This is a genomic window from Ruminococcus sp. OM04-4AA (assembly GCF_003462585.1).
Classification (GTDB): domain Bacteria; phylum Bacillota; class Clostridia; order Lachnospirales; family Lachnospiraceae; genus Mediterraneibacter; species Mediterraneibacter faecis.
Window position 1 is genome coordinate 1 of sequence record NZ_QTZH01000021.1, and the last position, 49,107, is coordinate 49,107.

38 protein-coding genes and 1 pseudogene are annotated in these 49,107 nt (G+C 41.1%); 4 read left to right on the forward strand and 35 right to left on the reverse strand.

Annotated elements, in window-relative coordinates:
* Positions 1–284, forward strand: a 284-nt coding sequence (locus DXB52_RS16345; RefSeq protein WP_207661753.1) for a hypothetical protein, incomplete at its 5' end; no start/stop codon positions are given.
* Between the two features lie 437 nt (positions 285–721).
* Here DXB52_RS16345 and DXB52_RS07895 read toward each other — a convergent pair.
* The 4 genes from DXB52_RS07895 to DXB52_RS07910 all read right to left on the reverse strand — a co-directional run bounded on the left by DXB52_RS07895 (position 722) and on the right by DXB52_RS07910 (position 6,696).
* A complete protein-coding gene (locus DXB52_RS07895) occupies positions 722–3,163 on the reverse strand; it encodes a glycoside hydrolase family 3 protein (RefSeq protein ID WP_118106914.1) in 2,442 nt (813 codons plus the stop codon).
* A gap of 258 nt (positions 3,164–3,421) precedes the next feature.
* Positions 3,422–4,270, reverse strand: a complete 849-nt coding sequence (locus DXB52_RS07900; RefSeq protein ID WP_055157935.1) for a carbohydrate ABC transporter permease — start codon at positions 4,268–4,270, stop codon at positions 3,422–3,424.
* A complete protein-coding gene (locus tag DXB52_RS07905) occupies positions 4,270–5,226 on the reverse strand; it encodes a carbohydrate ABC transporter permease (protein ID WP_054753803.1) in 957 nt (318 codons plus the stop codon). Before DXB52_RS07905 ends, DXB52_RS07900 begins: the two co-directional genes overlap by 1 nt.
* Before the next feature lie 90 nt (positions 5,227–5,316).
* Positions 5,317–6,696 carry an ABC transporter substrate-binding protein gene (locus DXB52_RS07910; protein WP_118106915.1) on the reverse strand — a complete coding sequence of 460 codons (1,380 nt, stop codon included), beginning with the start codon at positions 6,694–6,696 and terminating at the stop codon, positions 5,317–5,319.
* A gap of 141 nt (positions 6,697–6,837) precedes the next feature.
* Between DXB52_RS07910 and DXB52_RS07915 the strand changes: the two genes are divergently transcribed.
* Positions 6,838–7,578 (forward strand): AraC family transcriptional regulator, encoded by a 741-nt coding sequence (locus tag DXB52_RS07915; RefSeq protein ID WP_118106916.1) that lies wholly within the window; start codon positions 6,838–6,840, stop codon positions 7,576–7,578.
* 103 nt (positions 7,579–7,681) lie between these two features.
* On the opposite strand, the gene DXB52_RS07920 is transcribed toward DXB52_RS07915, so the two are convergent.
* Positions 7,682–10,381, reverse strand: a complete 2,700-nt coding sequence (locus tag DXB52_RS07920) for a GH36-type glycosyl hydrolase domain-containing protein (RefSeq protein ID WP_118106917.1) — start codon at positions 10,379–10,381, stop codon at positions 7,682–7,684.
* Positions 10,382–10,403: 22 nt separating this feature from the next.
* Positions 10,404–12,818: a glycoside hydrolase family 94 protein gene (locus tag DXB52_RS07925; RefSeq protein WP_118106918.1), complete on the reverse strand. Its 2,415-nt coding sequence runs from the start codon at positions 12,816–12,818 to the stop codon at positions 10,404–10,406.
* Between the two features lie 245 nt (positions 12,819–13,063).
* Here DXB52_RS07925 and DXB52_RS07930 point away from each other — a divergent pair, with 245 nt between their 5' ends.
* Entirely contained in the window at positions 13,064–13,747 is a 684-nt protein-coding gene (locus DXB52_RS07930; RefSeq protein WP_118106919.1) for a hypothetical protein, read from the forward strand.
* A gap of 72 nt (positions 13,748–13,819) precedes the next feature.
* Here DXB52_RS07930 and DXB52_RS16980 read toward each other — a convergent pair whose 3' ends face one another.
* The 29 genes and pseudogenes from DXB52_RS16980 to DXB52_RS08070 all read right to left on the reverse strand — a co-directional run bounded on the left by DXB52_RS16980 (position 13,820) and on the right by DXB52_RS08070 (position 48,073).
* Positions 13,820–14,299: a hypothetical protein gene (locus tag DXB52_RS16980; protein WP_472520041.1), complete on the reverse strand. Its 480-nt coding sequence runs from the start codon at positions 14,297–14,299 to the stop codon at positions 13,820–13,822.
* Positions 14,194–14,727, reverse strand: a complete 534-nt coding sequence (locus DXB52_RS16985; RefSeq protein WP_472520038.1) for an alpha/beta hydrolase — start codon at positions 14,725–14,727, stop codon at positions 14,194–14,196. Before DXB52_RS16985 ends, DXB52_RS16980 begins: the two co-directional genes overlap by 106 nt.
* A gap of 75 nt (positions 14,728–14,802) precedes the next feature.
* Entirely contained in the window at positions 14,803–16,620 is a 1,818-nt protein-coding gene (locus DXB52_RS07940; RefSeq protein ID WP_118106920.1) for an ABC transporter ATP-binding protein, read from the reverse strand.
* Entirely contained in the window at positions 16,613–18,889 is a 2,277-nt protein-coding gene (locus DXB52_RS07945) for an ABC transporter ATP-binding protein (protein WP_118106921.1), read from the reverse strand. The genes DXB52_RS07940 and DXB52_RS07945 overlap by 8 nt, the downstream gene beginning before the upstream one ends.
* Before the next feature lie 131 nt (positions 18,890–19,020).
* Positions 19,021–19,449: a MarR family winged helix-turn-helix transcriptional regulator gene (locus DXB52_RS07950; protein WP_227159535.1), complete on the reverse strand. Its 429-nt coding sequence runs from the start codon at positions 19,447–19,449 to the stop codon at positions 19,021–19,023.
* A 543-nt stretch (positions 19,450–19,992) separates the two neighbouring features.
* Complete coding sequence (locus DXB52_RS07955) at positions 19,993–20,664, reverse strand: ABC-2 transporter permease (RefSeq protein WP_117861566.1); 672 nt, start codon at positions 20,662–20,664, stop codon at positions 19,993–19,995.
* Positions 20,664–21,512 (reverse strand): ABC transporter ATP-binding protein, encoded by an 849-nt coding sequence (locus tag DXB52_RS07960; RefSeq protein WP_117541977.1) that lies wholly within the window; start codon positions 21,510–21,512, stop codon positions 20,664–20,666. The genes DXB52_RS07955 and DXB52_RS07960 overlap by 1 nt, the downstream gene beginning before the upstream one ends.
* 2 nt (positions 21,513–21,514) lie before the next feature.
* Entirely contained in the window at positions 21,515–21,889 is a 375-nt protein-coding gene (locus tag DXB52_RS07965; protein WP_117541978.1) for a GntR family transcriptional regulator, read from the reverse strand.
* 249 nt (positions 21,890–22,138) lie between these two features.
* Positions 22,139–23,503 (reverse strand): DNA repair protein RadA, encoded by a 1,365-nt coding sequence (radA, locus tag DXB52_RS07970; protein ID WP_117861565.1) that lies wholly within the window; start codon positions 23,501–23,503, stop codon positions 22,139–22,141.
* A 135-nt stretch (positions 23,504–23,638) separates the two neighbouring features.
* On the reverse strand, positions 23,639–24,052 hold the full coding sequence (locus DXB52_RS07975; RefSeq protein ID WP_020435880.1) for a hypothetical protein: 414 nt from the start codon (positions 24,050–24,052) through the stop codon (positions 23,639–23,641).
* Between the two features lie 103 nt (positions 24,053–24,155).
* Positions 24,156–26,600: an ATP-dependent Clp protease ATP-binding subunit gene (locus DXB52_RS07980; protein WP_117861564.1), complete on the reverse strand. Its 2,445-nt coding sequence runs from the start codon at positions 26,598–26,600 to the stop codon at positions 24,156–24,158.
* A gap of 32 nt (positions 26,601–26,632) precedes the next feature.
* Positions 26,633–27,016, reverse strand: a complete 384-nt coding sequence (locus DXB52_RS07985; protein ID WP_117542027.1) for a GntR family transcriptional regulator — start codon at positions 27,014–27,016, stop codon at positions 26,633–26,635.
* Positions 27,017–27,187: 171 nt separating this feature from the next.
* On the reverse strand, positions 27,188–28,507 hold the full coding sequence (locus DXB52_RS07990) for a sensor histidine kinase (protein ID WP_181980149.1): 1,320 nt from the start codon (positions 28,505–28,507) through the stop codon (positions 27,188–27,190).
* Between the two features lie 24 nt (positions 28,508–28,531).
* Positions 28,532–29,206 carry a winged helix-turn-helix domain-containing protein gene (locus DXB52_RS07995; protein ID WP_117962032.1) on the reverse strand — a complete coding sequence of 225 codons (675 nt, stop codon included), beginning with the start codon at positions 29,204–29,206 and terminating at the stop codon, positions 28,532–28,534.
* Positions 29,203–29,886 carry a phosphate signaling complex protein PhoU gene (phoU, locus tag DXB52_RS08000; protein WP_117541981.1) on the reverse strand — a complete coding sequence of 228 codons (684 nt, stop codon included), beginning with the start codon at positions 29,884–29,886 and terminating at the stop codon, positions 29,203–29,205. Before phoU ends, DXB52_RS07995 begins: the two co-directional genes overlap by 4 nt.
* 3 nt (positions 29,887–29,889) lie before the next feature.
* Positions 29,890–30,660 (reverse strand): phosphate ABC transporter ATP-binding protein PstB, encoded by a 771-nt coding sequence (gene pstB / locus DXB52_RS08005; RefSeq protein WP_117836522.1) that lies wholly within the window; start codon positions 30,658–30,660, stop codon positions 29,890–29,892.
* A gap of 86 nt (positions 30,661–30,746) precedes the next feature.
* Positions 30,747–31,616 (reverse strand): phosphate ABC transporter permease PstA, encoded by an 870-nt coding sequence (gene pstA / locus DXB52_RS08010; RefSeq protein ID WP_117541983.1) that lies wholly within the window; start codon positions 31,614–31,616, stop codon positions 30,747–30,749.
* Between the two features lie 40 nt (positions 31,617–31,656).
* A pseudogene (pstC, locus tag DXB52_RS08015) lies at positions 31,657–32,592 on the reverse strand (phosphate ABC transporter permease subunit PstC); the annotation flags it as partial.
* Between the two features lie 63 nt (positions 32,593–32,655).
* Positions 32,656–33,564 (reverse strand): phosphate ABC transporter substrate-binding protein, encoded by a 909-nt coding sequence (locus tag DXB52_RS08020; protein WP_472520040.1) that lies wholly within the window; start codon positions 33,562–33,564, stop codon positions 32,656–32,658.
* A 431-nt stretch (positions 33,565–33,995) separates the two neighbouring features.
* Positions 33,996–34,478 carry a VanZ family protein gene (locus tag DXB52_RS08025; RefSeq protein ID WP_117569462.1) on the reverse strand — a complete coding sequence of 161 codons (483 nt, stop codon included), beginning with the start codon at positions 34,476–34,478 and terminating at the stop codon, positions 33,996–33,998.
* 96 nt (positions 34,479–34,574) lie between these two features.
* Positions 34,575–37,508: a fucose pyrophosphorylase domain-containing protein gene (locus DXB52_RS08030; RefSeq protein WP_472520039.1), complete on the reverse strand. Its 2,934-nt coding sequence runs from the start codon at positions 37,506–37,508 to the stop codon at positions 34,575–34,577.
* A gap of 320 nt (positions 37,509–37,828) precedes the next feature.
* Positions 37,829–38,857 carry an LCP family protein gene (locus tag DXB52_RS08035; RefSeq protein WP_117541987.1) on the reverse strand — a complete coding sequence of 343 codons (1,029 nt, stop codon included), beginning with the start codon at positions 38,855–38,857 and terminating at the stop codon, positions 37,829–37,831.
* 114 nt (positions 38,858–38,971) lie between these two features.
* Positions 38,972–39,865 (reverse strand): phosphatidylserine decarboxylase, encoded by an 894-nt coding sequence (locus DXB52_RS08040; protein WP_117569464.1) that lies wholly within the window; start codon positions 39,863–39,865, stop codon positions 38,972–38,974.
* An 11-nt stretch (positions 39,866–39,876) separates the two neighbouring features.
* Complete coding sequence (locus DXB52_RS08045; RefSeq protein ID WP_117541989.1) at positions 39,877–40,500, reverse strand: CDP-alcohol phosphatidyltransferase family protein; 624 nt, start codon at positions 40,498–40,500, stop codon at positions 39,877–39,879.
* 48 nt (positions 40,501–40,548) lie between these two features.
* A complete protein-coding gene (locus DXB52_RS08050) occupies positions 40,549–41,583 on the reverse strand; it encodes a lysylphosphatidylglycerol synthase transmembrane domain-containing protein (protein ID WP_118106922.1) in 1,035 nt (344 codons plus the stop codon).
* A complete protein-coding gene (locus DXB52_RS08055; protein WP_270370971.1) occupies positions 41,573–42,253 on the reverse strand; it encodes a phosphatase PAP2 family protein in 681 nt (226 codons plus the stop codon). Before DXB52_RS08055 ends, DXB52_RS08050 begins: the two co-directional genes overlap by 11 nt.
* Positions 42,254–42,466: 213 nt before the next feature.
* Positions 42,467–43,366: a GTPase Era gene (gene era / locus DXB52_RS08060; protein WP_117569465.1), complete on the reverse strand. Its 900-nt coding sequence runs from the start codon at positions 43,364–43,366 to the stop codon at positions 42,467–42,469.
* A gap of 23 nt (positions 43,367–43,389) precedes the next feature.
* A complete protein-coding gene (locus DXB52_RS08065) occupies positions 43,390–46,314 on the reverse strand; it encodes an insulinase family protein (RefSeq protein ID WP_118106924.1) in 2,925 nt (974 codons plus the stop codon).
* A 34-nt stretch (positions 46,315–46,348) separates the two neighbouring features.
* Positions 46,349–48,073, reverse strand: a complete 1,725-nt coding sequence (locus tag DXB52_RS08070; protein ID WP_330677922.1) for an AAA family ATPase — start codon at positions 48,071–48,073, stop codon at positions 46,349–46,351.
* A 423-nt stretch (positions 48,074–48,496) separates the two neighbouring features.
* On the opposite strand from DXB52_RS08070, the gene DXB52_RS08075 reads away from it, so the two are divergent.
* Positions 48,497–49,107: 2-hydroxyacyl-CoA dehydratase (locus DXB52_RS08075; RefSeq protein ID WP_181989182.1), on the forward strand; the 611-nt coding region annotated here is incomplete at its 3' end.

Here is a 49,107-nt window from a genome sequence, read left to right on the forward strand (position 1 = left end):
CTAATTCTTCCCTTTTTACTGTTGTTTTGGTTTGTTTAAAAACCGTTCTTAAAAATCTTCTCTTAAAGAAATTTTCAAGGGTTGTTGTTGTCTATTGTTCAGTTATCAAGGTTCTTTGTTTGTGTCGTTCTTTTCAAGCGACAGCTTTTTATATTTTATCAAAAGCTTTTGTCTTTGTCAAGAACTTTTTTATTTTTCTTTCACTGCCGAATCCGTTTGATTACTTCTCACTAGCAGTGTATTTATGCTATCACATTCAAACTTTTCTGTCAACCACTTTTTAAAATTTCTTATAAGTTTTTATCATCTTTACTTATAAATCTTTTCTTCGAACTTTTTCTCTCTTAGGGACTGTCCGCCTCCGCGCCTTCCTCTTATTCAAGCGTCTGTTCTGTAGTTTTTCAGTGCCGTTCTCAGCGACGAATGTTATCTTATCATAGCCATTTCTAATTGTCAATGTTTTTTATATATTTCATGCAATTCAGAATATTCTGAAAATTAGCATCTGCGTTCTCCGACCCTAACAGATTTTGCAAGCTTGCTTGCAATAAACTGGTAGGGTTGGGGAACATAGGGCGAATGCCCTTAACCGAAAGGACGTCAGTTCTTTCGGTTGTTGCAGATGCGTAACATACATTCCAAAACACGACAGATTTTGCAAGCTTGCTTGCAGTAAGCTGATAGGGTTGGGGAACATAGGGCAAAAACTAAATTGACATAATCAGCTTAATCTTCGAATCAGTTTCAGGATTCTGTTTGCACAAAGACGGATTTCTTTTTCTGTAAGTTTTCCTTCTTTATACGCATCACGAATGTTTTTATCATCATCCGGATTTCCCGGCATAATAATATCATTTCCTGCTGCCACACAAACCCACGGAATGCTTCCATCCTCCGGTACTGTTGTATTCCAGTCAGACATGATAACTCCGTCAAATCCCCACTCTTCACGTGCAATCCTTGTGCAAAGGTCCTTGCTGTTTGCTGCATGCACACCATTGATCAGATTATAGGAAGACATGATCGCAGTTGGTGCGCCCTCTTTCACTGCAATTTCAAAACCTCTGAGATAAATTTCTCTCAATGTTCTTTCTGATATGTGTGCATCAACACCCATTCTGTTATCTTCCTGATTATTGCATGCAAAATGCTTGATTGTAACACCACATCCCGGTCTGCTCTGAACTCCTCTGGTCACTGCTGCTGCCAGTGTGCCTGCAAGGAATGGATCTTCTGAATAATATTCAAAGTTTCTTCCACACAGCGGATTTCTGTGAATATTCAATCCCGGTGCAAGCCAGAGATTAATATGAAATTCTTCCATCTCTGCCGCAACCTTCCGTCCAAACTGTTCCATCAGTTTTTTGTTCCAGGACTGTGCAAGTGCTGTTCCTACCGGAAATGCAGTACAATACTGATAGTAACGTTCTGCGCCCTCATGGTCTTTTCTTCCAACAAGATAACCATTTTCAAGTGAACCAAGCACACCTGTTCCATAAACTGTATCTTTCTCACGGTCTACTTCATAAGTTTGCTGCAGGCGGATTCCGGCCGGTCCGTCTGCCATGATCAAAGATGGGATTCCGTATTGATCAAGCAGTGCTTCACTCGTCTCTCCTGCTGTTCCCGGCACTTTAATTCCAGATGCTCCAAGTGTACTTCTGATTTCAGACATATTTCCATACATAAGTGGAATCAAATCTTCTACAGGAATCTCCGTTTCTTCTGGAAGTCTGCATACTTTCTTTTCTTCTGCCTCTGGTTCAAATGATACGTTCGGAAGTTCCTCAAGCAGTGCTGTCCATTCTTCTGCGCGTCTACATAATTCTTCTGCACAGTCTTTGATTTCAACAACTTCACTATGATCTTCCAGTTTCTTTGTTTTCTCCATTATTACATCAGCAGATACCTTTACCCCCGCTGAAAGTTTTGCCTCTGACAAGCTGTTTCCAATCCATATTCCATAAGCACCAGCCTGGATTCTCCACTCCTGCTGCTCTTCCAAAAAGCTTGCGAACGCCTTTGCAGGAAGAACAATATTCAGCATCTCTTTCTCTCCCGGTTTCAGTTCTTCTGTCTTTTCATATCCGACCAGACGACGGAATTCTTTTCTGCTTCCATCCTGAGGAAGAGAAGCATAAATCTGCACAACTTCTTTTCCGCTGTATGTTGTTCCTGTGTTTTCTACCTCAACAGTTACTGTCACACCTTTCGAATCAGTATTTATATCGCAAAGTCGAATGTCAAATTCTGTATAAGACAGACCATAACCAAATGAAAATAATGGTTCAATTCCAAAGCTGTCAAAATAGCGGTATCCAACATAGATTCCTTCCGCATATTCTTCCGTCTCAAGATTTCCGTTCAAATAGCTGAACTCCTCTGCTGCCGGACAATCATCGTAGCGTTTTGTCCATGTTGTTGTCAGCTTTCCACTCGGTGTAAATTCTCCAAACAATATATCAGCAACTGCATTTCCACCTTCCTGTCCAAGCTGGGAAATATTCAGGATTGCACATATATTTTCTGTTCCAGCCAGCAGGTCTGTAAGTTCTACCGGTCCACCTGCATTAAGGATCAATACAGTTGGGATTTTCTGCTCATTCAGGAAATACAGATCTTTTTCTTCCTGGTCACTCAGATAATAATCCCCTTTTCTTTTTCTTCTGTCCTTTCCTTCGCCGGAAATACGGCTTATAACATAAACCGCTGCTTCTGCAGCTTTGATATCTTCATTTGTCACCGCACGGCCATCCGGCATGGCAAATGGATTGGCAGCATAGGCATCAAACGGATTGTCTACATGTTTTGCAGCTTCTAAGATCTGCTCCTTCCACTCTGTTCTCGCCTGCTCATAGCGGTTGTGATAATCTTTTAGCCACTCCTCGCTTACAATACCCGCGTTTTTCTCTTTCATTCCGGCATATATAGATACACTTTCTCTGTTATTTACATCTCCGGAACCAGTACCACCTTTAATTGTCTTCTCTGCCCCAATCCCCAAAAGTGCAATCTTTGTATCTTTTTTTAATGGAAGCAGTCCTTCGTTTTTCAACAGAACAATTCCTTCTTCTGCTGCCTCACGTGCAAACACAGCATGATCTATTTCACGCTGGCAAACTTCTGTACTTCTTGTTCCACTATGTTTCAAATTCTTTTCCATTTACACATCTCCTTAATTCAAGTCGAACATCCGTGAGACTTGGCGCGTGATTCTGGTCAGCGAGCTGACATATTCCTATCAGAATCACTGCGCATCCTCGCGGAGCGTTTATCTCAGTCGGAGATTGGACTCCCACTGAGACAAATTTGCTATTACTCACCACCTGAAGAGGTGAGAGTCTTCTCGACTAAGATAAACCAACTGTAAGAAAAAAGCTGCCCACTAAATGACAGCTTTCCTCCAACAACTTAATTCTTATTATTCTTTTACTCCACCAAGAGTAACTCCTGCAATGATATATTTAGACAACAGCAGGTATACAATAATGATCGGCACGATTGCTACCGTGATCATCATGTAGATTTTACCCATATCAAAGTTCATATAATCCGCTCCACGAAGTGTTGCGATCAGGATCGGGACTGTCATCTTATTCTTTGACTGAATGATCAAAGCCGGAACGAAGTAATTGTTCCAGGAACCTACGAAAGTAAAGATTGCCTGAACTGCAATTGCCGGCTTCATGATTGGAAGAACAATGTGGTTAAATGTCTTAAATTCTCCAGATCCATCTATTCTTGCCGCTTCTACAAGAGAAATCGGAAGGGAAGACTGCAGATAACTGTACATGAAATAAAATACAGCCGGTGATGCAATTGATGGAATGATCAATGGAAGCAGAGAATCATACATTCCCATGTTCGTAACCAATTTCAGGAATCCCATTGCTGTAACCTGTGTAGGCATAACAAGGATTGCCATAATAAATGTAAATGCTACTTTTTTCCCTTTAAAATCATAAGCATAAAGTCCATATGCTGTCAGAGCTGAAAAATAGGTACATAATGCTGCTGAACACCCTGATACGATCAAACTATTCAAAATACCACGGAACATCGGGAAGCTTCCGTCATTCGCTACATTTTTTAGATTTGTAAAGAAATATTTTCCCGGCAGTGCTGAGAATCCCTTCTGTAGCTCTGCATGAGAACGTGTTGCATTTATAATCAATACATAGAAGAAAAACAGACACATAAAAGATAACAGAATCAATACGGTATGTGCCAGTATGCTACGTCCACGACTTGACTTTGTTTTTGATTTCATTATCTCTTTCTCCTTTCTGCTTTTGCTCTTTTCTTAGCTGCTTTCTTAGAACCATCTGGATCGTTATCATTTGTCATACGATATACAAAGAAACAGAGGATTGCACTTACGATAAACAGATATACAGAAAGTGCACCGGCCATTCCATAGTTTTTGCTCTTCAGATGACTGTTCAGGAACATGATCAAAGTCATGGATGTTCTGTTCGGGTTACCCTGTCCATTTGTCAGGATCTGAGGAACATCGAACATCTGAAGTCCGCCAATAATGGATGTGATCAATGTATATGCCAGAATTGGACGGATCAAAGGCAGTGTAATATAGAAGAATCTCTGGATACTGTTACATCCATCCAGGTCAGATGCCTCGAAGACGTCCTGACTGATTCCCATGATTGCTGCCATCAACATAATAGTTGTATTTCCAAACCACATCAGGAAGTTCATAAATCCGATCAACGATCTTGTTCCAAATACAGATCCAAGGAAATCGATCGGTTTTTTCAGGATTCCGATTGACATCAGAATTGAGTTAATCGGTCCATTTGTTGAGAACATTGTAAAGAATAACAATGCAAATGCAGATGCCATAATCAGGTTTGGAAGATAAATGACAACTTTGAAAAACTGCTGCCCTCTAATCTTTAATCGGACATCAGTGAACCACGCTGCAAGTACCAGCGCGATCACAATCTGAGGTATAAATCCGATTACCCACAGAATTAAAGTATTCACTCCATATTTCAGCATATCTGAATGAAGAAGACTCACATAGTTTGCCATTCCTATAAAATTCGGTCCAACCTCTTTAATTCCTGATCGGTAATATTCAAAGAAACTATACCTTACTGTATCGATCAACGGTATCAATGAGAAAATAATGTATGCTACGAAAAAAGGAAGAATAAATATATATCCCCATTTTCCATAATCAATACTTTTTTTCTTTTTCTTCATAATGGTTCTTCCTTTCCACAATATCTTCTAACAGAACAGAGGCTCTGCTGTCACAGAGCTCCCTGCGTTAGTAGCTGTTCATTCCAGACATTATTCTGGCCAAACAACCTCTGTAATGTCAGGATAACGTTCTTTAATTGCTGTTTCAAAGTTTGATTTTGCTTTCTCAAAGTCAACTTTGCCCTGGAAGTAATCGCTGAATGAGTTCTGGATCAACTCCACACATCCTTGATCGTAAGCGGAAAGTGGTGCGATCTTGATGTTTTCAGCAACTGGTGCAAAGTACTGGAATGGGTTCTGTCCGCCAAGGAATTCTGAACTATATGTAGCATCATCGTTTGCTGCTTCCTGCATACCGGATTTTGTATTTGTAAAGTCTGAGTAATCCTGGGAAATCTTTAACAGATTATCTTTTTTTGCTGTCATAGCAAGGATAATGTCTTTTGCATGTTCCGGATTATCTGTACCTGTTGCAACATGGATGTAAGATCCTCCCCAGTTGTATTCCTGCGGTGGGTTTGTTACTGCCCATACACCGTCTTCTCCATCCCAGTTCGGTTTCAGTGTGAAATCAATACCCCATGCCGGGAAGAGGAATGCAAATACTTTGGACTGACTTCCCATTGCTTTGTTCCAGTCATCATTCCACTGACCTTTTACTGTCGGGTTTAAGTAACCTGCATCCAGCCATTCTTTTGAATCATTAATCCACTGCATGATCATTGGATCAACTGTAACCTTTGTGTCTCCATCTTTTACCCATGAATTAGAAATGTTGTTTCCATAGAGACGGAATGTATCAGCATAAGAAGCAAATGTATAATATCCTTTCTGCTTCAATTCTTCTGCTGTCTGTTTCATAGTAGCCCAGTCTTTTACTTTTTCACCTACAGCAGTCGGATCGTCTGTTCCGAATACCTCTTTTGCAATATCACGACGGTAAACCATTGTTCCCGGGCAGCACTGCCATGTAGATCCTCTCTGAACCCCGTCTGCATCGGATGCTGTTGTTTTTGTGAAGTCGTACTGATCTGCAAGATCTTTATCCGGATCAATTCCAAGGTCCTTCAGTGGTACTGCAGTGTCTGCTTCAGCATCTGTATATTTGTATACATAGTCTGTCTCTGACAGGAAGATATCTACTTTATCATCTGTATCAACATCTGCCTGTTTCATAAGTGCCTCATCAAGTTTCTGCTGATAAACACCATCCTGGTTTGGATTGATGATCCAGTGGATCTCTGTTCCATCTTTCAATGTTGTAACAGTTCCATCTTTGGATGTTGACTCAACTTCAGGATATACAGCTTCCAGTCTCTGACGGAACTCATCATTCCAAGAATAAATGTTAATTACCTTTCCTTCTTCTGTACTGGCCTCTCCGCCATTTCCACCTTTGCTTCCACATCCGGCAAGTGATCCAACAGCAACTACTGTTGCCATAAGAATCGCAACAACTCTCTTTTTCATTTATAAATCCTCCTTTATCTAAGCACTCTGCTATGCTTTTCTTGTTGTTGAACTAAATATACCATCTTTTTTCCTCCGATTATATTATTTATCTTAACAAAATATCAAATTCATGTCATAATATAAAAAAGGAGGTTTTTTATGACTTTATCTAATGAATGGTACAATACAGAACTCGAAAACAGCGAATTAGAAACTCTTCACAGATCACCAACTGTAGAATATTCTTTCTATAATGCTGTACGCTCCGGCGACATGGAAGCAGTCATTAAAAACTGTTCCGAAGATGAATTTATTCGCCTGGAAGGAACGGGTGTTCTATCCCGTAATGCGCTTACTAATATAAAATACCATTTTGTTGTCACCACTGCAATGTTGACCCGTTATTGTATCGACGGTGGGCTCGAACCAGAGCAGGCTTACAGACTCAGTGACTTCTATATTCTGAAGATGGATTCCTGCACAACGATCCGTCAGGTTGCAGATCTTCACCATGAGATGGCAAAGGATTTTACAGGTAAGATGATTCTTCAGAAAAAGAGTTCCATTTTATCAAAACCCGTTATGCAATGTGTTGATTATATTTACAGTCACATCAAAGAAAGAATCACGATTCAGGTTCTTGCTGACCACACCGGACTTTCCACGAATTATCTTTCACGCATTTTCAAGCAGAATCTGGGAGTCTCTGTCAGCGATTATATCCGTGAACAGAAGATAGAAAAAGCAACTCATCTGCTGCGATACTCAAACAAATCAATTGTAGATATCGCAAATTATCTTGCATTTTCTTCACAGAGTCACTTCATCCAGACATTCGAGAACTTTACCGGGCTCACTCCAAAGAAGTACCGGGACAAATACTATAAAAGCATGTGGTAAAATCAGATTTCTTCACAGAAGAATTCACAGATTTTCCCACAAAAAATACTGTCAGAAAGCAATTCTCTTTCTGACAGTATTTTTATCTTTTTTAATCTGTCGATTATACTAATTCAATTTCAATCTTATGTGTCTCTTTCACTGAAAGCATCTGAATCTCTCTCTTTGAAAGTATTGTACACCTTTCAGCTGTTATTTCTAATGCTTTTCCATCGCAAGCTGCTTTCTGGATCTTCAACTGATCAAATTCTTTCTTTTCTTTATTATAGAATATAATCTCAAAGTTCCTTCCGGCAAATGTCATCTTAAGTACTGCTTTTCCATCCTGATTATACTGTTCCAGCATAAGTGCAGGTGCGATCTTCAAGTCACCGCAATCTCCTTTCACCCCAAACACTTCTGTGATCATGGTAAGCATATACCAGCTTGCAGCGCCTGTCAGATATGCATAGAGGCCTCTTCCCTGATTATCAAAATATTCCGGAAGTCCAGGATACATCTTACTGTTATCAAATTCCATTGCTGCATCTAAAAGTGCCTGAAGTACTTTATTTCCTTCTTTTGCAAATCCTCTCTGGTACAATGCATTTGAGTACATAACAGCCATGTGTGAGAACACTGCTCCATTCTCTTTCTCGCCATAAGCAAATCCAAACATTCTTCCAAGATCAAATTTTTCCTCATGGAAGTTTGTGTTCAAACGGTATCCGCCGGCTTTCTGATCATAAAGATACTTGTCTGCACTCCTGCAGATAGATTCCACCTGATCTTCTGTTGCCGTTCCACTCATAATGGCAAATACTTGTCCGGTCAGCATCATTCTCACGCTTTCATCCATAACGCCTTCTACTTTTCTGCCATGGTTATCATAATAGCCATTGAACCAGCCATCTTCTCCATCCTTCACCCATTCGTTGGCACGGATGTTTTTCATCATCCAGTCTGCTTTTCCCTCAAGATTAGCCGCAAGTTGATCCAATCTTACAACAATTGTGTCTCCACTGATATTATGTTCACATTTCTTTGCGTATCCTGCAAGGAGTGCCTGCTTACGTGCTGCATCTTCATACAGTTCCACGCTTCCTGCAAGAAGATCTTCCATCTCATGTGCAATTTCAATCTTGCTGCTTCCACTGATTTCTTCCAACTGACGGAGTGTTTTTGCAATATTTCTCAAATTTCCGGCATAAGCACAGGTAAATGCAACACTTTCACCCTTCTCCCATGCCATGTCCAGTGCATCATTCCAGTCGGCACCATGAAGACGCATTTCATTATGCTCTCCTACATCATAGAACGCACACAGATTCTGTAAAAGAATATGCTCCAAAACTGTTCCGAAATAAATGTGGTCTCTTTCTGTTTTCTGCTTCTGTCCATATTCGCTGTTCCAAAGCTTATCATGTGCAGTACCTCTCATAGACTGCAAATCTTTAAAATACGGAACCTTTTCAAACAGAACCTCCATATCTCCTGTCTGATCCAGATACAGACGAGTCGTTACAAATGGCCAGAATGCATGATCCATCCAGACACGTGTAATATTGTTTCTGTCTGCAATAAACTCACCCTGCTTATTTCCGATGATTGTCGCATTTGTTCCATCAATTCTTACTCCGCCATAATTATCCACAATCATCTGACGGACGTTTGAGGGATCCATAATCAGAAGTGCAAGGCAATCCTGCCAGAGATCTCTCCAGCCTCTTCCTCCTTTTCCATAATCGTGATATGGAAGGAAGGAACATCCATAAATTCTTCTTAAAATTGGCTGGAAGCAAATCCACTTCAGATAATTGTCTGTAGCTTCATCACCGGTTTCAAACTCTACATTTACTTTTTCTGTCCAATACTTTTTCACTTTGGCAAGCTCGTTTTCCGCCTGCTCCTTCGTACCAAATGAAGTACAGATTTTTGAAATGGAAGCCTTTTCTCCCGTTGCTCCGGCAAGAACAACATACTCTATTGATTCATTTGCTTTTAATTTTCTGCGTTCAAACCTGAATGCCCCAACAGCCTCTTTCCCCTCCAGATGGCAGCCTGCGGTACATCCCGTTTTTTCTACACGTACTGCTTCCGGAATCAGGAAAGAACCTCCCTCTCCAATAAAGCTTTCAACAGTCGGATAAAACTCCTTCGGGGCATTTCCTTCTGCTGTAAAACCATATACAAAATAAGTCGTATCATTTTTCTGATGTCCACGCTCATCAAAGGATAATACTGGTGTAACTTCTACGCCACATTCTTTCGTGTCGATTCTGTGAAGAAGTGATGTGACATGTCTGTGGTCGCGGATATTATCTGCGCTTCTTCCATAAACCGGAATGGCAACGATCGGTGTTACTTCCTGTTCTTCTTCCGAAAGATTTGTAATCTTGATCAGCTGGATCTCTGTTGTGCCATCAATAGAAACAAAGGATGTGATTTCTGACTGAAGATCATATTTTTTTGAAGTTCTTGTCAACTTCTGCCACATCATTCCTGCTTCCAGAGTACTTTCATCCTGTCTGTCTGTATATTTATCAAACTCCTGCTCCGCTGAAACTCCACATGCTGACCAGTAGCCTTTTCCTTCTACCCGACACCAGAAATTTCTGGTGCCACGGTTATTGTGAAGGTTTTCAATGCTGACAGGTTCGAGAAGGAAATGATTCTGGTCCGTTTTACTATCTCCCCCCAAAGTTGGTGTAATACTGGATTTCAGACCTTCTTCTCCTGCCAGTGGTAAGTAAAGTCCACTATAATTTTCCGGATTTGTAATCGTAAATGTTCCGTTTTTATCTGTAAAATTGATTTTTCTCATGTCCAATCCCTCGTCATTTCATTTAAGAAAGGAATAATTCTACCTCTGTTGTCTTTGTTAACTTCTCCTGTGGAATATAATTATCTTTCATTTGTTCTCCATTTACGAAAAGTTTTTCACATCCTGACTCTGCATGCCCCGGATTTTTCACAACGATATGTAAATGTGAACCTCTGAAATCTTTTTCGATTTCAAATTCCTCCCACTCTTTCGGTACTGACGGAGCAATCTTCAGTCCATAGAAGTCTGGCCGCATTCCGAGAATTCCTTCTACACATCCCACCATAACCGTAGATGCTGTTCCTGTCAGCCAGTGTACATGAGAACGGCCGAAGTTCGGGCTGTGTTTTCCTTCTGTAAACTGTCCATAGCAGTATGGTTCAAGTCTTCTGATCTCTGCACGATTATTCTGTGCAGCCGGTGCATTTTCAATAAAATAGTTAAATGCTCTCTCTCCGTGTCCACGAAGCGCCTCTGCAAGAATGATCCATCCCTGAGACTGTGAGAAAATTCCTGCATTTTCCTTTGTTCCGGCATTGTAGATCACAGCCAGTGCACCTTCAAATGCATGTGCATGATACGGAGGGTCCATCAGGATTGCACCATATTCTGTATTCAGTTTGTCATATACATTCTGAAGTGCAAGATCTGCCTGTGCTTCATTTGCAAGCCCACTGATCACAGACCAGCTCTGTGGGTTCAGCCACATATTTGCCTCCGGATCTGTACGCTGTCCGATCACTTCACCATCCTCTGTGAAGCCACGGATAAAGCGGTCTTCGTTCCAACAGAGATCCTGGATCAGTTTTTCCAGCTTCTTCTGACTTTCCTCCAGATAATTCAGATATTCTGTGTCTTTCTTATACTCAGCAAATTCCTTCAAAATTGTCATTGCATAGTAGAACTGTAATGCAACGAAGGTTGACTCTCCATCTTTTCCGAGTCTTAAGCAGTCATTCCAGTCAGCATAAAGGCCTGCCGGCATACCATGCTTTCCAAGATGATTCATGGAGAAATCTACTGCACGTTTCAAATGCTCGTACACAGTACCTTCTTCTTTATTTGCAAACGGAATCACTTCATCGATAAATTCCAGATTTCCCGTCTCGGAAATGTATTTGTATACTGTCGGGAACAGCCACAGCGCATCATCTGCACGATAAGCCGGGTGTCCTGTCTCCTGCACATAAGAAGCATCATCCGGTGTATCCTCATGTCCCGGATTGTGTGTGAATTTTACAAGTGGAAGCCCTCCACCATTATTTACTTGCGCAGAAAGCATGAAGCGAATCTTCTCTACTGCCATCTCCGGTGCCAGATGGATCACACCCTGGATATCCTGTACTGTGTCACGGTAACCGTATCCATTTCTCAGTCCACAATATGTAAAGGATGCAGCACGTGACCAGATAAATGTCATAAAGCAGTTATATGCATTCCATGTGTTGATCATTGTATTAAATTCTTCGCTTGGTGTCTTCACCTGGAAATGGGACAGATGTCCATGCCAGTACTGAATCAGTTCTTCCAGTTCATTTCTGCAGATTGTTTCACAATCCTCATAACGAGACATGATTGTTTCTGCATCAGCATCTTCTTTCATACCAACAATAAATGCTATTTCTTTTGTCTCTCCCGGATATAAAGTCAGGATTGTAGCTAATGCTCCACATCCATTTTCATTATAATTTCCTTCACAATTTAAAATACCATCTTCCACTCCGACCGGATTGTTGTATCCATGATATCTTCCAAGGAAACCTTCCCTGCTTCCACACCAGGAATCAACCTTTGCACCTGCAAGTCCGAAGAAACGGTCAACAACGATCTTGTCATCCACATCTTTTCCATCTTCCAGCTGATCCAGATTGGCATGGATCATCTGCCGCACACGGTTTCCACGGAACACTGTTCTTGTAATAAACTGAGAGTACTGAAGATTTACCTGATCCTGCTCGTAATTGCTGTTGTTTGTAAATTCTGCATAGCCTGTTACATTGATCTTGCGCATGCGATCTGAGGTATTTGTCACTGCAAGATTCCACACTTCATAAGACTGATTCAGCGGAACATAGTATCTTACTTCTGAATGGATCTCACTATAATCAGCCATCATCTTTGTGTATGCTGTACCATGATGACATTCGCTCTTATAAGAATTCAGATCTTTTCCTACCGGCTGCCAGGAAGCTGACCAATAATCTTCACTCTCCTGATCTCTTAAGTAGATATATCTTCCCGGCTGGTCAAACTGATTGAAGATATATCTTAAAATTCTTCCGTTCGCTCCTGATTTTGCAAAGCTATATCCACCTGCATTATTAGAAATAATTGCTCCATATTCTGGAGATCCAAGATAGTTCACCCAAGGTGCCGGTGTATCCGGTCTTGTGATCACATATTCTTTTTTCGATTCGTCAAAAAAACCATATTTCATACTTCACATTCTCCTATCACACTTATTATAAACAAATTGCAGCCATTCCTACTATCTGCAATTCTATCTTTACTGTGATAAAAGAATATCAAATCAGAACACATTAATATACAAAATAAGAACTCAAAATATCAAATTCGTGACATGACAAAAAGGACTTATTTTACTCCCGTATCAGCTCGCTTGTATAATATACTCATTTCATGTTAAGATAATATCAATTTATAATATGAAAGGATTTTCTCATGCCTGGTTTTATTTTACATTTAACTGCAGCCCAGATGCTGCGAAGCCATCTTCACGAGTACCCTGATTTTCCTTATCCGATTCAATCTGTAAATGATTTTCTGATTGGGAATCTTCTACCGGATGCAACAGACCAAAAAGAGGTTTCACATTTCCGTAACCCTGTTTATCGTGATAAGATGATGGTATTTCCGGATTTAACACGTTTTACTGCTAAATATGACTCTCTTCTTTCTGATTCCAGTGTTTTGGGCTACTATTTTCATTTATATATCGACCGTCGGTTTTTCAAGGATTTCATTCCGGAGATTGTTGATTTTTATGATGAAACCGAACAGATTACAGATATAAAAGAAGAGATTGCGACCGTTTATATCAGAAATTTTCAGACTTATATCCCTTTTGAAAAATATCTTACTGAGGAATATTATTACGGGGACTATACAAAGATGAATACTTATCTTGTAAATCGTTATCAGATTCCACTCGATCTGAACGCACAGATAATAAATCCAGGGATTAATGAAATTCAGTATGAAAATGTACAGCAAGTCTTAGATTCATTACATGAATACCTTAGTGTTACCGAAGATGCGGTAAATGACCTCAAGGTGTTTCCACTTAATAAGCTTCTTGCTTCACTCGAACAATATACAATTGAATTTCTATCCAATCCTTTATAGAAAAACTCTACCATCTTGCTACATTTCAATGTGCAAGAAATGATAGAGTTTCTTTTTCATCTTTTTTACAAACTAATTTATTCTATCTTCATAATGACGGAAGAACTTGCACTCTGCATCATTACACCTGTCTGCATCTGCCAGCTTCATATTCAGATGGAACACATGCTCCAATTTCTTTTTTGTTCCCTCGTAGCAGGAATATATATACGGAACTTTCTTTTCTTTCAAAACTTTCTCCAATAGTGGTGCCTGCTCTTTCAGGAAATCTTTTTCTGCTGTCATCAGATATACCGGTGGAAAATTCTCTGTCACATATGTGTCTACATTAACCAACTCTAATTCCTCCGGTGTACCACCTTCCGGAAGAAGTTCTTTCATCAGATTATCTGTCATCTCATTGCTCATTTCTTCCAGGCCGAAGTGATACTGACCACAATTCAGGGCTACTGCACGAATCTTAAGATCCTGCGGTGTCTGGATTCCATATTTTTCTTCGTAAACTTTTGCATATTCTGGATTTGTACATAAATTTGTATACAGACCAAGCATATGGCTCCGGCAGAATCGCCGACTGCAAATATATTCTCTGTATCGAATCCATATTCTTCTGCATGATCTAAGATCCAGCCAAACACAAGGTTCGTATCTATGATAGATGCCGGGAATTTTGACTCCGGTGCCAGACGGTAGGAAAAATTCACTACTGCGAATCCTCTTTGTGCAAGACTCATGCAATAAAACTGGTAAGTCTTCTTGTCTCCATAGACCCATCCGCCGCCATGCACACTGACAATAACCGCAAGTTTTTCTTCTATGTTAATTGCTTTTGGACGATATACATCCAGAGACTGCCAAACCTTATCTTCTCCATAAACAATGTTGTCAAATCTCTGAATGTCGTCCGGTGTTGTTAAACCGGCATCCCTTATCATATCTCCTACTGCAAAAGTTTTACGGACAATTGCACTTGTTTTCATATTGTATCCTTTCTTAAAAAGAGCAGCCTTCTGACTGCCCTTCGTATATAACTGATTTACTTGTAAAATTTCACTTTACGCGATCTCTGTCGTACTCTCGAACTGAGAATTATACAGATCCGCATAGAATCCGCCTCTTGCAAGGAGTTCTTCGTGATTTCCCTGCTCGATAATGTCTCCGTCCTTCATAACAAGGATCAGATCGGCATCACGAATGGTTGACAAACGGTGGGCAATAACAAAGCTTGTTCTTCCCTTCATCAGATTATCCATTGCTTTCTGGATCATTTCCTCAGTACGAGTATCAACGGAACTTGTTGCCTCGTCAAGAATCAGGATCTTCGGATCTGCAAGGATTGCCCTTGCGATTGTGAGGAGCTGTTTCTGTCCCTGGGATACATTACTTGCTTCCTCATTCAGTTCCATATTGTATCCACCCGGAAGTGTCTGGATGAAACGATGCACATGTGCCGCCTTCGCTGCCTGAATCACTTCTTCCTCTGTCGCATTCAGTTTTCCGTAACGGATATTGTCACTGATCGTACCATGGAACAGCCAGGTATCCTGCAGAACCATTCCGAACATTTCACGGAGTTCACTTCTATTGAAGTCCCGGACATCGTGTCCGTCAATCTTGATTGAACCACCATTTACATCATAGAAACGCATGAGCAATTTGATCATGGTTGTCTTTCCGGCTCCTGTCGGACCAACAATTGCGATCTTCTGGCCTTCTTTCACATCCGCTGAGAAGTCATTAATGATGATCTTATCTTCATTATATCCAAAACGTACATGCTCAAATTCAACATTTCCCTGAAGATTCTCTACAGAAACCGGATTCTCTACTGTCTGATCTTCCTCCGGTCCTTCCAGGAACTCGAAGACACGCTCTGATGCTGCAGCTGTTGACTGAAGCATATTCGCCACCTGTGCGATCTGCTGCAATGGCTGTGTAAAGTTACGTACATACTGAATAAAGGACTGGATATCTCCAACCTCGATCACATCCTTAATTGTCAGATATCCCCCAAGGATTGCCACTGCCACGTAACCTAAGTTTCCAACAAACTGCATTACAGGCATCATCAAACCGGAAAAGAACTGGGATTTCCATGCGGAATCATACAGCTTATCATTTGTTTCATTGAATACTTCAATTACTTCCTCTTCTTTATTAAATGCCTTGATGATGTTGTGGCCACCATAGATTTCTTCTACCTGTCCATTCACATTTCCAAGGTATGTCTGCTGCCCCACGAAATATTTCTGTGAATGTTTCATTACGAATCCGATCAATCCGGCAGAAAGCGGAAGAATCAAAACTGCAATCACTGTCATCAGCGGGCTGATTGACAACATCATGATAAATACACCAATCAGAGTTGTAACCGATGTGATCATCTGCGTCGCACTCTGGTTCAGGCTCTGTCCAAGTGTGTCAACATCATTTGTCACACGGGAAAGCACTTCACCTACCGGCTTTGTGTCAAAATAGCTCATCGGCATACGGTTGATCTTCTCGGAGATTTCTCTTCTCAGACGGTAAGTTGTCTTCTGAGACACACCTGTCATCAAATATCCCTGAACAAAACTGCACAGTGCGCTGATTACATACAAACAAAGAACGGTCAGCAGAATCTGTCCGATTTTGCCGAAATCCATTCCGTCTCCACCGGAAACTTTGCTTACAAGTCCATTGAAGATCTCCGTCGTTGCTTTTCCTAAAATCTTCGGTCCGACAATATTGAATATGGTTCCACAGATAGCAAACACGGCTACGAAAAATACCTGTACCTTGTAAATTGCCATATAGCGGATCAGCTTTTTCATTGTTCCTTTGAAGTCTTTTGCTTTTTCATTCGGTCTTCGACCGCCATGCATTCTAGCCATGAATCTGATCCTCCTTTCCATCTGTCTGCTCATTTAACGCTGCTTCTAACTCTTTCTTGGACAGCTGGGATTCTGCGATTTCACGGTATACCGGACAGTTTTTTAGAAGCTCGGCATGTGTTCCCTTGCCTGCCACTTTACCTTCGTCCAATACTATGATTTGCTCTGCATGCAGGATCGTGCTGATTCTCTGTGCAACGATCAGCACCGTACTTCCGCTTGTCTTTTCAGCCAGCGCACGGCGGAGTGTTACATCCGTCTTATAGTCAAGGGCAGAAAAACTGTCGTCAAAAATAAATACCTGCGGGTGCTTTGCGATTGCTCTTGCAATAGAAAGTCTCTGCTTCTGTCCACCGGATACATTCGAACCTCCCTGTGAGATCGGGCTCTTATATTTCTCCGGTTTTGTGTCAATAAATTCTGTTGCCTGTGCAATCTCTGCCGCCTCGATCATCTCATCATCGCTTCCATGTGAATTACCAAACATGATATTAGATGCGATATCTCCCGAGAACAGAACTCCCTTCTGCGGAACATATCCAAGCTTCTCACGAAGTTCATGCTGTTTCACTTCACGGATATCTACACCATCCAGCGTAATATCTCCGGATGTCACATCATAGAAACGTGGAATCAGATTTACCAGCGTAGACTTACCACTTCCGGTACTTCCGATAATCGCTGTTGTCTCACCCGGCTTCGCTGTAAATGTAATATCTTCCAGAACATCTTCATCTGCACCTGGATAACGGAAAGATACATGATCAAATGTAAGGACACCTTTTCCATCTTCCGGGAAATGTTTTTCTTGCTTTGGATCGTGAATCATTGTCTCACTCTTCAACACTTCCTCAACACGGTCTGCTGCCACAGCTGCTCTTGGAAGCATAATTGAAATCATACAAAGCATTAAAAATCCCATAATGATCTGCATCGTATACTGGATAAATGCCATCATATCTCCAACCTGCATCTGTCCATCACTGATTCCGTGTGCTCCCGTCCATACGATCAGAACAGATACACCGTTCATGACAAACATCATCACCGGCATCATAAATGTCATTGCACGGTTAACGAAAAGATTCGTCTTCGTCAGTGTGCGGTTTGCATCATCAAATCTCTCTTCCTCATGCTTCTCTGTACTGAATGCACGTATAACCGGAAGTCCTGTCAGAATCTCTCTTGTTACAAGGTTCAACTTGTCAACAAGATTCTGCAGCACTTTGAACTTTGGCATAACAACAAGGAACAGCAACAAAACTACAAATGCAATGATAATAACCGCAAGTCCGATGATCCAGGACATGGATACATTCGTCTTCATAACCTGCAGCACTCCACCGATTGCAAGGATTGGCGCATACAGAACCATACGAAGCAGCATAACGATCAGCATCTGAATCTGCTGGATATCATTCGTACTTCTCGTGATCAAAGATGCTGTTGAGAAGTGATTGAACTCGTTGTTTGAAAATCCAACAACCTTATGGAACACTCCGCTTCTCAGATCACGTCCTGCACTTGCTCCAACTCTTGATGCCAGAAATGCAACCATAATACTTGCTGCCATTCCAAGAAGAGCAAGTGCAGCCATCTGACCTCCTGTTTTTAACAGATAATGAATCTGTGTCTGATCCATGTCCATTCCAAGGTCTTTATATGCACTCCTGCAGAAGCTCACTGCTGCCTGATCAAGAATTGTATCCGGCATCTCTGACATCTGCTCTTCAATCTTCTCAACCATTGTTGCTCTCTGCTCAGCCGGAAGCATTTTCAGAAGATCAAACATAGACATATCATCGAGTGGCACTGACTGTGGCATTCCCTGGGACATTCCTTGTGACATCTGCTCTTTCAGTTTCTCTTCCATCTGCTTTGTTGTATCACTTCCGGACTCAATTCCTGATGTCATCATCATTGGAATCTGAAGGATCTCTTTCAGCTTTCTCAATGTATGTTCATCTTCCGCAACAGAATCTTTCAGGACATAAGCTTCTTTCTTATAAGATGTATTATCTTCTGTATATGCATCCATTACTGTCTGTTGATCGTCTTCCGACACAAACAAAAGCAATTTTTCCATTTCTTCTGTTGCAATCTGTCTCGGTACTTCATCTTCAATACCGCCCTGCTGGATTCCTACATTTACAATATCTGATGTGTAGGCCGGCAAGGACAGATCACAATACGCCTGCAAAACCAGAATCAGCAAGATTGCAATCATTGCTTTCCAGTATGATGCAGCATATTTGAATAAATTCTTCATAATCTGCGTGGTTCCTTTCCTAGTAATTCTCTGTTACTGTTCGCAATATGTGCGAGCAACAACAACTCTCTTCAAGTTACATAATCTATCACTAACCGCTGATTCTAAGCGACAGCAATCTACTCCATTTATTACTCCACATTCTCTAAAATCTGCAAGAGCAGCCGGCGAAAAAGCATCTTCTCTTCCGCAGTCATTCCTTCAAACACGATTTCTTCCAGTTTCTCAGCTGTCTTGATTACATAAGCTACGCAATCTTTCCCTTTCTTTGCAAGAGTGAGACGCATCACCCTCTGATCCTGCTCATCCGCTTTTCTTATAATATAACCTTCCTGCTCCATCTTCTTGATCATTGATGTAATTGATGGCGGCGTTACATTCAAGCGCTTCGCAAGTTCCTTCTGAGACATGGAATCTTCCTGATGAAGGGCAAATAAGATACCTGACTGGGCTCTGTTCAAATCGTATTCTGCATACAATTCCTGTGCCCTCTTCCCTATCAAATGCATGCTCTTTCCCATCAATCCAAGCAATGGAACATCTTTTTTCTGACACTTCACGTTCTTTTTCCTCCTTGATTTATTGATATGTTCTGCAAAATAAAAGCTCTGACTATCACTTTCCCTGCAGAACGAACGCTAAAATTAGTTAGTTAATTAACTAATTGAAAATATAGTACTTTCTCTTAAGTAAGTCAATATTTTTTCTTATTTTTCACACTTTCTTAATACTTTTTGCACATAAACTAATTAGACTGTTAATTAATTTTAATAGAACAAAGAATGTACCTTGGCCCATTCTTGCGCCTGCGGTGGTCGCTTGCGACACCTACCTTGTACGCCGCAGTGCGCATCCCTAGCGGAGCGTTTTTATATATTAGGAAAGAACTTTCCTAATTATATAAAAAATGATGAAATCAATTGGCTGACACCATCTGATTTCACCACTCCATCTTAAAATTCGTTACTGTTCACACGATGTGCGACCAGCAACGCATCTCACCATTTTAAATCGCCTTTGGCGATGAGGCGAGATGCATTCAAGCCAAAACATGCATCCTCCGTGTCAATCAGCGAAGTGATTGACACGGGAGTGAACAATAACTAAAACTCTTTCTTTTTCATGACTCTCATACTGTAAATATAAGAGATGAACCATACAAGCAAGCTCAACGCAATCACTAAAAATATCATCTGTGTATCTTCAATTCCTTTTGCCATTTGTGCAAATCTCTTCTCCACGCTTGAACTTGCATTCACAAGATATCCGATCAAATAACATCCTACAAAGATTGACAAAAATATAATAGCAAATACAAGTCTTCCTTTCTCGCCTTCAAATTTCAGTTTAATTGTAATCATAATTCCTGAAATTGCTAAAATAATCATTAACGCAATTAAACTTTCTGCCAGTCTTTCCAGATTAAATCTTTCTCCCGGTTTTATCATTGCAGCAATTCCTGCACAGATCATACCTGCACACCATCCAACTACAGTTAAAATAAATGAGAAGATATATTTTTCCTGTACATATACTTTTCTGTTTATTGGTAAAGAAAAAAGGTAGTTATAACCATGTTCTGCTTCATCATAACTAATTGTACTTCCAGAATAAATTGCCATTACACTTGTAATATAAATAGAGACAAAATTGGTCTCCATATTTCCTGCAAGACTTAAAAATAACCCCACAATTGCAATTACAAGAAAAAATTTTCCACCTTGATAACGAAACAACCGAAAATCCTTTTCCAAAAGTCCTCTGATTCCTTTCATCACATCCCGCCTCCTGTCAACATCAGAATCACCTGATCGAGTGATCCGCTTTCCACTACAATTTCCGGATAATTTTCTGTATAATACTGCTTCTCATTTGTCAGACAGGCAATTCCGAAATTTTCTTTTCTCTCTTTCAGGATATAGTTTTTATCTAAAGCCTGATACTGTTCCTCGCTGACTTTCAACATGGCATACTTTTCAAGAATTCTATCCATCTCTTCATGAAGTACGATCTTTCCTTTATGAATCACATAAATATCATCACACAGATGCTCTAAGTCTGAAGATATATGTGAACTGATCAGGATACTTCTCTCCGGTTCTTCTTCCATATATGTTCTCAAAATATCCAACATCCCTTCTCTTGCTCCGACATCAAGACCGGCTGTCGGCTCATCCAGCATCAGGAAATCTGCCTGATGCGTCAATGCAATGATCAGATTCAGCTTTGCTTTCATTCCAGTTGAATACTCTTTTAAGAATTTATCCAGTGGAATCTGATATCTTTCACACATCTGAAGAAATTTTTCTTCTTCAAACTTTGGATACAGTTTGGCAAGAACTGCCTTAACATCTTTTCCTTTTAAATATCCGCTGAATCCTGCTTCTGCCAGGACTACTCCCATCTGTTCTTTCTCTTTCTCGTTTAACTCTTGCGGTGTTTTTCCAAGAATCTTTATCTCGCCGCCATCATAGGAAATGAGTCCGAGTACTGCCTTGAACACAGTGCTCTTACCGGCTCCGTTTTCTCCGACCAGACCTGTGATCCTTCCTTTTTCTACATTTAGCGAACAGTCTAACTGAAATTCGCCGTAGCTTTTCTTTACCCCTTTGATATCTAACATAATTATTCGTCCTCCATGATGAGTTCAAACAAGGAGCGGATCTCTTCCTCTTTCATTCCGCAGCGTCTTCCTTTCTGAATCGCTGCTTCCAGATCCGCCTCAACTTCTTTTCTGCGCTCTTCTTCCATCAACTGTGTATTCGAAGCTGCAACATAAGTTCCTTTTCCATGAACCGTGACCGTCATGCCCTCCGCTTCCAGATTGTCATATGCCTTCTTTACGGTAAGTGCACTGATCTTCAGTTCCTTTGCCATCGTTCTCACTGACGGCAGTATATCATTTTCTTTTAATTCTCCGGAGATGATCTGCGCTTTGATCTGCTCCATGACCTGTTCATAGATCGGTACCATCGATGAATTATTGATTATAATCTTCATAAGCAACCTCCTGTTGTAAACAGTATATAACAGTGTATCACTGTTGTCAACTGTTATATACTGTTTGTTTTTTCAATTTTCAGGGCATTGTTTTATTGTATTACTCCGTATCCAATATCCCCAGCATATTGTAAACTATTTTTTTCTTAAAACATAAAAGAAGTTTCCAACACAAGCTTTTCATCTTATATTAGAAACTTCTTTCTTCATTTGCTCTATTTCATTATAACCTTGCAATGTTTCTTATTACTAAAAAATCGCCACAGCCTCATTCACACTCTTCACACCCAGCAGCTTGATTCCCTTAACATCCTTCACCGTCTTCATGCACACTTCCGGAAGGATACACGTCTCGAATCCAAGCTTCTTCGCCTCAGCCACACGCTGCTCCGGCATATTCACCGCACGTACCTCACCACTCAGACCAACCTCACCGAACACGATCGTTTTTTCATCGATCGGACGATTCCGGTAACTTGACACAAGTGCCATCACGATTCCGAGATCGATTGCCGGCTCATTCATCTTGATTCCGCCCGCAATATTTACATAAGCATCGCAATTTCCAAGATTCATACCAAGTCGTTTTTCAAGTACTGCCATCAAAAGATTCACTCTGTTATAATCTGTTCCTGCTGCAGTTCTTCTCGGCATACCAAAGTTTGTTCTTGCAACTAGTGCCTGAATCTCCAGAAGAATCGGGCGTGTTCCCTCCATCGAACAGGCTACAACAGAACCGGATGCATTCTCCGGTTTTCCACTCAGCATATATTCGGATGGATTCTCTACTTCTACAAGTCCATTCTGTCTCATCTCAAAGACACCGATCTCATTCGTAGAGCCAAAACGATTCTTCACAGCTCTGAGGATTCGGTAAGATGCATGACGATCTCCTTCAAAATAAAGTACTGTATCCACCATATGTTCCAGCACACGCGGACCAGCCACGGTTCCTTCTTTTGTCACATGGCCAACAATGAAGATTGGGATACATAGTCCCTTCGCCAGCTGCATAAATACATTCGTAGACTCACGAACCTGGGAGACACTTCCCGGTGCGGAATTCACCTCTTCACTGTACATCGTCTGGATGGAATCAATGATCACAAGCTCCGGCTTCTCTTTCTCGATCACGCTGCGGATAATCCCCAGATTCGTCTCACACAAAAGCAACAGATTCTGGCTGAATTCACCCATACGGTTTGCACGAAGCTTAATCTGAGTCTGTGATTCCTCTCCTGAAATATATAAAATCTTCTGCTGCTTCGCCATCCTCTGGCAGACTTGCAAGAGCAAAGTTGATTTTCCAATTCCCGGATCTCCTCCTACCAGAACGAGTGACCCCGGCACAATCCCACCACCAAGAACCCTGTCTAATTCTTTAATTCCAGTCTTATTCCTTGTATCATCATCCGCGGAAACTTCTGTGATTGGAACCACTTTCGCTTCATTCACCGCTCTAGCTGCTACAGTCGTTCCTTTCGTGATGCCACTGTCAATTCTCTCCTCGACAAATGTATTCCATTCCTTACACATTGGACACTGACCGAGCCACTTCGCTTCCTCATGCCCACAATTCTGACAGAAGTAAACTGTTTTCTTTCCTTTTGCCATTCATAATTTCCTTTCTGTTCGAAGCAAGCGTAATACAGCTTGCCAGATTTATAGATTAGAAAAGGGAAAGGCGCATCTTGCAATTCCTTTCCCTCTGTTTTTACACTACTCTTGTTTCTATCCGAATCTGACTGATTAGCATTTGACAACTTTGATTGCAGCACTCTGATCTGCGTTAAGTTCAACACTTACACTTAATTTTCCGCTTAAGTTTGTTCCCATCTTACCTGCAGACTCTCCGGCGATAAATACTTCATATTCGCTCTCCGGCTCAAGTTCCAATGTAAACTGTACGTCTTCCGGTGCGGAAACTGTGAACTCAACTTCTGTGTCTGTCTCTTTGAAGTTCTCTACTGTACTTCCCGGAACAGACTCATAAACGAACATTCCATTTTTCTCCAACTTTGTAATCTCCGCAAATGTCTTTACTTTATAAAGATCTCCTTTAAATTCAAATCCGTCCTTCTTTGTCTTGGATGCAAGAGTGTAATCTCCAAAGCTTAATGTTCCGTCGTTCTCTGCACGCAATAATTCTTTCACTGTTGCCATTTTTAATTTCCTCCTGGGTATATATATGTTCCTATTATATACTACTTAAAATAGTTTTTCTATAGATTTTATTTATTCTTCACATTTACAATTCGATGTAATTTTAAGCTTCTGTCTTCACAAAATGAATTCCCTTTTTGGATGCTCCTGCTGCCACATGATCCCCTTCCTGAATCTCTCCGTTCAGGATCGCATCTGCCAGCTTATCCTCCAGTTCTGTCTGCAATGCACGTCGCAGTGGTCTTGCTCCGTACTTCGCATCCGTTCCTTTCTCCACAATGAGAGCCTTCGCAGATTCACGCAGTTTCAGATAAATATTCATCTGTGATTCCAGACGTTTAGTAAACTGATTGCATAACAAAGAAACGATTTTCTTCATCTCTTCTTTGCCGAGTGAATGGAATACAATAATCTCATCAATTCGGTTCAGGAATTCCGGACGGAAGATCTGTTTCACTTCGTCCATCACATTCTGCTTCATCTTCTTATAATCACTCGCCGGATCTTCTTTTGTCGCAAACCCAAGTTTCTTCGGTTCAACAATTGCTTTTGCACCGGCATTGGAAGTCATGATGATCACTGTATTGGAGAAATCGACCTTTCTTCCCTGAGAATCTGTAATATGCCCATCATCCAACACCTGAAGAAGCACGTTGAATACATCCGGATGCGCTTTCTCGATCTCATCAAATAAGATGACAGAATACGGATGCGTACGAACCTGATCACTAAGCTGTCCACCTTCTTCATGACCGACATATCCCGGAGGGGATCCGATCATCTTGGAAACAGAATGCTTCTCCATATATTCTGACATGTCAACACGGATCATTGCATCTTCTTTCCCAAATAATGCTTCTGCCAGTGCTTTCGATAATTCTGTCTTACCAACACCGGTTGGCCCGAGGAACAAGAAGGAACCGATCGGGCGCTTCGGATCTTTCAGTCCTACTCTTCCTCTCTTCACGGCTCGTGCAACTGCGCCGACAGCCTCGTCCTGTCCGATCACTCTCTTCTGAAGGACATGCTCCAGATTCTTCAGACGCTGGGCATCGCTCTCTGCGAGCTTGCTTACCGGTACTTTTGTCCATGCAGACACCACTTCTGCAACCACATCTACAGTTACCGGCGGGTTCGCCTTCGCCTGTTTCTTCTCAAAGCGTTTCTTCACTGAGTCTAATTTCTTCTGCACTGCATCCTGTTCTTTCTGAATCAGAGACGCTTCCGCAAAATCTCCCCGTTCAATGCTCTCTTCCTTCTGCGAAGCAAGCTCTTTCACTGCCTGTTCTAACTGCTTCAGATTCTCTGGAACCTCATATCCCTTCAGACTTACCTTTGAGCATGCTTCATCCAAAACATCGATAGCCTTATCCGGAAGATTCCGGTCTGTAATGTAACGCTCTGACAGCTGTACAGCTGACTCCAGTGCCTGTTCTTCAATCACAACTTTATGATGCGCTTCGTATTTCTCTTTCAGGCCTTTTAAGATCTCAACACACTGCTCCTGTGTCGGCTCTTCGATCGTCACCGGCTGGAATCTTCGCTCAAGTGCTGCATCTTTCTCAATGTACTTCCGATATTCTGCAATCGTAGTTGCACCGATCAGCTGCATCTCACCTCTCGCCAGTGAAGGTTTCAGAATGCTGGATGCATCAATCGCTCCTTCTGCGCCTCCGGCACCGATCATCGTATGGATCTCATCAAGGAACAGAATTACATTTCCACAGGCTTCTACTTCTGAGATCAGGCCTTTCATACGCTCTTCAAACTCACCACGGTACTTTGAACCAGCGATCAGTCCCGGAAGATCCAGACTGTAAATCTTCTTATCTTTCATCTTCTCCGGAACCACACCGGATGCGATTCTCTGTGCTAAACCTTCAATAATTGCTGTCTTACCGACTCCCGGTTCTCCAACCAGACATGGGTTGTTCTTTGTTCTTCGGCTTAAAATCTCCATCAGACGGTAAATTTCCTGGTTTCTTCCCACAACCGGATCCATTTTTCCTTCTGCCGCACGTTCTGTCAGATCCGTACAGTACTGCTCCATCATCGCACCGCTTCCGCGATTATCCTCCTGAAGTTCTTCCTGATAGATCTTCGGATCGATCCCTGCTGCATTCATAATGCTCTGGAATAGTTTCTGAAGATTCACATTCAATGTGATCAGAATCTTTGCTGCCACACAATCCACATCACGAATCATCGCAAGAAGGAGATGTTCTGTTCCGATTTCCGTTGTACGGAGTCTTTTACACTCCTTCGCGCTGTTCTCTAACAGATACTGGAGTCTCGGACTCTCTTCTAATCTCTTTCCTTTGGCTGCCGGATGTTCTTCTGCCGGAGTGATCAGCTCATCCATCAGCTTCAGGATCTTCTCCGACTCTACTCCACTGTTCGCAAGTACCTGTCCTGCCACTCCTGTATATTCTTCTCTCAATGCCAGAAGCAAATGTTCTGTTCCGATATACGGATGCTTCATCTCTCTGGCAGCTTTAGCCGCATACTTAAGCGCATGCTGCGCCGGCTTTGTATATGAAATCTGCATATATGTCTCCCTTATGTCTTTCTACTTCTCTGCTACCGGTTCTCGTGCAGCTCATATTCGTCAAAAATCTCATCTACCAGCTCATGAACCTCCTGCCGTGAGATGTTCTTGCAACGCCCTCGCGCAAGTACGATCCTTAACTGCTCTTTCATCACTTCGAGCTGCTGAAGTTTATCTACATCAACCGCGATCACTGCGCCTCTGCGTTTATCCAGACTGATATATCCTTCCCGCTTCAACACATGATACGCTTTGTTCACAGTATGCATATTCACTCCAACCGTATCTGCAAGCTGTCTGACAGATGGGAGTGAATCCCCTTCCTGAATATCTGACATAGCAATACCAAGAATGATCTGGTTACACAATTGAATGTAAATCGCCTCATCACTGTTGAAATCAACTTCTATCAGCATACGCGTAACCCCTTTCTCTTTCGTGTAAAACATATCTTCTGTAAAATCAGCCGCAGGAGATATTTTCCACTTGTTATATCCATCCTAGCACAACCTCTTGTTTGATTCAAGCAAAAACGCAGAAGAAAAGGAAGGTTTTCTTCCTCTTCTCCTGCGTAAAGCATCACTATTTTATTTCTCAGGAAATACAATTTCCATTCTTGTTCCTTTTCCGTACTCACTATCCACCTGAACTTTTGCCCCATGCAGAATTGCTCCATGCTTCACGATCGACAGTCCAAGTCCTGTTCCACCCCGTTCTTTCGAATGGCTCTTGTCAACTCTGTAGAATCGTTCAAAGATTCTATCCTGATGTTCTTTTGGAATTCCGATTCCTGTATCACTCACGCGGACTTTCGGTCCTTCCAGTGTATTTCCTACCCAAATGGTTACATTTCCATTTTCTTTATTATACTTTACAGCATTTTCTGTAATATTATAGATCATTTCATCCAGAATCTGACGGATTCCATGTATTTTCACAGATTCTCCTGTCAGTTCCATATGAATATTCCGCTGAGCCGCAGTAAGAGAAAGACGACTGACAATTTCTCTCGTCAGTTCAAATAAATCTACATCTTCTTTCTCAAGCTCAACAGATTCGTCATCTAGCTTTGATATCTTAATAATATCTTCGATTAAGGTCAGAAGTCTGCGTGCCTCCTTATAAATAGTCTCAGAGAATCTTGGGATATCCTCCGGACGTACCAGTCCATTCATCATGATCTCTGCGTATCCGGAAATCGAAGTGAGCGGAGTTTTCAGCTCATGGGATACATTTGCAGAGAATTCTTTACGCATATTGGCCACAGCTTCTTTTTCTTTATTCTGCTTATCCATAGCTTCCAAAAGCGGGGTCATCTCCTCATATACAACATTATCCAATGGGTTTTCCAAATCCAGATGAATTACAGGTTCCATCAGTCTGTTTGTCTGCCATTTTGCAAGAAACCAGGCAAGTACAAGTCCAATGATTCCAATCCCTATAACCACCGGCAAAATATTTAATGAAGTCCACATCAAACTATCCATTGATTTTGAAACACGAAGAACGTTCCCATCATCCAGAAGAACCGCATAATAATACAATTCTTTTCTTACGGTATCTGACATACGGATCTTCTCGCCTGTCCCATTCTTCAAAGCCTGCTGTACTTCGGCTCTGGTCTTATGATTCTCCATTGTACTTCCATCATTTCTGGAATCATACAGAACCTCTCCCGTAGATGCAATCAGCGTCACCCGCGTTCCCTGATCCACATCATCCAGCTGTGCAAGATACTCTGTTCCTGACAGATCGACTGCCCGTTTGATATACGATGCCTCCTGTTTGATCTCACCCTCAAGGATCTTCAGGTTCCGCTGATACACACCAACAGACATGATCAGATATATCGGAACTAAAATTGCAATCAGTATAAACATCATGCTTTTCTGAATTCGTTTTCTCACTTTCTCATATCCTCCAGACTTGTATTACGCTTCTCCACCGATCCGATATCCAACACCACGAACCGTCTTGATCAAACTGCCCTGCTCACCTAACTTCTGGCGAAGCGTCCGGATATGAACATCAACCGTTCTTGTCTCTCCATCAAAATCATAGCCCCAGATCTCTGTCAGAAGCTGATCTCTTGTCAGCACGATTCCCTGATTGCGCATCAGTTTCTCAAGTAACTCAAACTCTTTCAATGTCAATACAGCATTCTCTCCGTCTACTTTTACTTCATGTTTCTTCGTATCTAAGCAGATTCCTCCAATAGAAAGTTTCGTCTTATCCTGCTGCTTCCCACTTCTGCGAAGCACTGCTTTGATTCTGGAGATCAGCTCCATCATACCGAATGGTTTTGTCACGTAATCATCCGCACCGGAATCCAGTCCCACTACCTTATCATACTCTGACCCCTTCGCTGTCACCATGATCACAGGGATATCCTTTGTCTTTGATGAATTTTTCAGTTTCTTAAGAATCTCAAGTCCATCTTCCCCCGGAAGCATAATATCAAGCAAAACAAGCTCTGGCGTGTCAAACGCCAAAGCCTCCATAAATGCCGTCCCGTCTGCAAATCCTTTGGCTTCCAGACCGGTTGTCTCCAGAGTGTAGATTACAAGTTCGCGAATATTATCGTCATCTTCTACACAAAAAATCATATATTTCGTTCTCCCTCCTGATGCATCACAGAACTATCCTTATGTACTCCGGTAATTGAAAATTCTACCCACTCGGCAATATTGGTCGTATGGTCTCCAATTCGCTCAAGATATTTTGTCACCATGATCAGATCAAAGATTTTTCTTCCATCACGGCTGTCAGCCTCACGGATCAACTGAATCATCTGATCTCGGATCTCATCAAAATAATCATCGATCTCATCATCATCTTTCATAACTGTACGGGCAAGTTCAAGATCTTTTTCAACATATGCAGTTACACTGTTGCGTACCATCTTGCTTACTCCTGTTGCCATTGCTGTCAGCTTATCAAGATTCTCCTCCATCTTTTCCCACTTGGAAGAAATGATGATCTCTGCAATATCAGAAGTCTGATCTCCGATACGTTCCATATCTGTGATCATCTTAAGTGCTGCTGAGATTCTTCTAAGATCTCTTGCAACCGGCTGCTGCTGAAGCAAAAGTTTCAGACAAAGTCTCTCGATATCTTTTTCAATCTGATCGATCTCTTCATCTTCCTTGATCACAACCTGAGCCTGTTCTGTGTTGCCGTCCTTTAACGCCTGTGTTACCTTTGTAATTGCTGCTTCACACAATTCACCCATATGTGTAAGCTGTGTATCCAATGTATGAAGCTGCATATCATATCTGTACCGCATAAATCAACCAAACCTCCCTGTGATGTAATCCTCAGTTCTCTTATCCTCAGGAATGGAGAACAATTTTTCAGTGTCATTATATTCGATCACTTCTCCTAAGAGGAAAAATGCTGTGTTATCCGATACCCGGACAGCCTGCTGCATATTATGCGTTACCATAACGATAGTATAATCTTTTTTCAGTTCCATCGCAAGGTCTTCAATCTTAGATGTTGAGATTGGATCCAGTGCGGATGTCGGCTCATCCATCAGAATTACTTCGGGCTCAACTGCCAGTGTTCTTGCGATACACAGTCTCTGCTGCTGTCCACCGGAAAGTCCGAGCGCACTTTTATTCAGACGATCTTTGAGTTCATCCCAAATCGCTGCCTGACGAAGGCTTCGCTCAACGATCTCATCCAGCTGATATTTTTTCTTGATTCCGGAAATTCTCGGTCCATAAGCCACATTGTCATACACACTCTTTGGAAATGGATTTGGCTGCTGAAATACCATGCCAACACGATGACGCAGTGTGATCTCGTCCATTTCCTTGAAAATATCCTTGCCGTCGAGCAGAACATTTCCATCAATCTTACAATTTTCCACCAGATCATTCATACGGTTCAGTGTCTTCAGAAATGTAGATTTTCCACATCCGGAAGGTCCGATAAATGCAGTGATCTTATTCGCCTCGATCTTCATATTCACATCTTTGAGTGCATGGAAGTCTCCATAATGAAGATTCAGATGGCTGATATCAAATTTATAATCATTTGCTTTTTTTGCTTCCATTTTTATTAATTATCCTTTCCACATGCCAGTCAACGAAATGATTGACATAGAAATTATCAGTTAGCTTTCTCTTTCATTTTCTGTCTTTAGTTTCCTGAATTCTTCTTATTAATGTGTCGACTCAATGCATTTGCACCAATGCTGAACAGTAGAACAAGAATCATCAGGATTGCTGCTGACAGGTTTGCAAGGTTCGGATCCTGTCCATTGATCTGAAGTCCCCAGATCTGCAAGGACAATGTCTCTGCCGGACGGAAAATATTCAGTGGGCAGGTCGGTGATGTCAGATTCCAGTTATTCCAACGCAGATCTGTTCCTGATCCTGTTGTATACAGAAGTGCTGCCGCCTCACCAAATCCTCTTCCGGCTGCCAAAATAACACCTGTCATAATTCTTGGAATACACGCCGGGATCAACACATGATAAATGGACTGCCATCTTGTTGCTCCAAGTCCAAGACTTGCCTGCAGATAATGTCCCGGCAGACCATTGATCGCGTCTTCTGTCGTTGTTGTGATAACCGGAATTGCCAGAATGGAAATGGACAATGCTCCTGCAAGAAGACTCTTTCCAAGTCCGAAAAATACAAGGAATACCAGATATCCGAACAGTCCGACAACAATGGATGGAAGGGAAGAAAGTGTCTCAATACAAATTCTCAGAAATTTTGTAAGAAATCCTTTCTTCGCATACATTGCCAGATAGATTCCGGCTGTCACTCCAAGCGGAATGGAGAATAACAGCGAAATAAATACCAGATAAATTGTATTGAACAACTGGTTTCCGATGCTTCCTTTTCTCGCAAAGGCAAACATCTCCGGTGTTGCTCCTGTAAATCCCTTGATAATTACATAAGATGCAAATCCAATCAATAATGTAAAGAAGAACACTGCGATCAGATAAAACACGCCTGTCATTATTTGATTTATTCCTCGCGCACGTTGCACTCGATTCATCTATTTGCTCCCCCTTACTCTTTGTCTTTCTTCGGTCTTGAGAATAATGGATCAGCAGGATGAATAACAGAGATAATAAGAACAATAACAATGCCATTGTCCAGAGTGCTGTCTTCATCTCACCACCCTCAGTTGCATTTCCCATCTGCGCTGCAATTTCTGTAGTCAAACTCTTTGTTGTGGAGAATAATCCCTTTGGAAGAGCTGTTGTCTGTCCAATTACCATTGCAACCGCAAGTGCCTCACCGAATGCTCTCGCAAGTCCGAGAATAATTCCTGAAAGAATTCCTGAACCTGCTGCCGGAATGACAACTTTATAGATGGACTGCCACCTTGTAGAACCCAGTCCGTAGGCTGCCATACGGTAATCTTTTGGCACAGAATGAATGGAATCTGCCGCCACATTACTGATGGTCGGGAAGATCATCAGTGCCAAAACAATCCCCGCTGCCAAAATAGAATGTCCAACCTGTAAATGAAATACTTTCTTAATTGCCGGAATCAGGACTGTAAGTCCAACCCATCCATAAACAACGGAAGGGATTCCAGCGAAAATTTCAACGATTGGCCTGTAAAACTTTTCTCCGAATTTCGGCGCGATCTCAATCATAAAGATTGCTGAACCTACTGCAAATGGAGTCGCGATCAAAAGTGCCAGACCACAGGTGCACAGAGAACCTACGATAAAGATCAATGCTCCGACAGTTCCACCACCCTGTGCATTATCTTCCGGGTTCCAGTCTGTCGATCCTAAGAATTCAAATATGGAATGACCAAATATCGTAAATGTACCGGATCCCTTATATATAAGAAAGGCTCCGATACAGATTGTGATGGCAATAACAAGCAAACCGCCCGCTGTCATCAGTCCTCTCCATGCATACTCTTTTGTAAACATGTTTTGTTTCTTCATATTTTCACCTTTTATCAGTGAAATGTACTGCTGTTCTGAATTTTCCAGGAACACACAGTACATTTCGTAGCTCTTCACTTTATGCTATTAGGTTACTGTTCACACGATGTGCGACCAGCAATGCTATTAATGCTCTGTTACAGTCATCTTAGATGCAACACCATAACCAAGTTTCTCCATCTGAGCGCCATATTCATCACCTGTGATATAATCAAGGAATGCTTTTGTCACTTCATTTGGTTCACCCTTTGTGTACATATGCTCGAATGTCCATACAGGATATTTTCCGCTGTAAGTATTCTCAAGTGTTGGCTCAACATCATCAATTGCTACTGTCTCAACACCTGCATCTCCTGTCAGATAAGAAAGTGCTACATAACCGATTGCTCCGTTTGTACTCTTCACATTTGTAAGAAGAACTCCGGAATCATCTGTTTCCATGGATGTGTTAGAAGCTTCTTCGTTTCCGTCCAGTGCATATTTCTGGAATGTTGCTCTTGTTCCTGAAGACTCAGGACGTGTTACAAGAACGATATTCTCATCTGGTCCTCCAACATCTTTCCAGTTTGTTGTCTTTCCTGTGAAGATGGAGATCAACTGCTCTTTTGTCAGACTCTTAACACCTGCTTCTGCAACATCTTTGTTTACGATCGGTGCCATAGTTACAACACATACCTGATGATCTACAAGCTCTTTTGCTGCTGTCTCATCCAGTTTATCTTCTGCTGCCACATCAGAGTTACCGATATCTACAGTTCCTTCTGATACCTGCTTCAGTCCTTCTCCCGAACCGCCTGCATCAATTGTGATAGATACATCCGGATGATCATTTAAGAACGAATCTGCTGCATCATCAGCAAGTGGTTTCAGTGCTGATGAACCGGCTGCTGTGATTGTTCCGCTTAATGAGCTGTTACTACTCTCTGTATTTGTACCTGCTGCATTATCTGAAGTTCCGTTTGATGAACTTCCACATCCAACTGCCATTGTTGCTGTCATACCTGCTACTGTAAGTAATGCGATAAACTTTTTCATTTTCATGTTAATTATCTCCTTTACGTTTCATACACATTTCTAATCCCGCTGCATTTTCTTTTTTATGTTCTACAGCCATTTGTGCTTCCCTCAAGCACAGTACATATGTTACGTAAGAAATGTAAAGTCTGAAATCAACCAAACGTTAAGTTTATGTAAAACAACAACAGGTGTTTTTTCGGATTTGTGCAGATCCCTGGCGGAGCGTTTTTATATATTAGGAAAGAACTTTCCTAATATATAAAAAAAGAGAGGTCTCTCAACCTCTCTCACAAATCATCTCTTTATCTGAAGCAAACACATAAGAACTACGCCCAGAATCAGACCACCGAGAAAACAGACAATATATCCAAGAACCACCTTCCGATTTCCCCTTTCACAGCTTGTCTTCCTGATGTCATTATATGAAGCTTCCTGTGAAAATATTCCTTCTAATCTTCGAGTGTTCCCCTTGCCCAACGAATCAGCCATAGAATACTCCAAGTCAGCAGCACTCCCATAATCACACCGACAATGTTAATTCCTGCTTCATCCCACTGACAGTGTCTTCCTACGATCAGAACCTTGTGTGCCTCATCCGCAATTGCCAGGATCGTACAAAGTCCGAATACCGCACACGCCGCTTTCCAGGCTTTCATCACATTCTTCATTGCCAGAACCAATAATCCTGATTCTATGAAATAAACGATAAAGTGTGCCCATTTCCTCAGATACATGTGTACACCGTCTACACTGTCCTGCGGAAAAAAGTGCTGTTGGATCCATTCTGCCACCGGCAGACTGGTTGCTGCTGTCTGTGGTCCATTCTGGCTTGACAAAACCAAAAGAAGGATCAGCCAGATGATTGCCGGCAAAAACGAGATCATCGTCAGCTTCCTGTTCTTCTCTCTATTCGTTTTCTTATTGCTCTTCAAAAATCTACTCCTAACTGATATACTGCTTTTCTTTTTTGCTCATTATACCATGTAGAAATACTTTGTCAAATTTTAGTTTCTCACCTTACTTATACGTTAAACAAGTAGTTCGCAATCCCACACATCAACACCACTGTCCTGGAACACGCCATGCAAACGTTCATGCAGCTGCTCTTTTGTCACATCTTTCTTTAGAATCACTTGAATGAATCCTCCTCCACCGGCTCCTGATATAAACTTCCCATCTACCAGGTCTTCACATACAAGAAGGATCTGATCGATACAGGTATTGGTTGTACCGGCATCCAACATACAGGATAATTTCCAATGTTGGTTTAAAAGCTCAGCAAATTCGTCAATATCTCCCTGCTCCAGCGCAAAACGCATTAACACGGCAATTGCCTTCATCTCCTTTAATGCCTTCAATGACTCTGGTCTGCTTCCGATATAGCCACCAACTACATCACGCAACAGATTTCTTGCAAGACGTCTCTGACCAGTATAGATCAATGCAAAACGTTCTTTCAGTTCCTTCTTTCCCTCTTCCGGCATCTCTATCTTCTCTACAACAAGCTTCTGGGCAATCCCCGGTTTTGTTGAGATCAGTTTAATTCCTTCTGTCAGTCCGCCAACCTGATCCTGCCAGCCGCCTCCGGTACTCATGATCTGCTCCATACCAAGGACAACATCATAGATCTCTGCATCTGTACGCTCCTGACCAAGGAATTCAAAGATTCCCTTTACGCACGCTCCTGATAAGATACTGCTTGTTCCAAGTCCTGATCCTTTCGGTACTCCGTAAACCTGGGTAGAAAGATAGATTCCTCCTCCCATCCGCTTTAAGATCTCCTGAAGATCTGCTTCTTCCTTGACCGGGATAATTCCACAGGCGATCAAAGCTGCTTTATGCAGTGCAAATGAATCATATGGATTATGACAATCCTGGATCTCAGCTGCACTGTCTACAGTTGTATAGACTCCGATATCCTTACTTTCAAATTCCACATGAAGCTCATCTAATCTCTTTACCGTGATCTGTACCGGATCGATTCCTCTTAATTTCATTGCAGCATTAAGAACTACTCCACCCTTTTCATTACAATGTGGTGGTGTATCCGTCCAGCCTCCGCCCCAGTTCACGCGGACCGGAAGGGCGATATCAACCTGATCTTTTACAATTCTATATCCTGCACTATCTGGAAGCTTCTTCTCTGCTTCTTCATAAATTGCCTCCTGGATTGTTCCAAAACAGTCATTTTCGAGTGCATCATAATGCAGATCATCATAAATCGTTCTTGTCTTTTTCATATAACAGGAAACTGCATGATAGATTCGGATCTTCAATGAGAAACCTGCTTCTTCCGCATCTTCAATCAGCAACTTAAAGATTTCTTTCGATATTCCACGCTTTCCAAATATCTTGAGTGCATCCGCATAATACATTCCCTGCTCCAGTTTTCTGATGAAACACTTTGCAAGAATACGGTTTTCAAGAAACCTCTCCTGATCACAGGATGCCTCAATATCTGCTGCATTAAAACTGGAATATAGACTCATGCGTTCACTCTCGCGCCATCTGGAAATCTCTTCTTCTGTTGCAGTACCATGTGCCATCTTGTAAATGATTTCAGCCATATCAAGGGCATCTTCCCAGTCATCACACACCGGATAAAGATCTGCAAACCACAGATAGGTCTCTTCTCCTTTCCAGAGTTCTTCTTTCATCACTTCATTCTGAGTCATAAACTGATTCAATGTCGTGCCGAGAAATGAAACCTCTCCCGGATATTTTCCCTTCGGATTATCTGGTACACCATAAATTCTGATTACTTTTTTCCCACCTGTCAGTTCGATTCCGTGCATAACAATCTGTTCCGGAATCTTCCGGTCCATAATACGCACATGCGAAAGAACGGTTCCGTCGCCGACCTCAGAATTACCAAGAATATAACAATTCTCTAGATATGCTTCTTTTCCTATCTTCGCACGGCTTCCTACATAAGCATTATGCGCTGCAAATCCTTCTTTTTGCACTGCTGAATTCACCTGCATCTTCCAATCCAGGAACTCGTAATCCTGCACATCTTTTGTTACAAGACTTCTCAATTCCCTTGTTGTTCCGAAATGAATAAATTCCGCCGGTGACAGACACAACAGCTTCATTGAGAAATGATGGATCGCATTCCAAATCTGTGTCCTACATTCATGCAGTGCTTCATTGAGCTGTCCTTCTGCTGCCTCTTTATAGAAATCTTCTAATGTAGAATCATTTGCAAGCGGATATAAAAAATCCCCATAAAAGCTGATCCTTGCTTCTTCATTACAAAACTGCCGGAATTTCTTCTCGTCCACCTTGCCCTCTGTTGAAATCAGACGGAACAGTGCCTGCAACAATGCGCTGCCAAACAATACCGCACCTGTATCAAGGTCTACATTTCCTGCTTTATTAACAGCTCCCATCTCTCGCAAACGCTCTTCTGTCTGTTTATGAAGAAAACACTTTACATAATCATGTCCATCGTTCAGAAATACGCCATGATTCTTTCCTGTAGCTACCGGCTCTTTAATGGAAATTGCTGCTGCTCCGTCAAACTGCGCATCGATCTGAAGCGGATTAAACAGGAGCAATACATCACCTGACAAAACAAGCATTCCCTCCTGGATCCTGGATGGAACTCCTGACATTCCTACAATAAACTCATCAAATAAAGTGGAACTTCTTCCATCCGGCAATTCTCTTGGAACCGGTGAGAAAAGCTTGCCGATCGCAGAATACTGCGGCACTCTCTTGCTGTCACCACCTGAATGAATCACAAGAATTCTACGATTCTTAAAAGGATTCTCTCTCTCAGGCTCCTGTTCTGCAATATAACGCATCACCTGAAAGGTAGCGCCTCCGGATCCCACACGTTTTCCCTCCGGATCTGGAAGAACCGCATACGTTGTCTCTTCCGGAAGAAGACCTTTTTCCAGACGGTTCTCGATCTGATTCCGATAAGCCGTTGCCTGTGCTTTATTTGATGCTGTCAATATAATATAATCCCATTTAATAAAGCTTTTTTCTTTAAACTTCTTTCATAATCTTCCCAGGAATCTAGATAGGACTGACGTAGGAAGAGATTGTTCATCTTCTCGTATTTCATTTTCTTACTCCTTATCTAACCTTTTCTTTTTTCTTATCTTAGTTAAACATTCAAATAATATCCAATGCTAGGATAACACACATTTTATAAAATTGAAAGTAATTGCAACCCGAGTAGACGTTTTTCATATACAAAAAAGAGCTGTAAAAAACGAGATTATCCTCTATTTCTCACAACTCTTTTCAAAAATCAGTTTAACTCCAGCTCTTACTGCTGTGTAAAATCATTATTCGCTGTCGGCGCTACTGCGCTTTCCTGAGCACTGATCGACTGAACTGTCTCAGAAGGTGTATACGTTTCTGTCGGATACAAAAATGTATGCATCTGTGTACTCATGTCATTCAATGTAACCGGAACTTCATAGAACACACCATCAATCTTACCGGAATAGAATACCTTTGGAAATGCATCCATTGCTTCCACCTTGTATTCTGTGATTTTACTTAAAAGACGAAGTACTTCGCTCTCTAAATAGTTTGTATTAATTTTATCAAGCATGCTCTTGGCAATATCGATCTTTTTCGCTTTGTCAAGCTCCTGTGCTTTTGAGAAAATCTTAAAGAGAACTGTTCTCTGTCTTTCACTTCTCTTATAATCTCCTCCTTCTGTATAACGGATACGGCTAAATGCAACCGCCTGTGTTCCGTCTAATGTATAAGTACCTGCTTCTGTAATGTGTGCAGAAGATGTTCCCCTGATTCCATTAAGCTCATCAATATAACCATTGATATACTTTGTTTCTTCTTCTGTAATATCCTGCTCGATTCCATCCATATCATCAACCAGTTCTGCTACATTCATGAAGTTAACTGTAATATATTTCTGAATATCCAGATCAAAGTTTGTATTTAATGTATCCATTGCAAGCTCCGGTCCTCCGAAAGAGTGTGCATGTGTGATCTTATCCAGACCATGACCTTCAATCTGTACATAACAATCTCTATAGACAGAAGCAATATACACTTTTTTATTTGTATTATCTACATTTACCACCATCAGGGAGTCTGATCTTGTTCCCTTACCAAGATTATTTTCTCTGGAGTCAACTCCAAAAATAGCAAATGTCTCCTGATTCACTTCCGGCTCTTCTACTTCTTCCGGCTCTTCTTCCTCTTGCACTACCTGCTTTGTCTCTTTCTTTGGCTCTTCCTTTTCTTTCTTCTTTCCGCAACCGGAAAAAGAAGCAACTGCAAGTGCAACAATCAAAAGAACTGCAAGCATTCTTCTCTTTTTCACCTGAATTTTCCTCCTTCTCTCTGTCTTATCTCCATATTTGCACAAAATGGCTATGTTTCTTTAACAAACACAGCCATTTTAGCACACTTTAATTTAGAATGCTATAGAAAATCCTCAGTTCTCGCCCGAAAACGGTTCTTTCTGACATTTTTCACCGATTTTCTCACCCATCTTTACCAATGTCTCTGCACCGGTTGCACTGTTTCTCACCAGATCTTCATCCGTCTGCACTTTTCCCGGTTCTGTCAAAAGAACGACTGTAGACCCGCCAAACTCGAACATTCCTTTTTCTTCTCCCCGGTGTACAACAGATACTTTCTTCTTATGATTCTTAATCCGTCCAACCATAAGAGCACCGACTTCCATCTGCAAAACGGTTCCCAGTTCTTCTGTCTGTACAAGACAATATTCCCTTGTATTCATCTTGTAAATCGGAGCATAGTCATTTGCCACCGGATTTACTGTATGAAATACTCCTCTGATCTTTCGCTGTGCAGATTTCACACCATCTGCCACATAACAATATCTGTGATAGTCATCTACCGTGAGACGGATTATATAAGCTGTTCCACCTTCATAGCGTTTCGCAAGCTTTTCATCCTTCAGAAGACTACGGACTGTATACTGTGTCTGTTTGATAAGAAAAAGTCCATCCCTTTGAATCGGACAAACTGTCACTTTCCCGTCACAAGGACTGATCAGTACTTCTTTTCTTCCGTCAATCGGACGTTCCTCTGCTAAAATCTTACGCGTAAAAAAGTCATTATAAGAAGAATAATGATTCTTATCATAGATTGACAGATCAATCTGATTCTTTCTGACAAACGATGGAATCAACAGCCTGGATACTCTGCTGTCCAGCACTTTTCCACCAAGTCGGGATACCCTGGAACCAAGCAATGGTTTCAGCATCATTCTTGTCAATGTATGTCCATAGATATATTCCAGGAATCTGTCCTGTCCTGTTGTTTTCTCCGTCCTGTTTCCGTTTCTGTCTGCATAAATCATAATCTCTCCTCTTACATGAATCTTCGTCTCAATGTCCAGACTACTGCAACCGCTACTACTCCGACTAATGCAGAAAGTGTCTTATTCCCCGGCTTTTTTAATTTGAAATCCATAACAAACAGAAGTCCTACAAGAAGAACCATCGCATGCAGTACAATTCTGAAATCACAGTGCAGAAATGGGCGAAGCACAACAAGAATCGGTAATGCGATCGACATGGATGTGATTGGCAATCCCTGATAACACTTTCTGTTCTCTGTTGTCTCATCCTGCCTGGACTCTTCTGTTACATTAAACCATGCCAGACGGATCAATCCTGCCAATACATAAAACATAAGAATAAGAACACCGACAATCCCATTCATTCCCATACAATAACAGATGATCGCCGGTCCAACTCCAAAACAGACAATGTCACACAGGGAATCAATCTGGATTCCAAAACGTTTCTCTATTTCTGTTCTATCCTTCTTTGTTCTTGCAATCTTCCCATCAAACATATCACACAGACCGGACAGTGCAAGACACAATACTGCAAGATCCAGATGTCCATTCAATGACAGCATCATCCCACCAATCGAAATCCACAGACTGATATATGTAAGTATAACTGTGTAATCATAAACACCTAACATTTTATTTCCCCCTTGTTTTTATTCTTTTCAGAATAACTCTCCAGTTATTTATGCTTTCTTCCTTAAGTTTCTTCCTATTGTAAAATTCGCCACGATCGTAAAAATTGCACTGATCAGTAATTCTGTATAATATCCAAGTCCTCTGCTTAAGATCATTCCCGGAATCAAAAGTGTGCTTCCAAAAACTGGTTCAAAAATCATCGAAAACAGTTTTTCACTGATGCCCATACCACCTGGCAGTGGCAGCATATCCACAGAAACTGAAATCACAGACTGCAGAAGAATGATCACGAATGCATTCGTTCCGGACAGTCCAAATGCCTTATATACAAACCAGGTTGCTGTAAACAGTGCGAACCTCTGAAATAGTGTGATTGCAAATACATTAACCAGCACCATCATATGATCTTTCAGATAAACCGCTGTTGTATGATACTGATCCATTGATGCATTCAGTTTCTCAATTCTTGTACTCTTATGTCGCATCAGATGCATTTTTTCCAGCAGTTCCATTCCTTTCACAAGAATAGAACGTGCAAGCACCGGATGAAATACAAGGAGCAGCATAGAAGCCACACAAAACACATTTAAACCTGTTCCAAGATAAAAAATATGACGGATCTCATACATATGTGTTCTGATGAATCCCCTACCGAAGATCATAAGTCCAAGGCCGATCACAACGAGAACCATCTTATATGTAATCGTGACAATCATCAGCACAAGTGTTGATACCGGGATTGGAATTTTCTCTTTCTTCATATAATAAATCTGCGCCGGCTGTCCTCCTGTTGCGGATGGCGTGATACAGCTGAAAAAGAATCCCACAGAGGAAAACAGGAAACATTTCCATTTCTTTAGATGAATACCAAGCGTATGCATCATATAAAATATAATAATTGACTCTCCCCATATAAAGATAATCACACAGACAACACCTGGAAACAACCAGTATAAATTCACTGTTTTCAGGATTTCTGCAATCTCGCTTAAATCCTCTCCATGGAACACTCCATAGAGTGTTGCCGCAAAGACAAGAAAGAGAAAAAGTACATTAAATATCATTTTCTTTTTATTTTCCATTTTCTCCTCCTGCTTTATGAACCAGATTTCTGTAAATTTTCCATCCGTTTGTCCGGCAGCTTACAAACCAGGTAAGCTCCGCTACCACAACTCCACCGATCACATCCACAATTACATGCTGTTTTGTTACAAGCGTAGAAACAAAGACCAACACCGCGATCATTACAGATACTATCTTATACCACACCGGTATTTTTTTATCTCTCCTGATTCCAATACAACAGAACCAGCTTGCCATACAATGGATTGATGGAAATAAATTCACCGGTTTATCAATCTGATATAAAAAACGCATGCCCTGAACAAAAATTCCATTTCCGACAAGTTCTGGTCTTACATTTGTTGTCGGATAAAATACAAAAAACAGAAAACAAATGATTCTGGCATACAAATCAGCCGTAAAAAATCTATATTTTATCTCTTCCTCCCGCAATGATACAAGCAGATAATTAATCACCCAGAAAATGTAACATCCAAAATAAACAAGAATAAAGGCTGGGATCAACGGGATCTTTGCGTCTAATGCAAGTGACAGGTTATGACACTCACCTGTATCCGCCAATCTCGGTGCTCCCCAGTAGACAGCTGAATTCACCAGAAAAGTAATTACCGGTGGGAGTAAGATTTCTATTATTCTCTTTCTGTGCAAATTCCCTGTCCTTTGTCTCACTTCTTGTTTTCTCCATTCTTTTCCCATTTTATGATGTAACCGGATTGCTCCATTGCTATGCACTTCCCGCAATCCTTGAACATTATTTTATCCCACTTTTTCATAATAACAATAGGCTTTGGCATTTATTAAAGAAAAAAGTGCCATTCTTTAAGGAACAGCACTTTTTTCTTTAGAATTTCTTTAGAATTTACCCCAAATGCATTTCAGGGCTTACATCTCGTCTTCCCTGTATCCAAAATTTTTCATCATATAATCGCTGTCTCTCCAGTTCTTCTGAACCTTCACCCACAGCTTCAAATTTACTTTGCAATCCAGCAGACGCTCGATCTCAAATCTTGCAGTACTTCCGATTTTTTTCAGCATACTTCCCTGTTTTCCGATGATGATCCCTTTATGGGAATCTCTCTCGCAAATGATTGTTGCATCAATATGACACACTTTATGATTCATTTTCATCTGATCGATTGCTACTGCGATTCCATGTGGAATCTCTTCATTTAAACTATGCAATGCTTTCTCACGGATAATCTCCGCTACAATCTGACGTTCCGGCTGGTCTGTGATTGTATCTTCGTCATAGAACTGTGGTCCATAAGGAAGATATTTCATAATTACATTTACAAGCTCGTCCGTATTATCGCCTCTTCTTGCAGATACCGGAACGATTTCTGCAAAATCGCATTCCTTGCGATATGCATCTATAAAAGTAAGAACCTCTTCCTTCTTCACCATATCAACTTTATTAATAACAAGAATAACCGGTGTCTTTACCTTCTTTAACTGCTCGATGATATGCTTCTCACCTGCACCGATAAATGTAGATGGCTCTACAAGCCAAAGCACAACATCCACTTCATTCAAAGAACGTTCTGCAATATTCACCATATACTCACCAAGCTTGTTCTTTGCTTTGTGAATTCCCGGTGTATCTACAAACACAATCTGACCTTCCTCTGTTGTCAGAACTGTCTGGATACGGTTTCTTGTTGTCTGCGGTTTATTTGATGTAATTGCGATCTTCTGTCCAATCAGACGATTCATCAAAGTAGATTTTCCGACATTCGGTCTTCCGATCAGTGTGACAAATCCTGATTTAAAATTCTCCTGCATACTTTTTCCTTTCTTTTTCCATCTTAAAGTGTCTTTATTTCAAGGAACATCTCTTTCTGCTCCTCAATCTTCTCTTCACTTCCGATCACACAAAGTTCATGTGCATCCAACAGTGCCTGCAGCACATCGGCAAGTGCTCGGATATCTGCCTGCTGTGCATCAAGAATCTGATTTCTCTCTTCCCTGATCATCTCAGCTGATACATGATTCATATAAAGATTCATTGATCTGCTTCCCTTTGCTGCCGGATTCATCGGACGGTCGATATTGCTGATCGTTCCGATAATAAACTTGTTCATATCTCTGTCATCTACATTGAAGTTCTTCAGATAATCTACAACCCCTTCGTAGATCTCCATTGTCTTCTCCAGATTCGGGTCACGGTAAGATACCAGATAACCTTCACCGATTCTGTTGAAGCTGCTCATACATCCGTAAGCTCCGCCCTTCACACGGACATTCTGCCACAGATAATCATAGCTTAAGATGACTTTCAGAATCTGAAGTGCTCCTGTATATTCAACACCACGGTCGATAAAATTACCTGTTCTTGCAACGTACTGAACTTTAGAAGATGTCTTGAATCCCTCGTTGCGTTTCACACAATGAATTTCACACGGTGTCTCTACTTCTTTTTCCTCTGTATGAAGTGTGTCTGCAATCTTTGCAAATGCTTCTTCCATCGGTGCAAGACCATCCGCTGATGAAGTATAACTGATGATCAGATTATCCTTACGGAAGATCTGCTGTGCAATCTGTCTTAAGTTTGCAATCAGCTCAGCCTTCTTCTCTTCAAAGTTTTCCTCCAGTTCTTTTACAACCTCATAGTAACCGATTCCATCTGTATCATCTTTGAACTTCGCCATCGGTGAAGTATAAGACAGAGAGCGAAGGGCTGCTGTCGTATGTCCGGATGACAGGAAGGACATCTGCAGTCTGGATTTGAGCATTGCTAAGATCTCTTTTAGACGTTTCTCGTCTCCAAGGTCAGATTCCATTAAGATTTCACGCATCATGGAGAACAAAACATCCATCTTCGGATACAGCGCTTTCCCTTTGATTTCAAATGTCGCACAGAATTCTTTCTCTTTTACCTTTGTTACATCTGTATAAAGCTCCAGAGAAGTTCCGATTCCTCCTGTGTGTACATTGATCTCATTAAATAATTCACTGTATTCATAATTCTTTGTATTAATAATTCCAAGCACACTCTGCAAAATACTGATATATGGAAGTTTCTCTTCCGGAATACCGGACAAGTCAAACAAAAGCGCTGTGTATCCGATTCCATTCGTCTCAACTTCGTGGTGTACCAGCTTCACTCCGCCTGTCTCAAGCTCTTTATTATAAATCGGTGCGATTTCTCTTGAAATATCTTCGCGTCCGAGTACAGGAATCTTCGCCAGATCTTCCGGTGCCGACTCTTCTTCCTGATATTCTTCCAACTCTTTCGTTGCTTTCACAAGTGCATCGATTTCTTCTTTTGACAAACTGTCTTTGTATGCCTGAAGCTTATCTGCAAGTTCCTTATCCATTCTTGCAGTACGTCCGCGCTCCGGTTTGATAATAACGATAGAACCATGTGTGTTATCAAGAAGATATTTCTGAATCAGTTCTTCAAAATATCCTGTCTCCACCTGTTCTTTCAAGAATTCAAATGTCGGAATTGCCTGCATATGGATAAATGGTTTCGTCTCATCATACAGCCAGCTGTCAAACAACTGCAATCCATACATCAGTCCACGCGGATAATTTCCGAAATCTGCCTCACGGAAACGGAACTCATGATAGTTGATTCCGGCACGGAGTGCTTTCTTATTGATTCCATTTTTCACAATGTCTTTCAGTGTGTCTTCAATCACACGAACGAATTCTTCCTTCTGCTCTACATTCGCATTCTTAGAAATTACCGAGAAGATCGGCTGACAAACTCCATTGTCATAAGATCCGGAAATATCCTTTCCAACACCTGCATCCAGAAGTGCTTTCTTCAGCGGTGCTCCCGGTGCGGACAGAAGTGCATAATCCAAAATCTCAAATGCAAGATACAGCTTCTCATCCAGTGTCGTACCGATCACTTTATTATAAGAAAGATATGTGTTGTCCTCCTCACTCTCTTCACTTGCGATGGAATACTCCTGAACCACTTCCTTCATCTCTGTAAATGGCTTCTGCAGATGAATCTCTGAATCCACCGGTTCATTCTCAAAATCTGACAAATACTTCTCATCAAGCCATCTTAATTTTTCTTCCATATCCATGTCACCATACAGATAAATATAGCTGTTAGATGGATGATAATATTTTCTATGGAAATCTAAAAATTGCTCATAAGTAAGTTCCGGAATCACCTCCGGGTCTCCACCGGACTCTACGGAATACGCATTATCCGGGAACAGAGAATTCAGAACCACGCGGTCAAGCACACCTTCCGGAGAAGAGAATGCTCCTTTCATCTCATTATAAACAACACCACTGATCGTCAATTCTCCCTCTGGATCATCCAGCTTATAGCTCCATCCTTCCTGGCGGAATGTCTTGTCATGCTGATAAATATTTGGATAAAATACTGCATCCATATAAACATGCATCAGATTCTGAAAATCCTTGTCATTACAGCTTGCCACCGGATATACTGTCTTGTCTGGATAAGTCATCGCATTCAAAAATGTATTCAGAGAACCTTTCACAAGCTCTACAAATGGGTCCTTCACCGGAAATTCTTTTGATCCACACAGAACAGAATGTTCCATAATATGTGGAACTCCTGTACTGTCTGACGGTGGTGTACGGAATCCAATCGTAAACACCTTGTTCTCATCATCATTTTCCATAAGAAGCACTCTCGCTCCGCTTTTCTTGTGCTTCAGAAGTGTCCCCTTTGACTTCAGATCAGATAAATCTTCTGTCTGGAGTACTTCATAAGCATTCAGATCATATATACTCATTCTTTTTCTCCTATTGCTTTTTTTCTCAATTTCTTTATTCTTCTGTTCCTATTAGAACTTTTTTCCCACGAAATGCAAATCCATAATGTCGGATTCGCTCCTTTTTAATTCCTCTGGCAAGCAGTTCCGTATCATATTCTTTTTCTTCAATCTGACGCAGTGCATTCTCCACTGTCTGCTCAAGTGATTTTTCTTTTGTTATATTCTGAACCTTAAATTCCATTACAATTGCATCCAAATCTGCTTTTAATGGTTCCATAACTACATCATAACGTCCAAATCCACTTTCCCTGTTGGAAGTAATCCTGTATTTGTCAGCCAGATCCACGATCAGTCCAAGAACAAATCCGTGGTAGAATCTCTCCGGTTTCTGTTCTTCGGATGGCTTATTCCCGGTATCAAAACTGCTAAAGGTCTGAAGTGCAACCTGATTCATGAACTGATTCATATAATCCAGATTTCCTGCAATCAATGCATCTTTAAAGTTGCCATATGCAGAATCTTCTTCTGAGAACCAGTCTTCGATCATCTTCTCAAACATCAGCATCGTCTCATGGTTTGTGATTTTCAGATAATATTGACGCTTACCGGTTCTGTTATCCATCTCATACCGGTCAACTTTCAGGTAACCACTGGCAAGCAGTAGACTCCAGATGGCTCCACGTTTTCTTCCAAGCTGCTCAAAAATCACCTGTTCATCCAATTCTGTGCAGATTGTTCTACCTTGCAACAGATCTTCCATCTCCGATTTAATCTTTGCCGGACTTCGACGAATCAAATTGGATACAAGTACATTTCCACTGGTATCTGCCCAGTAAGTTCCATATTCTCCTGTATCCAGATATTTTGTGATCGACCACGGATTATAAATGTCTTTCCGCTTCCCAAAAGAAAATCCATCATACCAATAGCGGACATTTTCTTCTTCCCTTGACAGTCCATTGTACTCTAAAGCATTAAAGACCTCTTTTTCCGTAAATCCAAAAAAACCGCTATATTTTTCGGATGTTGTTGTCACGACTTCAAGATTGTTCAAATCTGAAAAAATAGATTCTTTACTCACTCTTGTAATCCCAGTTAATAATCCCCTCTCCATATATGGATTCGTTTTAAATGTTGAATTAAACAAGCTTCTGACAAATGCAGTAAGTTCTTTCCAATATCCATGAACATAAGCCTCCTGCAAAGGTGTATCATATTCATCCAAAAGAATGATTACCTTTTTACCATAATATCTTTCCAGGTAATCAGACATATAGTTAATTGCAATTGCTGCTGCATCATCAGACATTGTTTCCTCAACTGAATCAAAATATGCACGATCTTTCTCATTCAGCTGCTCACTGTTTCTTAGAAATTCAAACTGGCTGTACATTCTCACAAGCTTTCGGATAATTGCTCTTCTGGCTGACTCATATGTTGTTGCTTTAATATCAGCAAAACTAAGTGAGATTACCGGATAGCTGCCTTGAAGTTCACGGAATTTTTCATAGCTCCAGATATTAAGTTCCTCAAAATATTTTCTGCTATCTCCATGGTTCACTGAAAAGAAGTATTCTGTCATACTCATATTTAAAGTCTTTCCAAACCTTCTCGGACGGGTGATTAGTGTAACACTATCCTGATTTTCCCACCATTCCCTGATAAAATCAGTCTTATCAATATAAAAGCAGTTGTTTTTTCTGATCGATACAAAATCCTGATTTCCAATAGATATTACTGACTTCATATAATCCAGATCCTTTCCGCATGTTATCATCGCATTACTTTCCCTATTGTATCATATTTTTCCACTTAAACAAAGAGTATAGTTTGTAATAACATTTGGCACTTAATGATATGTTACTGTAAATCAGAACCTTTCCTTTTGCTCTCCTTTGTACGCATAACTCACATCCTGGAATATAACTTCTCCCTAAAGACCTGACAACTTCTCCTTTTTCCAGTTATCCTCGACATCACTTTCAATACCTTTTAATATTTATAGTTTTTATCTTATAATATATTTCTTCATATATACATTATCTATTGGAAAACTTCGTTCAAAAACGATAAAATTTTATCTATAAACACTTTGGTTATGAGTAGATTGTTCCCATCGTTTATTTTTTTAGAAAGTATACGTTAAAAAAAGAATCTATCTACACCAGCTATCCACAAATCAAACAATAAGGAGAACGATATGGAAATTATCAAAGATTTACCGGAAGTATTTGAAGAATTTGCAGAGCAGCGTCAGAAATCATTTCTCGCTGTAAAACAGTTAAAGGACAAAGGAATCCCTGTGATTGGATCCTACTGTACTTATTTTCCAAAGGAGATCGCCATGGCAATGGGCGCTGCAACAGTCAGCCTCTGCTCTACATCTGATGAGACGATCCCAGCAGCAGAAAAGGATCTGCCACGTAACTTATGCCCACTGATCAAATCCAGTTATGGATTTGCAAAGACAGACAAATGTCCTTTCTTCTACTTCTCAGACGTTGTTGTCGGAGAGACAACATGTGACGGTAAGAAGAAAATGTATGAATACATGGGCGAATTCAAAGAGGTCTTCATCATGGAACTGCCACAATCCCAGAAAGCTGAAGTACTCGATCTTTGGAAAGCCGAGATTCTCCGCTTCAAAGAATATCTCGAAGAAAAATTCGAGGTGACGATTACAGACGAGCAGGTTCGTGAAGCAGTTAAGCTGGAGAATGAAGTGCGTGCATCCTTGAAGAACCTTTATGGAGTAATGAGACATGATCCTGCACCGATCAAAGGACATGACCTTTTCCGCGTTCTGTACGG

What these genes read in the sequence shown, in the direction of transcription:
- DXB52_RS16980 (WP_472520041.1), bottom strand. Translation starts at nt 14,299, where the DNA reads ATGCTTGGTCTGTATACAAATTTATGTACAAATCCAGAATATGCAAAA.
- DXB52_RS08065 (WP_118106924.1), bottom strand. Translation starts at nt 46,314, where the DNA reads ATGAGTATATATGATCTGAATGCTTATGAAGTACTCCAGACAGAAGAT.
- phoU (WP_117541981.1), bottom strand. Translation starts at nt 29,886, where the DNA reads ATGCGGTACAGATATGATATGCAGCTTCATACATTGGATACACAGCTT.
- era (WP_117569465.1), bottom strand. Translation starts at nt 43,366, where the DNA reads ATGCAGGAGAATTTTAAATCAGGATTTGTCACACTGATCGGAAGACCG.
- DXB52_RS07960 (WP_117541977.1), bottom strand. Translation starts at nt 21,512, where the DNA reads ATGTTAGATATCAAAGGGGTAAAGAAAAGCTACGGCGAATTTCAGTTA.
- DXB52_RS07975 (WP_020435880.1), bottom strand. Translation starts at nt 24,052, where the DNA reads ATGGCAACAGTGAAAGAATTATTGCGTGCAGAGAACGACGGAACATTA.
- DXB52_RS08045 (WP_117541989.1), bottom strand. Translation starts at nt 40,500, where the DNA reads ATGTTAGGTGTTTATGATTACACAGTTATACTTACATATATCAGTCTG.
- DXB52_RS07965 (WP_117541978.1), bottom strand. Translation starts at nt 21,889, where the DNA reads ATGAAGATTATAATCAATAATTCATCGATGGTACCGATCTATGAACAG.
- DXB52_RS07945 (WP_118106921.1), bottom strand. Translation starts at nt 18,889, where the DNA reads ATGAAGAATTTATTCAAATATGCTGCATCATACTGGAAAGCAATGATT.
- DXB52_RS07980 (WP_117861564.1), bottom strand. Translation starts at nt 26,600, where the DNA reads ATGCAGATTTCATATACAAAGCCGGCGCAGCATGCGCTTAAGTATGCG.
- DXB52_RS07930 (WP_118106919.1), top strand. Translation starts at nt 13,064, where the DNA reads ATGCCTGGTTTTATTTTACATTTAACTGCAGCCCAGATGCTGCGAAGC.
- DXB52_RS07900 (WP_055157935.1), bottom strand. Translation starts at nt 4,270, where the DNA reads ATGAAATCAAAAACAAAGTCAAGTCGTGGACGTAGCATACTGGCACAT.
- DXB52_RS07920 (WP_118106917.1), bottom strand. Translation starts at nt 10,381, where the DNA reads ATGAGAAAAATCAATTTTACAGATAAAAACGGAACATTTACGATTACA.
- DXB52_RS07985 (WP_117542027.1), bottom strand. Translation starts at nt 27,016, where the DNA reads ATGCTGATAGAAGTTGATTTCAACAGTGATGAGGCGATTTACATTCAA.
- DXB52_RS07915 (WP_118106916.1), top strand. Translation starts at nt 6,838, where the DNA reads ATGACTTTATCTAATGAATGGTACAATACAGAACTCGAAAACAGCGAA.
- DXB52_RS08040 (WP_117569464.1), bottom strand. Translation starts at nt 39,865, where the DNA reads ATGATTTATGCAGACAGAAACGGAAACAGGACGGAGAAAACAACAGGA.
- DXB52_RS07910 (WP_118106915.1), bottom strand. Translation starts at nt 6,696, where the DNA reads ATGAAAAAGAGAGTTGTTGCGATTCTTATGGCAACAGTAGTTGCTGTT.
- DXB52_RS07995 (WP_117962032.1), bottom strand. Translation starts at nt 29,206, where the DNA reads ATGATTTTTTGTGTAGAAGATGACGATAATATTCGCGAACTTGTAATC.
- pstA (WP_117541983.1), bottom strand. Translation starts at nt 31,616, where the DNA reads ATGAATCGAGTGCAACGTGCGCGAGGAATAAATCAAATAATGACAGGC.
- DXB52_RS08020 (WP_472520040.1), bottom strand. Translation starts at nt 33,564, where the DNA reads ATGAAAAAGTTTATCGCATTACTTACAGTAGCAGGTATGACAGCAACA.
- DXB52_RS07955 (WP_117861566.1), bottom strand. Translation starts at nt 20,664, where the DNA reads ATGAAAGGAATCAGAGGACTTTTGGAAAAGGATTTTCGGTTGTTTCGT.
- pstB (WP_117836522.1), bottom strand. Translation starts at nt 30,660, where the DNA reads ATGGAAGCAAAAAAAGCAAATGATTATAAATTTGATATCAGCCATCTG.
- DXB52_RS07940 (WP_118106920.1), bottom strand. Translation starts at nt 16,620, where the DNA reads ATGGCTAGAATGCATGGCGGTCGAAGACCGAATGAAAAAGCAAAAGAC.
- DXB52_RS07895 (WP_118106914.1), bottom strand. Translation starts at nt 3,163, where the DNA reads ATGGAAAAGAATTTGAAACATAGTGGAACAAGAAGTACAGAAGTTTGC.
- DXB52_RS07925 (WP_118106918.1), bottom strand. Translation starts at nt 12,818, where the DNA reads ATGAAATATGGTTTTTTTGACGAATCGAAAAAAGAATATGTGATCACA.
- DXB52_RS16985 (WP_472520038.1), bottom strand. Translation starts at nt 14,727, where the DNA reads ATGAAAACAAGTGCAATTGTCCGTAAAACTTTTGCAGTAGGAGATATG.
- DXB52_RS08070 (WP_330677922.1), bottom strand. Translation starts at nt 48,073, where the DNA reads ATGATAACATGCGGAAAGGATCTGGATTATATGAAGTCAGTAATATCT.
- DXB52_RS07905 (WP_054753803.1), bottom strand. Translation starts at nt 5,226, where the DNA reads ATGAAGAAAAAGAAAAAAAGTATTGATTATGGAAAATGGGGATATATA.
- DXB52_RS08050 (WP_118106922.1), bottom strand. Translation starts at nt 41,583, where the DNA reads ATGGAAAATAAAAAGAAAATGATATTTAATGTACTTTTTCTCTTTCTT.
- radA (WP_117861565.1), bottom strand. Translation starts at nt 23,503, where the DNA reads ATGGCAAAAGGAAAGAAAACAGTTTACTTCTGTCAGAATTGTGGGCAT.